Genomic DNA, 56930 nt, shown 5'->3' with positions numbered 1-56930 from the left:
GGCGTGCCCGCCTCGTTCTTCGTCACCGGCCAGTTCGCCACCGCGAACCCCGCCCTGGTGCGCCAGATGGCGGCCGTCGGGCCGGTCGGCAACCACTCCTGGGACCACCCGCACTTCCCGGCCCTGTCCGACAGTGCCGTCCGCAGCGAGCTGTCGCGCACCGAGACGGCCGTGACCACGGTGGCGGGTCGCAGCCCGCGGCCGTTCTTCCGCTTCCCGTTCGGCGACTCGAGCAGCCACAGCCTCGCCCTCGTCCACGCCGCCGGCTACGGCGCGGTCGGCTGGACCACCGACTCGCTCGGGTGGAAGGGCACCAGCGGCGGCCAGTCGGTCGACTCGGTCGTGGCCCGGGTGCTGGCCGGGCGCACCCCGGGTCAGGTCGTGCTCATGCACGTCGGCGCGAACCCGGACGACCACACCACCCTCGACGCCGCCGCGCTGCCGCGGGTCATCGCGGGCCTCCGTGCTGCCGGCTACGGCTTCACCACCCTCGACGCCCTGCGCTGACGCCCTGCGCCGGCCGAAGCCGACGGACGCCGGCACCCGCCGGCACCAGCGGGCACCAGCCGACACAATGGGTGCGTGGAGCTGCGAGAGGTGCTGCGCCGGCGGCGGATGGTGCGCCGGTTCGACCCCGACCGCCCGGTCGGGCGTCCAGCCCTCGACGCCGTCCTGTGTGCCGCACAGCGGGCTCCCAGCGCCGGCTTCAGCCAGGGCTGGGACTTCGTCGTCCTCGCCGGGGACGACGACCGCGACGCGTTCTGGTCGGCAGTGTCCGCCGAGACCGCCGACACCCCCGGCGAGCCGGACGCCTGGCTGCGCGGGGTGTCGGCGGCACCCGTGCTCGTGCTCTGCCTCTCCGACCCCGACGTCTACCTCGACCGGTACGCCGAGCCCGACAAGGGCTGGACCGACCGCGACCCCGCCCGCTGGCCGGTCCCCTACTGGGACGTCGACACGGGCATGGCGGCCATGGCGATGCTGCTCGCGGCGGTCGACGAGGGCCTCGGCGCGCTGTTCTTCGGCGTGCCCGCGGCCGCGCACGACCGCGTGCGCGAGGCGCACGGCATACCGGGCAACCGGCGGCTCGTGGGGGTCGTGGCGCTCGGCCACGAACGCGCCCGCGTCGGCGGCTCCAGCCGCACGCGGCCCCGCCGCCCGGCGGCCGAGGTCGTGCACTGGGGCACGTTCGGCGGAGCCGACCACGGGCTCAGCGGCGTGGCGGGCGAGGGGCCCTCCGGCGGGTAGGACAGGATGGGGTGGTTCCCCACCCGCCCTGTCCCAACCGCCGGGAGACGCCCACCGCATGGCCCGCAAGACCGCTGCCGCACCGCCCCCGCCCGACGACTTCGTGGAGCGGATCGCCGACATCGACGTGTCGGAGGAGATGCAGAACGCCTACATCGAGTACTCCGTCTCCGTCATCAAGGCCCGCGCGCTGCCCGACGCCCGCGACGGCCTCAAGCCGGTGCAGCGCCGGATCCTGTTCTCCATGCAGGAGATGGGCCTGCGCCCGGACCGCGGCCACGTGAAGTCCTCGCGCGTCGTCGGCGACGTCATGGGCAAGTACCACCCGCACGGCGACACCGCGATCTACGACGCGCTGGTCCGGATGGCCCAGCCGTTCACGATGCGGCTGCCCCTGGTCGACGGGCACGGCAACTTCGGCTCGCTCGACGACGGCCCGGCCGCCTCCCGGTACACCGAGGCCCGACCGGCACCCGCGGCGCTGCTCATGACGGGCAGCCTGCACGAGGACACCGTCGACTTCGTCCCCAACTACGACGACCAGCTCATGCAGCCGGACGTCATGCCGGCGGCGTACCCCAACCTGCTCGTCAACGGCGTCAGCGGCATCGCGGTCGGGTTCGCCACGAACATGCCGCCGCACAACCTCGTCGAGGTCATCGGCGCGGCCCGGCACCTGCTGAACCACCCGTCGTGCTCGCTGGACGACCTGATGAAGTTCGTCCCGGGCCCGGACCTGCCCCAGGGCGGGCGCATCGTCGGGCTCGACGGCATCCGCGACGCCTACCTCACCGGCAAGGGCTCGTTCCGCACCCGCGCGACCGCCCGGGTCGAGAAGGTCACCCCCCGCCGCCAGGGCATCGTCGTCACCGAGCTGCCCTACCTCGTCGGACCCGAGAAGGTCATCGAGAAGATCAAGGACAACGTCCAGTCCAAGCGGCTGCAGGGCATCGCCGACGTCAAGGACCTCACCGACCGCAAGCACGGCCTGCGCCTGGTCATCGAGGTCAAGAACGGCTTCAACGCCGACGCAGTCCTCGAGCAGCTCTACAAGCTGACGCCGATGGAGGACTCCTTCCCCATCAACAACGTCGCGCTCGTCGACGGCCAGCCGCGCACGCTGGGCCTGAAGGACCTGCTGCGCGTCTTCGTCGACTTCCGCACCCAGGTCGTCCGCCGCCGCACCGAGTTCCGGCTCGGCAAGAACAAGGACCGCCTGCACCTCGTCGAGGGCCTGCTCGTCGCGATCCTCGACATCGACGAGGTCATCCAGGTCATCCGCTCCTCCGACGACTCCGGCATCGCGCGCACCCGCCTCATCGAGGTCTTCGACCTCACCGAGGTCCAGGCCAACTACATCCTCGACCTGCAGCTGCGCCGCCTGACCAAGTTCTCCCGCATCGAGCTGGAGAACGAGAGGTCCGAGCTCGAGCGGCTCATCGAGGAGCTCGAGGCGATCCTCGGCGACGAGGCCCTGCTCACCAGGCTCGTCTCCACCGAGCTCGCCGACGTGGCCAAGGCCCACGGCACCCCCCGGCGCACCGTGCTGCTGGAGTCGGCCGGCGTCCCGGCGACGGTCACCTCCCCGCTCGAGGTGGCCGACGACCCGTGCTGGGTGCTGCTGTCCTCGACCGGCCTGATGGCCCGCACCACGACCGCGGACCCGATCCCCACCGAGGGCGGGCGCAGCAAGCACGACGTCGTCGTCGGCGCGGTCCGCACGACCGCCCGCGGCGAGGTCGGCCTGGTCACCTCCCGCGGCCGGATGATCCGGCTGTCCGCGCTCGAGCTGCCGACCCTGCCGCCCACCAACGGCTCCCCCAACCTCTCCGGCGGGGCACCGCTGGCGGCGTACGTCGACCTGCCCGCCGGCGAGGAGCCGCTCACCATCGTCTCCCTCGGCACCGACGGCGCGGGCGTGGCCCTCGGCACCGCCCAGGGCGTCGTCAAGCGGGTCACGACCGACTACCCCGGCCGCAACGACTTCGAGCTCGTCTCGCTCAAGGACGGCGACGAGGTCGTCGGTGCCGTCGGCCTCACCTCCGAGGCCGTCGACCTCGTGTTCATCACCAGCGACGCGCAGCTGCTGCGCTTCCCCGCCACGGCCGTGCGCCCCCAAGGCCGCGCCGCGGGCGGCATGGCCGGCATCAAGCTCGCCTCCGGGGCGAGGGTCGCGTTCTTCGGTGCCGTGGCGGCGGGCGCCGACGCCGTCGTCGTCACCTCCTCCGGCTCGTCGGGCGCGCTGCCCGGCACCGAGCCCGGCTCGCTCAAGGTGACGCCGTATGCCGAGTACCCGCCCAAGGGCCGCGCCACCGGCGGCGTCCGGTGCCACCGGTTCCTCAAGGGCGAGGACACCCTCGTCCTCGCCTGGGCGGGCGAGACCCCGGCGCGGGCCGCGGCGGCCAACGGAGTGGCGGTCGAGCTGCCCGAGCCGACCGGCCGCCGTGACGGCTCGGGCACGCCGGCACCCAGCCCCATCGCCCGCATCGCGGCACCACCGCGGTGACCGGGGCCGCCGCGGTGGGCGCCGGGCCCGACGGCCAGCCGGCCCCCGGGCCCGCGTCGGGACACGGCCACTCGGCCCCCGACGCCTGCTCGGTCGGCTTCGACCGGGCGGACGTGAGCGCCTACGGCACCGCGGCCCGGGCGACGTTCTTCCTCGCCCTCGAGCAGCCGGGGCCCTGGGGCCGTGACGCCGCCACCCAGTCGCACCTCCCGGCCGACCTCGGCTCGAGGCTGGCGGCGGCCTGCAGCGACCGCGGTGGCCGGCTGTCCCTGCTGCGCCGGCCGGGACGCCACGCCGACGAGCACCACGACGGCCGGCACACGGCATACCTCGCGTGGTGCGGCGCCGACCCGTGGCTGGTCGCCCCCTGGCTCCTGGAGGTCACTGTCGAGGACCCGGCCGCCCTCCTCGGGGCCGACCTCGACGCGCTCGCCCGCGGGGACCGCGACGCGGTCGCCGCCTCGCTCCCCGGCGCCGTGCCCACCGACCCCGTGCTGCTCGTGTGCACCAACGGCCGCCGTGACGTCTGCTGCGCGGTGCGCGGCCGGCCGGTCGCGGCGGACGCCGCGGCCCTGCGGCCGGGCCGGGTCTGGGAGGCCTCGCACACCGGCGGCCACCGGTTCGCCCCGACCGGGGTGCTGCTGCCCCACGGCGCGACCCTCGCCCGGCTCGACGCCGGGCTCGCTGCCGCCGTCCTCGACGAGGGCGGCACGGGACACCTGCCCGCCGCCGTCCTCGGTCCGTCGCACGACCGCGGCCGCAGCGCGCTCGCGCCGGACGCGCAGGCGGCCGAGTCCCACGTGCGGGCCGAGCACGCGGTCACCGAGCTCGCCGCGCTGGTGACCGAGCCGGTCGACGACGTCGCGGGGCGGTATGCCGTGCGGCACCGTGACGGCCGGGCCTGGGTGGTCCAGGTCGACCAGCACGGCGCCGGAGAGCTCGCGGAGTCGTGCGGGAAGGCGCCCGTCGCGATCGTCCAGCGGGTGGCCCGCACCCTCGCCTGAGGGCACCGGCGCACCGGTCCGGGCCCATGCACCGCTGAGCCTCGCCACGGCCCGCCGACTGCTCGCGACGCCGTCACCGGCAGGTCGCGTCCCAGTTACGCAATCGTTACCCGAAGCAGCACGCCCAACGATTGCGGGTCGGGGGCGTAAACGTTTACATGGGGTCGGTTCACCTCAGCGCTGAGGGGGCGTGTCCGCCTCAGCACGACGCGAGAAATGGAGGCGGGCACATGGCCCTCCGAATGCACACACGGCGCACCCTCACGGTGCTGGCCGGAGCCGCGTCCGTGGCGCTCGTCGCCGCGGCGTGTGGTGGTGGCGGCAGCAGCAGCAACAGCTCCTCGTCCGCAGGCGCGGACAGCCGCGGCCCCATCACCTATGTCCAGGGCAAGGACAACAGCAACCTGCTCGGCCCGATGGCCGAGAAGTGGAACTCCACCCACCCGAACGAGAAGGTGACGGTCAAGGAGCAGTCCGACCAGGCCGACCAGCAGCACGACGACCTCGTGCAGCACTTCCAGGCCAAGGACGCGGGCTACGACGTCGTCTCGGTCGACGTGGTCTGGACCGCGGAGTTCGCCGCCAAGGGCTGGCTGACCCCCCTCAAGGACAAGTTCGCCCTCCCGACCGACGGGTTCCTCGAGCCGACGGTCAAGGCCGCCACGTACAACAACACCCTCTACGCCGCCCCGACCTCCTCGGACGGCGCGATGCTGTACTACCGCAGCGACCTCGTGCCCAACCCGCCGAAGACAATCGACGAGATGTGGTCGATGTGCTCCATCGCCAAGAAGAACGGCATGGACTGCTTCGCCGGCCAGTTCGCCAAGTACGAGGGCCTCACCTGCAACGCCACCGAGTGGATGAACGCCTACGGCGCCAAGGTCGTCGACGCGTCCGGCAAGCCGACGGTCGACTCCCCCGAGGCGGCCAAGGGCCTGCAGGTGCTCGCCGACCACTACAAGAACGGTGACATCCCCAAGCAGGCGATCACCTACCAGGAGGAGCAGAGCCGGCAGGCCTTCGAGGACGGCAAGCTGCTGTTCCTGCGCAACTGGCCGTACGTCTACAACCTGGCCAGCACCGACGCCTCCTCCAAGGTGAAGGGCAAGTTCAAGGTCGCCCCGCTCCCCGGCGTCAGCGGCCCGGGCACCTCGACGCTGGGTGGCCACATGGCCGCGATCAGCGCCTTCTCGGACCACAAGGCCACCGCGCTGGACTTCCTGAAGTTCCTGACCTCGCCGGAGCAGCAGAAGACCAACATGGAGAAGGGCTCGCTCGCCCCGGTCATCGAGTCGATCTACGCCGACCAGGCCTTGGTGTCCAAGTACCCGTACCTGCCGGTCCTCAAGGAGTCCATCTCCAACGCCGTGTCCCGTCCCGTGACGCCGTTCTACCCCGGCGTGACCAAGGCCATCCAGGAGAACAGCTTCGCTGCCATCCAGGGCCAGAAGTCGCCGGAGCAGGCGGTCAAGGACATGCAGGCCGCGATGCAGGCTGCGTCCGGCAGCTGACCTGACGGTCCCAGCATTCCCAGTGGTGTGGGGGTGGCCCCACGGGGGTCACCCCCACACCCGTTTCCGGCGGTTCGCCGCCCACGCAGCACGGGCGGCACCACCGCCCGCGAAGCACCGGCGGCACGACCGCCAGCACCACCTGAACACTCGAGCATGACGTCCACCACCCGCCCTCCCCCGAGGGCGCGGCGCAGCCGGGGCAAGGAGCAGGCATGAGCGCAGTCGCGGAGTCGACCAAGGGTTCGACCCCCACCAGGAACAAGGCGCCCAAGGTGAAGGGGCTCAACGCGGGCCAAGGTCGTCAGGGGCTGCTGCTCGTGGCGCCGACCATCATCTTCCTGGCGGTCATCATCATCTACCCGCTGCTGCGGGCTGTTCAGCTGTCGTTCCAGAAGGACGCCGGCCTCGATCCCGCGACCGGCCTGTTCGTCGAGGGCGGCAGCGCGGGCATCTCCAACTACACCCACTGGCTCCTGCAGCAGTGCGGCAACGTCGACTGCCCGCCGGGCACGCTCGGCGCCCAGTTCTACGATGCCTTCTGGGTGACGATGTTCTTCACCGTCACCAGCGTCGTCATCGAGGTCATCCTCGGCATGTGGTTCGCGATGATCATGAACCGCAACTTCCGCGGCCGTGGCCTCGTGCGGGCCGCGATCCTCGTGCCCTGGGCGATCCCCACGGCGGTCACCGCCAAGCTCTGGTTCTTCATCTTCGCCTACCAGGGGATCGCCAACAAGCTCATCGGCGTCGTCGGGATCTCGCCCCAGCTGTGGACCAGCGACCCGCTCGCCGCCAAGTTCGCGATCGTCATCGCCGACGTCTGGAAGACCACGCCGTTCATGGCGCTGCTCATCCTGGCCGGCCTCCAGCTGATCCCGGGCGACGTCTACGAGGCGGCCCAGATCGACGGCGCCACCAAGTGGCAGACCTTCGTGCGGATCACCCTCCCGCTCGTCAAGACCCCGCTCATGGTGGCGGTGCTCTTCCGCACGCTGGACGTGCTGCGCATCTACGACCTGCCGGCGATCCTCACGCAGGGCGCGGGAGGAACGACGTCCTTGTCGATGCTCGTCATCGCGCAGATCCGGCAGGGCTTCCACAACGCGTCCGCGCTCTCGACGATCGTCTTCCTGCTCATCGCGTTCGTGGCGTTCCTCTTCATCAAGTTCGGTGGCGCCGACGTGATCCAGCGGCCGCCGCAGTCCAAGAAGAAGAAGGACGAACCGACCAAGGAAGAGCCGCAGACCGGCAACCCCGTCGCCGCCAACGCCACCTCCACGGGAGCCTGACATGACCGCCACCACCGCGACCACCGCACCTCCGAACGCGGGCCGCACCGAGGCCCAGGAGATCCACTTCCGCAGCGACCGCAACGCCAAGATCCGCATGTACATCGGTCTGGCGGTCCTGGTCATCTGGGGCCTGGCCCCGTTCTACTGGATGGTCGTCACCGCGTTCCGCGACGTCGGCTACACCTTCGACAGCACGCCGTGGCCGACCCACGTCACGCTGGACAACTTCAAGACCGCCTTCTCCACCGACCGTGGCAACCACTTCGGGGCCGCGCTCGTGCACTCGGTCATCATCGGCATCGTCACCACCGCGGTGGCCATGCTCGTCGGCGTCTTCGCGTCGTACGCCCTCGCCCGGCTCAACTTCCCGGGCAAGTACGTCGTCCTCGGGATCATCCTGGGTTCCTCGATGTTCCCTGGCGTGGCGCTGGTGTCACCGCTGTTCCAGCTGTTCTCCAGCCTCGGCTGGCTGAGCGGCGTGAACTACCAGGCGCTGATCATCCCGAACATCTCCTTCGCGCTACCGCTGACGATCTACACGTTGACGGCGTTCCTGTCCGAGATGCCCTGGGAGCTGGAGGAGTCCGCGCGGATCGACGGGTGCACGCCGGGTCAGGCGTTCCGCAAGATCATGCTGCCGCTCGCGGCGCCGGGCCTGTTCACCACGGCCATCCTGGCGTTCATCGCCAGCTGGAACGAGTACCTCCTGGCGCAGCAGTTCTCGACGCCGGCGACCCAGACCGTCACCGTCGCCATCGCGTCGTTCACCGGCGCCCAGCCGCACCAGGAGCCGTACACCGCGGTCATGGCGGCCGGCACCATCGTCACCGTGCCGCTCATCATCATGGTCCTGGTGTTCCAGCGGGCGATCGTCTCCGGCCTCACGGCGGGAGGTGTGAAGGGCTAGGCGCACGCCTGGCCCTCCGGCTCATGGGACTGTTCAACCCGGGCAGCGGCACCGGCAACGCCCGCGCCAAGGCACAGCGCCTCGACATGCTGCTCGGCATTCTCGGGTTCTTCGCGTTCATGGCGGCGGTGCAGACCGTCGTCCTGGAGGTCCGCGGGGAGGCGGCGGGTGGCTCCGCCGCCCTCCTCGCGGTGCTCCTGCTCGCCTGCTGGGTGGTCTGGCGGGCGCGGCGCAACACGGGAGCCTGAGCACCGCCGGCGGCTGCGCGCGAGGACGACACCGCCCGCGCAGCCGCGGAGCGTGGGACCGAGGGGAGGCATGGATGAGCACCATCGGGGACGTGGCCCGGGCCGCCGGGGTGTCGGTGGCCACGGTCTCGCGAGCCCTGCGGGGCCTGGACCGGGTGAGCCCGGAGACGCGGGACCGCGTCCTGCGGGCCGCTGACGAGCTCAACTACATGGCATCACCGGCCGCGACCAGCCTGGTCTCCGGTCGTACCCGCGGCATCGCCGTGGTCACGCCCTACTTCGACCGCTGGTTCTTCGCCACCGTCGTCAGCGGGATCGAGAAGGAGCTGCGGGACAAGGGCCACCACGTCCTGCTCTGCGACCTCGAGGGCCACACCTTCGACACCCGCCTGCCCATCACCCAGAGCATGTTCTGGAAGCGGGCCGACGGCATCATCCTGCTCAACGTCCCGCCGGACCCCTCCGAGCGGGCGCTGATCGACCGCCTCGGCCTGCCCGTCGTGACCGTGGGCAACCGCCAGCCCGGCTGGCCCTCGGTCCGGATCGACGACCGGGCCGCGATGGCACTGGCGACCCGGCACGTCATCGGGCTGGGTCACCGTGACATCGCGTATGCCGGGACCGTGCCCGCCTCGATCACCCACCTGCAGACGCCGTACGACCGGCGCGAGACGTTCATCGCCGTGCTGCGCGAGCACGGCCTGAGCTGTCCGCCGGCCTGGGTGCTGGAGTGCGACTGGACCGCCTCCGGGGCGATGGCGCACGCCGACCTGTTGTTCGCCGGGGACCACCCCCTGCCGACCGCGGTCGTCGCGGCCTCCGACGAGATCGCCTTCGGGGTGATGGCCTCGGCCCGGCGCCACGGCCTCGACGTGCCGGGCGACGTCTCCGTCATCGGCATCGACGACCACGTCTACTCCGACATCATGGGCCTGACGACGGTCCGCCAGGACGTCCTGGCGCAGGGACGGCGGGCTGGGCGGATCATGCTGGACGCCCTCCACGGGCACGTCGACCCCCAGCTCGACGAGGTGCTGGGCATCAGCCTCGTGGAGCGCGACTCCACCGCGCCGGTCGGGGCGCCGGTCGCGCCGGGGCTCGCCCCGGCCGGCGCGGGGAGCTGAGCCGTCAGTTCACCCCGCCCTCGGAGTCGGCCAGCGCCTCCGGGTCGCGAAGGTAGGTCTTCTTGGCCCGCAGGGACCGGTTCGCCACCCAGGTGAGGAGCCACAGGACGACGCCCAGCGCGAGCAGCCAGCCGGCGATCTCGTACTGGACCGTCTTGCGACCGGTCCACGGGCCCACGAAGAAGGCGCAGCACAGTGCGCCCACGACCGGCAGCGCGGTGGGCGCCACGAAGTGCTTCCGGTCGACGGCGTCCCTGCGCAGGACGAGGACGCAGACGTTGACGAGGGTGAAGACCCCGAGGAGCAGCAGCGCGGTGGTCCCGCCGAGGGCCGCGACCACGTCGCTGTCGGAGCGCGTCGTGACCAGGACGATGAGCCCGAGGGCGATGGCCGTCGTGAAGAGGATCGACAGGTACGGCGTGCGGCGCCCCGAGTGGACCTTGCCCAGGAAGGGTGGCAGCACCTCCTGGCGCGCCATGCCGTAGAGCAGCCGGCTCGCCATGAGCATGTTGATCAGGGCCGAGTTGGCGACGGCGAACATCGAGATGAACGGGAACAGCGTGTCGACCGGCACCGAGGGCGCTGCCGCCCGGACCACGCTGACGAGCGGGGTGTCGCTCCTGCCGAGCTCCTCGACGGGGACGATGGCCACGGCGAACAGGGCGACGAGGACGTAGATGAGCCCGGTGATGCTGATGCCGGAGATCATCATCGTGGGGAAGTTCCTCACGGGGTCGTGAGTCTCCTCGGCCATGTTCACCGAGTCCTCGAAGCCCACCATCGCGAAGAACGCCAGCGACGTCGCCGCGGTCACCGCGAGGAAGGCGCTCTTGTCGCTCGGGCTGTCGAAGACCACCGTCCGGCTGAAGTCGGTCCGCCCGTCGAACAGCGCCCAGAACCCCACCATGATCACGAGCAGCAGCCCGGACAGCTCCACCAGGGTGAGCACGACGTTCGCCCTGACGCTCTCGCCGACGCCGCGGAAGTTGACGACGGCGACCAGCGCCATGAAGCCGAGCGCCACGGCCATGACCAGGCCACCGTTGTCCGGGTCGAGTCCGAACCCCTCGGCGAGGTTCGCGGCGAAGGCCTGCGAGGCGGTGGACGCGCTCGTGATGCCGGAGCACATCACGGTGAAGCAGACGATGAAGGTGAGGAAGTGGATGCCGAACGCCTTGTGGGTGTACAGCGCCGCTCCCGCGGCCCGCGGGTACTTGGTGACGAGCTCGAGGTAGGAGAACGCCGTCACCATCGCGATCGCGAAGGCCACGAGGAACGGCGCCCAGGCGGCTCCTCCCACCTCGGCCGCGACCTGCCCCGTGAGGGCGTACACCCCCGTGCCGAGGATGTCACCGACGATGAAGAGCAGGAGGAGCTTTGGCCCCATCACCCGCGTGAGGTCGGTCTGCTCCTCCCCCGTCGCGCACTCGTGCGTGTCCTGGGCAGTGCTCACGGCACACCCTCCTGGGGTCGCGGCGGTCGCCCTTCACGACCCCTGCTGCCCCTTACCGTGGCGCACCCGGGGCGACACCGCAAAAGGGACGAGCGTGCTGCAGACCCCGGGTCAGGCGTCGATGCGCTCGCGGCCGAGGTCGGCCGCGGACTCGACGATGAAGTCCTTGCGCGGTGCCACGTCGTTGCCCATGAGCAGCTCGAAGACGCGCTCGGCGGCCTCGGCGTCCTGGAGCCGTACCCGGCGCAGGGTGCGGTGCCGCGGGTCCATCGTCGTCTCCGCGAGCTGGTCGGCGTCCATCTCGCCGAGGCCCTTGTAGCGCTGCAGCGGCTGCTTGATCGTCCGGCCGCGCTTGTTCAGCCCGGCGACGGTCCTGCGCATCTCCGCCTCGGAGTAGGTGTAGATCAGCTCGTTCTTCTTCGACCCCGCGTTCACGACCTCGATGCGGTGCAGCGGCGGCACCGCGGCATACACCCGCCCGGCCTCGACGAGCGGGCGCATGTAGCGGAAGAAGAGGGTGAGCAGCAGGGTGCGGATGTGGGCGCCGTCGACGTCGGCGTCGGTCATGATGATGACCTTGCCGTAGCGGGCCGCGTCGAGGTCGAAGCTGCGGCCGGAGCCGGCCCCGATGACCTGGATGATGGCGGCGCACTCGGCGTTCTTGAGCATGTCCGAGACGGACGCCTTCTGGACGTTGAGGATCTTGCCGCGGATCGGCAGCAGCGCCTGGTAGTCGCTGCTGCGCGCGAGCTTGGCCGTGCCGAGGGCGCTGTCACCCTCGACGATGAACAGCTCGGAGCGCTCGACGTCGGTGGAGCGGCAGTCGGCCAGCTTCGCGGGGAGGCTGCTGGTCTCCAGGGCGTTCTTGCGACGCTGGGTCTCCTTGTGCAGCCGCGCGCTGATGCGCGACTTCATCTCCGAGACGACCTTCTCCAGCAGCAGCGCGGCCTGCGACTTGTCGCCGCGCCTGGTCGAGGTCAGCCGCGACGTGAGCTCCTGCTCGACGACCTTGGCGACGATGGCGCGCACGGCGTTGGTGCCGAGCACCTCCTTGGTCTGGCCCTCGAACTGCGGCTCGGCGAGACGCACCGTGACGACCGCCGTGAGCCCGGCCAGGACGTCGTCCTTCTCGGGCTTGTCGCTGCCGACCTTGAGCCGGCGGCTGTTGACCTCGAGCTGCTTGCGGAACACCTTGAGCAGGGCCTGCTCGAACCCGGCCAGGTGGGTGCCGCCCTTGGGCGTGGCGATGATGTTGACGAACGAGGAGACCCTGGAGTCGTACCCGGTGCCCCAGCGGACGGCGATGTCGACGGCGCACTCGCGCTCGACCTCGGTCGGGCTCATGTGTCCCTTGGCGTCGAGGACCGGGACGGTCTCGGTGAAGGTGCCGGTGCCCTGCAGCCGCCACACCTCGGTGACCGCGGCGTCGGGGGCGAGGAACTCGGCGAACTCCGAGATGCCGCCGTCGTGCAGGAACACCTCCTCGTGCGGGCCGCTCTCCCCCGGGGTCCCGGGCAGCCGCCGCTCGTCGCGGATGACGAGGGCCAGGCCGGGCACGAGGAAGGAGGTCTGCCGGGCGCGGGCCACGAGCTGGTCGTAGTCGAACGCGGCGTCCTTGAGGAAGATCTGCCGGTCGGCCCAGTACCGGACCCGCGTGCCGGTGACACCCCGCTTGGCCTTGCCCACCACGGCGAGCTCGGAGGACCGCTCGTAGGGCGTGAACTCGTGGTCGGGGCTCTTGTCGTCGCTCGCGACGTCCGGGAAGTAGCCGGGCTCGCCCCGGCGGAAGCTCATGGCGTAGGTCTTGCCGCCGCGGTCGACCTCGACGTCGAGCCGTGAGGACAGGGCGTTGACGACCGAGGCGCCGACGCCGTGCAGGCCACCGGAGGCGGTGTACGAGCCGCCGCCGAACTTGCCGCCCGCGTGCAGCTTGGTGAAGACGACCTCGACGCCGGTGAGCCCGGTGCGCGGCTCGATGTCGACGGGGATCCCGCGGGCGTTGTCCCGGACCTCGACCGAGCCGTCGCGGTGCAGGATCACGTCGATCCGCTCGCCGTGGCCTGCGAGGGCCTCGTCGACGGCGTTGTCGATGATCTCCCAGAGGCAGTGCATGAGGCCGCGGCCGTCGGTCGAGCCGATGTACATGCCCGGTCGCTTGCGGACCGCCTCCAGGCCTTCGAGGACCTGCAGGTGGTGGGCGCTGTAGTCGCTCGACGACTTCGTCGTCGCGGCCTTCTTGGCGGTGGTCTCGGCGGTGGCGGTGGCCACGATCTGTGCTGCTCCTGTGCTGGGTCGGCCCCGGCTGGCGTGCTCCGCCGGGCAGGGCCCCACGCTATCCCGCCCGGCCCGGCACCCCGCGCAGGCACGCGGCAGGCACACGGCAGGCACGCGGCGGGGGCTCCCGGCATACGGCATCGGGCGTAGCCCCCTCGGGCCCCTCGCGCCCCACCCGGACCAGTTCCTCCCATCCACCGGACACCCGAGCACCGAATCCCCTGATGTGACATGCATGACGTGCATCACCACCCAATGCCGGCCGGGAAGAACGGCGCATGCTTGACTGTTGCTACCGGCGCCGGGATGGGTAGGTCTCCACGGAGGGCGACCACGGACCGGAGTAGGACGTCTCACCGGAGACACGACTTATGGAGGAAGGCTGACGTGACCACTGCACTGGCACCCACCCTGAGCGCGGCGGACCGCTGCGACCGCTGCGGAGCCCAGGCCTACGTGCGCGCTCGCCTTCACGCCGGCGGTGAGCTGCTCTTCTGCGCCCACCACGGACGCGAGCACCTGCCGAAGCTGCGCGAGTACGCCGACATCGTCGACGAGACGGACCGTCTGCACGAGACGCCCACCGTCGCGCCGGACGACGAGCGGTAAGCACCCCTAGGCTTCCGGGATGGAAGCCTCCACCTGGGTCCCCGCCCTCCTGATCCTGATCGGGATGGTGGGGATCGTCATTCCCGTCCTGCCCGGCCTGTTCCTGTGCCTGGCCGCCGTGTTCCTGTGGGCCCTGGACGCGCGGTCCGCGCTCGGGTGGACGGTGTTCGGGGTGTGCGCCGTGCTCTGGGGCGCCGGGGTGGGGTTGCAGTACGCCGTGCCCGGGCGTCGGATGAAGGCGGCCGGGGTGCGCACGTCAACCCTGGTCCTGGCCGTGCTGGTGGCCGTCGTGGGGTTCTTCGTGATCCCCGTCGTGGGCGCGTTCGTGGGGTTCGTGCTCGGGATCTACCTGGTCGAGCTCAGCCACTCGCGGGACCGGCGGGCGGCGTGGAGCTCGACGAGGTCAGCCCTGCGGGCGGTGTTCCTGTCGATGGGCATCGAGCTGCTCGCGGCCGTGGCGATCGCGGTGACGTGGGTCGCGGGGGTGCTGCTGGCTCAGTAGCCGTCGTGCCGACGGTCCCAGCGCTGCTCCATCCGCTCCATGAAGGAGCCGCCGCCGCGGGCGGACTTGGTGCGCGCGGCCGGGCTGGTGCGACGGATGGTGCCGTCGGACTGGACGCTGCCGAGGCGGGCGCGGCGTCGCTGGGGGGTCAGGGCGAAGGTCACCGACGCCACCATGAGGGCGAAGCCGACGGCTCCGAGCACCCACAGCTGCGTCTTGACCCCGACGAGCACGACCGCGAGGCCGACGACGACCCCGACCACGGCGACGATGATCCGCCGGCGCTGGGCGGCCCGGGCCCCCGCGCCCTGCATCTGCGAGGCGAACTTGGGGTCCTCGGCATACAGAGCTTGCTCCATCTGCTCGAGCAGCTGCTGTTCGTGCTCTGACAGCGGCACCGTGACCTCCTACGTCGGCGTTCACCTCGGCCAACGCACAGCCCCGCCGGATCGTTCGCCGAGGGACATCGACGCCGGTCAGGGCCTGTGTGTTGACGTCTTCAGGATAGGTCCCCGCGCGGGGTTGCACTACCCGGTCGGTGACCCTCGTCACGGATGAGGCTGGCGGGACGGACGCTGCCCGCCCCGAACCGTGCGCTGGCGCGGTCGACCGCCCGATCGGCCTCGCGCCAGCCGGCATCCGGCTCGTCCAGCAGGCCCTGGATGGGCGCCCCCTCGGTGTCGACCAGCCCCTCCATCCGCACCCCGACGAGCCGGATCCGAGCGCGCTGGAGGCCCAGGCCGTCGAACAGTGACCGCGCCGTCGCGTAGATGTCGCGGCTGACGTCGGTGGGGTCGCGCAGGGTCCGGCTGCGCGTGATCGTCGTGAAGTCGGCGAACCGCACCTTGATGCTCACGGTGCGCCCCATCATCCCGGCGGACCGGACGCGCGCGGCGGTCCGGTCGCTGAGCTTGAGCAGCTCACGGTGGATGTGGGCCGGGTCGTCGACGTCGTGCTCGAAGGTCTCGTCCGAGCCGATCGACTTCTCCCGCCGGACCGGCTCGACGTGCCGGGGGTCGCGGCCCCAGGACAGGTCGTGCAGGTGCGGTCCGAGGCTGTCCCCGAGGGCCCGGCGCAGGGTGTCGAGCGGCGTGTGGGCGATGTCGGCGACGGTGTGCAGCCCCAGGCGGACCAGCGCCTCCTCCGTCTTGTCGCCCACGCCCCACAGGGCGCCGACGGGCAGCTGCTGGACGAACCCCACGACCTCGTCACGCGGGACGACGACCATGCCGTCCGGCTTGGCCAGCCCCGAGGCGAGCTTGGCGACGAACTTGGTGGGCGCCACCCCCACCGAGCAGGTGATGCCCTGCTCGTCGTGGACGGTGTCGCGCACGAGCTGGCCGATGCGGGCCGGGTTGCCGAGCCGGCGCACCGAGCCCGACACGTCGAGGAACGCCTCGTCGAGCGACAGCGGTTCGACGACCGGGGTGATCGAGTCGAAGGTCGCCATGACCGCCGCGGAGATGCGCGCGTAGAGGGCGTGGTCAGGGGCGATGACGGTGGCCTTCGGGCAGAGCCGTCGCGCCCGGGACATGGGCATGGCGGAGGCCACCCCGAACCGCCGGGCCTCGTAGGTCGCCGAGAGCACGACGCCGCGGTTGCCGCCGCCGATGATGACGGGCGTGCCGACCAGCTCGGGCCGGCTCAGCAGGGACGCCGAGGCGTAGAAGGCGTCCATGTCGACGTGCAGCACGGTGCAGCCGGTGTCGTCGGGGGGCCCGTCGGACCCGCGCTGCGGGAGGGCGTACTGGCGGCGGCTCACCGCGCGCTCCGGGGGGCGCTCACGACGCGCTCCGTGGGGAGCACCGGGAGGTGTCGCGGGGATCCGGCGGGCGCGCCGGAGGGTGCGCTGGCACGGCGCCTACCGCGGGCGGTGGGCGAGGACGTGCACGGCGGTCCCGAGCTGGCCGAGGAACGCGAACTGCGGGGAGTCGGCGACCGCCTGCTCGAGGTGCAGCAGCGCCACGCGGTCGGCGTCGGACTCGACGAGCCCGGACGGCACGAGGTCACTGAACGTGCGCACCCCGTGCACGGCGTCGACGACGAGTCCGGTCTGCTCCACCATCGCCCGCAGGGTGCCGGCGTCGAAGCGGCGCGGCAGTGGGTCCTGGCTGCCCCAGCGGCCGTCGGCACTGGTGAGTGCCTGCTCCGCCTGGGCGAACTGCCCGGCGAGGGCCCGGGCCAGGACCACGGCGAGCCGCTGGGCCGTGACGAGGCTGAGGTGACCGCCCGGGGCGAGGGCGGCGGCCAGGGCCGACAGGGTGACCTGCGGGTCGTCGACGACCTCGAGGGTGCCGTGGCAGCAGACGAGGTCGACCGGTCGCTCCCCCACGACGGCGAGCAGGGAGTCGGCATCGCCCTGGACGGCGTGCACGCGTCCTTCCACCCCGCGCTCGCCGCTGCGACGCGACAGGGACGCGAGGGCGTCGGGACTGGGGTCGACGACGGTGACGTCGTGGCCGAGCTCGGCGATGGGGACGGCGAGCCCGCCGGTGCCCCCACCGACGTCGAGGACCCGCAGCGGACGGTCGAGCTCTGCGCTCCGGCGCCCGACGAGGTCGTGGACCGCAGCCCAGACCGCGGACGTGCGCAGCGAGGTCTCGACGCCGCCACGACGGGTGCGCCACTGCTCGTCGGCCACGCGGTCCTCCTCCACAGACATCAGGAACGAGCAGGGAGGACGTGGACGCCCCCGTGACCTGCTCCGACGCCCCAGCGTAGTCGTCAGGGGTGACGACCCCGGGCCGTGTCCCACGGCGGACGGCCCGCGCCGGCGCACCCCACCGGCGGCCACCGCATCGTCCGTCCGGTCCGTTTCGTCCGGGACCGGCCGCCACGGCCCCGGGGCGCGGCTAGCGTGCGAACCTCCCCCGCCTGCCCGACCTCGAGGACCTCCGACCGTGTCGTCTGCCCTTCCCCCGCTCCCGCCCCCTGCCCCCGGGGCGCCGCGCGCCTCCACCGGGGCCCGCAGGATCGGGGTGGCGGCCGCCCTCGGGTGGGTCGGCCTGGCCGTCGTCGCCCGGCTGGGGTTCGCCTCGGGTGGCCCGAGTGGTGCCCTGGTGCTGACGGGCGCGTATGTCCTCGTCGTCGCGGTGGTGGCGCTGCTGCGCGGTCGGGTGGGCTGGGCGCGGTTGCGGAGCCGTCCCGCGGGGGGCGTCGCCCTCGCGGCGGCCCTGGCGCTGCTCGTCGCGGGCGGCGCGACCGCGCCCACGTCGTCGGTCCCGACCGCCGCACACCCCACCGGCAGCCCGACGACCTCGACGAGCCCCGGTCCGTCACCCACGGTCGCGCCCGCGGCCGCCCCCGCCGTCCCCTCGAGCACCCCTGTCCCGGCGCGGACCGCCATGACGGCCACCTCCCCTGCGTCCACCTCCCCGCCAGCGCGTCCCGGCACGGCGCTGGCCCTGCTCGGCACCCTGACGGTGAAGGGCCGGGGGCCCATGACGGGGTACGCCCGCGACCAGTTCGGTGCCGCCTGGACCGACACCGACCGCAACGGGTGCGACCAGCGCAACGACGTCCTGCGCCGCGACCTGCGCCAGGTGCGGCTCAACGCCGGCACGCACGGCTGCGTGGTCCTGACCGGGTCGCTGCTCGACCCGTACACCGGCCGCACCATCGCCTTCACCCGCGGCTCGGCGACGTCGTCCGCCGTCCAGATCGACCACGTCGTGGCCCTCGCCGACGCCTGGGTCAAGGGCGCCGCGCGCTGGGACGCCGCCACCCGCACCGCCTTCGCGAACGACCCGCTCAACCTCCTCGCCGTCGGCGGCTCGGTGAACGCGGCGAAGGGCGCCGGCGACGCGGCGACCTGGCTGCCGCCCGCGAAGGGGTACCGGTGCGCGTATGCCGCGCGGCAGGTGGGCGTCAAGGCCCGGTATGCCGTCGCGGTCACGTCGGCGGAGCGCGCGGCGCTGGCGCGCGTCCTCGGGGCCTGCCCGACGATGGCAGTGCCCGCTGCCGGGCCGGTCGCCCTCGGCGGCTGGCCGGTCGCGACGAGCTCGTCGGCGCCGCGACCGACCTCCTCGACGGCCGGCGGCACGGCCTCGCCGAAGCCGTCGGCCTCGAGCACGTCTCCCTCGTCCCTCGTGCAGGGCGTCCACCCGGGCGCCTTCTGCTCCCCGGAGGGAGCCCTCGGCCGCACCAGCAAGGGCACGCTGATGCGGTGCCGGACCACGTCGACGGACCCCCGCGCCCGGTGGCGCTCGGCCTGACGCGAGGGGACGCCGGGGGTACCTCCCGCGGCACTGGCCCTGGCACCTGGCACCGCCACCGGCACCGGCACCGGCACGGCACTGGCACCTGGCACCGGCACGGGCGCTGACGCCGGCACCGGCGCCACGGCGGCCGCAGCGCCGCCGTCCGGTCCTCGGCGTCATCGTCGTGACGGGCACCCTCCCTCCGTCAGTGGCCGGAGCTGCCGGGGCTGGAGTGCCACAGCTTGCGCGGTGGGTCGAGCCGGTCCGCGCCCGGTCCGCCGGGCACGACGGTGCCCTGGCCGAGCCGGTGCGAGCCCCGCACGTCCTCACCCGGCGGCTTGGTGTCGGCGTACGGGGACTGCCGGAACCCGGAGGCGTGCACGAGCACCCGGCGCCCGCCCCGCAGGGCCTGCTGGTGCGCCGCCTCCTCGGCCTGCGCCTGCTCGGCAGCCGCCCGCTCGGACTCCTCCATCGCGGCCCACACGGCCTCCACCCCGCCGCGCTGCCACGCCTCCCACAACGGGGCGAGCTCCCACGCGCCCGTCGCCCGCAGCGAGATGCCCCTCGGGCCGGTGCGTCGCACCACGCCCCGCACGAGCAGCATCCACGAGTGGAAAACCGTGGCGGCGTAAGGACCTTGGACGTCCTCGAAGAACGTCGCGTCGACCGGCCCGGTCGAGTCGTCGAGGGTGAGGAACACGACCCGGCGGCCCGAGCGGATCGGCGGGGTCTGGGTGGCGACCTTGACCCCGCAGGCCCAGACGGTCGACCGGCTGCGGGCCGACAGCAGGTCGCGGCTGCGGGTGACCCCGAGGGCGTCGAGCATCGGCGCGTAGAACTCGACGACGTGGGCGCTGGCGTCGAGCCCGAGGATGTCGAGCTCGGCCCGGACCCGCTCGGGGCCGCTCAGCTCGGGCAGCCCGGTGCCGGTGGTCAGCTCGGGCCGGTCACCGAGGTCGAGGGCGAGCTGCGTGGGCTGGAGGCCGGCCGCGGCCACCGGGGCGGCCGCCTGCGACTGGGCCGCCGCGCGGGCGCGCACCTGGTCCCCCGCGAGCACGTCGGGCGGCGCCGACGCCTCACCCCGGGACCGGCCGCGCGGTGCCACCCGGCGGCTGGAGCGGCCGACGGCCCGGGTCCAGCGGTCGAGCTCGGCGAGGTGGAGCAGCAGGTCGCGCCGGGTGGTGCGGCCGCGCCGCCCCAGGCCTGCGGTCGTCGGCCCGGACGTCAGCCCCGGCACCCCGCCGGAGACCGCACCGATGCCGTAGAGCCGGTCGAACGCCCCGGCGAGGACGAGCCGTTCGGCGACCGGCCGCGACACCCGCGCCCGGTGCCAGAAGTCGGACAGCCCGGCATACGGCTGGCCGGCGACGACCTGCGCCACCTCGGCCTCGCTGATCCCGCGGACGTCGGCGAGCGAGAGCCGGATGCCGTAGTCGCTGGCGTCGGGCAGGTCCCCGGTGCGCACGTCGGCCGCGGTCCGGTCGCCGGGCGCTCCGGGGAACAGCGTGCGCTGCTCGAGGGGGTCGAGCTGCTCGAGCCGCTCGACGCGGTAGGTGCCGGTCGAGGCGTTGACGTCCAGGCCCAGCACGGTGATGCCGAGCGAGCGGGCGTCGTCGAGGATGAGCCGCTTGGGGTACATGCCCGGGTCGTGGGTGAGCACCCCGGCGAGGAAGGCCGCGGGGTGGTGGGTCTTGAGCCAGGCCGAGTGGTAGGTCGGCAGCGCGAACGCGGCGGCGTGGGCCTTGCAGAAGCCGAAGGACGCGAACGCCTTGAGCACCTCCCAGATGCGGTCGGTGTCCTCGCGGGTGTAGCCGCGGGCCAGCGCCGCGGGTCGCCACCACGCCTCGATCTCGACCTGGCCGCCGGGGGTGCCGAGCGCCCGGCGCACCTCGTCGGCCTGGGCCAGCGAGACGCCGGTCGTCTCGGCGACGATCATGAGCACCTGCTCGTGGAACACCACGACGCCCTCGGTCTCCTGCAGCGCGGCGATGAGGGTGGGGTGCAGGTAGGAGGCGGCCTTCCAGCCGTGCCGGGCCTCGAGGAACGGCGTGATCATGTCGGACTTCACCGGCCCGGGGCGGAACAGCGAGATGTCGATGACGAGGTCCTCGAACCGCTGCGGCCCGAACTTGCCGATGAGCTCGCGCTGCCCGGGGCTCTCGATCTGGAAGCAGCCGAGGGTGTGGCTGGTGCGGATCAGCCGGAAGGTCGCCTCGTCGTCGAGCGGGACCTGCGCCTGGTCGTCGAGGTCGACCTCCTGCCCGTCGACCCGCGCGACCTCGGCCACGGCGTGCGCCATCGCCGACTGCATCCGGATGCCGAGCACGTCGAGCTTGAGCAGCCCCATCGTCTCGACGTCGTCCTTGTCGTACTGGCTCATCGGGAACCCCAGCCAGCTCGCCTCGACCGGTGTGCGGTCGAGCAGGCTGCCGTCGGAGAGCACGACCCCGCACGGGTGCAGCGCGATGTGCCGGGGCAGGCCGTCGAGCCGCTCGACGAGGTCGAACAGCGCGCGCAGCCGGGGGCTGTCGAGCCCGCGGGAGCGCAGCTCGGGCAGCTCGGCGATGGCGCTGCGGGCGTCGCGGGCGCGGATGTGCGGGAACGCCTTGGCGATCTCGTCGACCTCCACCGGGGCCATGCCGAGCGCGGCGCCGACGTCGCGGATCGCGTGCCGGACCTTGTAGGTGTCCATCATCGACACGCAGGTCACCCGGTCGCCCCCGAACCGCTCGAGCACGCGCTCGTAGACCTCGGTGCGCCGGGCCGACTCGACGTCGATGTCGATGTCGGGCAGCTCGGCCCGCAGCGGGCTGCAGAACCGCTCCATGATCAGGCCGTAGCGGATCGGGTCGACCCCGCTGATCCCGAGCAGGTAGTTGACCAGCGACCCGGCGCCCGACCCGCGCGCGGCGACCCGGACCCCCATCTCCCGGATGAGGTCGACGACCTCGGCGACGGTGAGGAAGTACGAGGCGTACCCGAGCTCGGCGATGACCTTGAGCTCGTCGACGAGCCGGCGCTCGACCGCGGACAGCTCGCGCTCCCCCAGCCCCGGGTAGCGCCAGGCGAGCTTGTCGCGGCAGCGCTGCTCGAGCCGGACCTGCGGGCTCTCCCCCGCCTCGATGCCCAGCACCTCCGGCTCGGGCAGGTGGACCGAGCCGATGCCCAGGTCGTGCCGGGCGCTCTGGGCGCAGGCGAGCCCGAGGGCCAGGGTGCGCTCGAGCAGGGCGTCGGCCCGGGTCCGGTCGCCACCGGTCACCGCGAGCGCCACCTCGCGCATGGTGTCGGTGCCCGCGAGGTGGGCCGCGTCGGTGACCCGGTCGAGGTGCCGGGTGTCGAGGGCGACGAGCCGGCGGGCGGCGTCGAGGACGTCGACGACCGCGGACTCGGCCGGGTCGACGTGGCGCACCGCCGCGGTGAGCACCGCCGGCAGCCCGGCGTCGTCGGCCAGCCCGAGCATCCGCGCGGCGTGGACGCGGGAGGCCGGGGTGCCGGACGGGCCGCCGTGGCAGACCACCTCGACCACGAGCGCGCCGGGCGGCAGCCGGTGCTGCCACCGGGCGAGCAGCGCCCTGGCCCGGTCCGGCCGCCCGGCCAGGACCGCCCGGCCCACGTCGGAGTCGGGGCCGAACAGGACGACGAGCGGGCTGGGGTGTCCGTCGGGGGCCGCGCAGCGCGCGGCGACGGTGTCGAGCGAGGTCACCGGCGTCCCCCGCTCCCCGCGCAGGTGGGTGTCGGTGACGAGCCGGCACAGCGCGGCATACCCGACACCCCCGGGCAGCCCACTCGCCCGGCCGCGGGCGAGCACGGTGACCCGCGGGTGGCGCGGGTCGACCACGGCACCGCCGCGCACCGGGGTGCGGGGCCGGGCCGCCGGGGGCAGGTATGCCGCGTGGCCGCCACCGCGGGCGGCACCGGCGAGCGCCCGGTCGGCGAGCGTCCGGTCGGCGAGCATCCGGTCGGCGAGCATCCGGTCCGTGAGCTTCTGGTCGAAGGGTCGGCGTCCACCGCGGGCGGGGTCGTCGGGACCACCGCCGGACGCGCCGGAGCGGTCCCGGTCGGGCCCGACCGCGAGGTCGACCCCGAGGACCGGGGAGATGCCGGCGGCGGTCGCAGCCCGGACGAACCGGACCGCGCCGTAGAGCCCGTCGCGGTCGGTGAGGGCGAGCACCGGCTGGCGGTGCTGGGCGGCGCGCTCGACGATCGCCTCGGGCGTGGCGGTGCCGTAGCGCATCGAGAACCCCGAGGCGACGTGGAGGTGGACGAAGTCGGTCACGGCGACCCCCCGGCGCGGGCCGGGGCCCCGGAGGCCGCCACGGTGGGCACGAGCACGTCGCGGGCGACACCGGCGGCCGGCAGGCCGAGGGCGCGGCAGACCAGCTCGAGGAAGGTCTCGGACTGGCGCAGCAGGTCGTCGGCCTCGCGGGCGGTGTGCGGGCCGGGCCGGGCGGCGACCAGCTCGAAGAAGCCGGCCCACTCGGCGAGCTCCGGCGCGACCGACGGCACCAGCTCCCAGAGGCTGCGCGGGCCGGCCGGGCCCCCGGGGCTGGTGCGGGCGGCGACCACGGCGGCGGCGGCGCGCAGGGCCGCGAGCTGGGCCTGCCGGTGGCGCTGGGCGATGTCGCGGCTGTGGCACGCCTCGAGCAGGGAGTGCCGGGACCGGTCGAGCAGGTCCAGGGCGCTCGCCACGGCGTGGGGAACGGGGGTGGTGGTGGGAGTCATGGGTCGGCGCCTTCAGTCCGCGACCCGCAGCAGCCGCCAGCCCGCGCCGGCTGGACCGGCCGGGTCGGAGCCGAGGTCGTAGACACCCGACCCGGCGGAGCGACCGGCGCTCGCCTCGACCCGCCACACCCGGCGCTCCCGGGCGTCGGTGAGCACGTCGGCGCCCTCGCGGGCGTCGCGCCACCACGCCCGGCGCTCCTGCCAGGAGTCCAGGACGGCCCGCACGACGTAGAGCCGGCCACGCCAGACGAACGCGTCCGGGTGCGTGGCCACGGTGGTGCCACCCCCCTCGGTGCTCTCGCGGACCTCGATCGGCTCTTCGTACCGGCGCACCACGGCATGGCTCCTTCGTCAGGGCAGGATGGGATGAGGTGGGGCCCTGGCCCGGACCGGCGGGGTCGAGGCGCCGGCCGCGGGGCCAGGGCCGGCCGTGGTCCGGTGGCGACGGACGGCTCGGCCCAGGGCCGGAACCGCTCGGTCGCCGGTCGTCCGGACCCCGGCATTCGAACATTTGTTCGATATCCGGAACGGTACACCCGGCCTCGGACACGGCGTCAAGAGGAGCCGCGACGCCGGTGCGCGCCCACCCGTGAGACGACCTCCCCGAACTCTGGTGGGCTCCCCCCGCCGGCCCTAGTCTGCGAGCATGCCGCCCGACGCGTCCTCGCCGCAGGCGCTCACCCCGACGACGACCCGCCCCACCGGCGCGGTCCCGGACCTTCGTGGGCACCCGGGCGTCCAGCGCGTGCTCGCAGCCCTCGCGGTCCACCACGTCACGCCCGAGGTCGTCACGCTGCCGGACGCGGTCCGCACCGCGGCAGCCGCGGCAGCGGCACTCGGGATCACCCCGGCGGAGATCGCGAACTCGCTGGTGTTCCGGGCGACCTGCGCCGCGGGCGGGAGCTCCCCCGTCCTCGTCCTGACGTCGGGGGCGCACCGGGTCGACCTGGTGAAGGTCGCCGACCTCGTCGACGACGTCGCGCACCTCGAGCGCGCAGACGCCGACTTCGTCCGGGAGACCACCGGCTTCGCGATCGGCGGGGTCGCGCCCGTCGGCCACACCCAGGCGGTGCCGACGTACGTCGACGTGTCGCTGAGCCGCTACCGGCACGTGTGGGCGGCAGCGGGCCACAGCCACACCGTCTTCCGCACCACCTACGAGGAGCTGCTGCGGGTCACCGCCGGCCGTGCCATCGAGGTCGCCTGACCCTGCCCACCCGGAGCCGGCTCACCCACCTCCCTCGGGTCACCGGCACCCGTGCCCGTCAGGCCGGCGGCGGACCCTCGTGCACGCAGAGCACGTTCCCGTCGGGGTCGCGGAACCACGCGGCCCGGTCCGTACCCGTCGTCGCGATGTGGCCCACCGTCGTGAGGCCGGGCAGGTCGTAGTCGTCGAACACGACCCCGCGGCCCTCGAGGTCGCGCACCTCCGCGGCGACGTCGGGCACCTCCCAGCTCAGTGCCGTGCTCGGGTTCTGCGTCCCCGCGTCACGCGGGAGCAGCATGAGCACCACGCCGCCCGCGAGCCCGTAGAGCAGGCTGCCCTCGTCGTTCGTCCCCTGGAACGGCAGACCGAGACGGTCGTAGAACGCCCGTGCGCGACCGGTGTCCGTGACGGGCAACATCGTCGCGATCGAGCTCGTGGCCAAGGACATGACGAGACCTCCTCGCTGCGCTGCGGCCCCGGCGGTCGCAGGCCACCTTCGAGCATGCGCCCCGCCCGATCCGTGGCGCTCCCCCACAAGGGTGAGACCGGCTGGGCAGAATGTGCCCCATGACCTCACCCCGGCCGGTCGAGTGCTGGCTCACGGACATGGACGGCGTCCTCGTGCACGAGGAGACCGCGATCCCGGGGGCGGCCGAGTTCCTGCGCGCCCTGGTCGAGCACGGTCGACGGTTCCTGGTCCTGACGAACAACTCGATCTACACCCCGCGCGACCTGCGGGCCCGGTTGCGGGCCAGCGGCATCGACGTGCCCGAGGCCGCGATCTGGACCTCCGCGCTCGCCACGGCCCAGTTCCTCGACGACCAGCGACCACACGGGAGCGCGTTCGTCGTCGGCGAGGCCGGGCTGACGACCGCGCTGTACGAGGTCGGCTACACGATGACGGAGCGGGACCCGGACTACGTCGTGCTCGGCGAGACGCGCACCTACTCCTTCGAGGCCATCACCAAGGCGATCCGGCTCGTCGAGGCCGGTGCCCGGTTCATCGCGACCAACCCGGACGTGAGCGGGCCGAGCCAGCAGGGCACGATGCCCGCGACCGGCTCGGTCGCCGCGCTCATCAGTGCCGCGACCGGACGCCAGCCCTACTACATCGGCAAGCCCAACCCCCTCATGATGCGCAGCGCCCTCAACCGGCTCGACGCCCACAGCGAGTCGACCGTCATGATCGGCGACCGCATGGACACCGACGTCATCAGCGGCCTCGAGGCGGGACTTCGGACCGTGCTGGTGCTCACCGGATCGACCTCGCGCGGGCAGGTCGACACCTTCCCCTACCAGCCGACCCGGGTGGTCGACTCGATCGCCGACGTCGTGCCGCTCGTGGGCGAGCTGCGCCCGCTGGCCGGCCCGGGCCGACCATCTGAGTAGTCGCACGGATGCGGGGCGGTCACGACCGGCGGCAGGCTCGGCGCGCCGCAGTCGGGGGACTGTGGCGGCGCGGGGCGTAGGTGCCCGGGGCGGCCGGGGGGACGGTCGAGCCGGGGCCCGCGCCCCGCGCGACGACGTGAGCGGACCGGAGGCTGGGCCATGGGCCTGCGGAAGCTCGGCCGAGGGGCGCCGGAAGCCCGGAAACGCCGGAAACGCCGGAAGCCCGGACGCCGGAGGCCGGACGCCGGAGGCTCGGCACAGGAGCCGCCGGCCTCAGAGACCGAGGTTGCGGTGCACCTCGAGCGTCGCGGTCGAGCGGTTCATGGTGATGAAGTGCAGGCCCGGCGCCCCCTCGGCGAGCATCCGCTGGGCGAGCTCGGTGGCGATCTGCACCCCGACCTCCCGGGTGGCGGCGGGGTCGTCCGCCACGCGCTCGAGCCGCGCGACCACCGGGGCCGGCAGCGGCGTGCCCATGAGCTGGGACATGCGCGCCACCTGCTTGAAGTTCGTCACCGGCATCAGCCCGGGCGTGATGGGCAGCGGTCGGCGCTCCGCGACCCGGTCGCGCAGGCGCAGGTAGGTGTCGGCGTCGAAGACCATCTGGGTGATCGCGAACGACGCCCCCGCGTCGGCCTTGCGCACCAGCACCTCGACGTCGTGGTCGAGGTCGGGCGAGCTGGGGTGCACGTCGGGGAACGCGGCCACCCCGATCGTGAACTCGCCCAGCGAGCGCACCAGCCGGACGAGGTCCGTGGCGTGGTCGAGGCCCTCGGGGTGCGGGATCCACTCCCCGCCCGGGTTGCCCGGGGGGTCGCCGCGCAGGGCGAGGATGTTGCGGACGCCGCTCGCGGCATACATCCCGATCACCTGGCGCAGCGCGGCGACGGACGCGCCCACGCAGGTGAGGTGGGCCAGGGGGGTGAGCGTGGTCTCCAGGGCGATGCGCCCGGTCACCCGCACCGTGCGGTCCTGGCTCGTGCCACCCGCGCCGTAGGTGACGGACACGAAGTCCGGGCGCACCGACTCCAGCCGGCGGATGGCGTCCCAGAGGGTCTCCTCGCCGGTGTCGTCCTTGGGCGGGAAGAACTCGAAGCTGATCGAGGGCGCGGTGCGCGCGAGCATGCCGGGGATCGACCGGGTCTGCGACTCCGGCCGGGCCAGCCGCGACGGTCGACCGAGTGCCATGGCGGTGAGACTAGTCGAGCGCCCACACCGTAGGCTCAGGAGCAGCACCGGGTGAGACGCCCTGTGCCGCCGACGATCTGGAGGAGCACCGTGGTCGCCAGCCCGCTCGATGCCGCCGCACTGCGCGAGCGCGTGCAGCGCTGCGTCGACGCCGTGCTCGCCCGCCAGGACGGCGTCCTGGCCGAGGTCGGGCCCGACGCGCACGAGCTGCTCGAGGCCGTGGCCCGGCTGCTCACCGGCGGCAAGCGGCTGCGGGCTGCCTTCCTCTACTGGGGCTACCGCGGGACGGGGCAGCCCGACTCCGACGCGATCGTCCAGGTGGCCACGGCGATGGAGTTCTTCCAGGCGGCCGCCCTGATCCACGACGACGTCATGGACGACAGCGACACCCGCCGCGGTATGCCGGCGGCGCACCGCTCGCTCGCCGCCCGCCACGAGCGCGAGGAGTGGGCCGGCGACGCCGGCCGGTTCGGCGTCGCCGGGGCCATCCTGGCCGGGAACCTGTGCCTCAACTGGACCGAGGAGCTGTACGCCACGTCCGGGCTCGCGCCCGAACACCTGGCCCGGGGCCGCGAGGTCTTCGACCGGATGCGGACCCAGCTCATGGGAGGGCAGTTCCTCGACGTCGTCGAGTCGGCCCGCTCCTGGGACGGCGTCGCCACTCCCGAGCGGATCGAGCGCGCCGAGCGCGTGATCCGCTACAAGTCCGCCAAGTACACGGTCGAGCACCCGCTGCTCATCGGCGCGACGGCCGGTGGGGCGGACGCCGACGACCTGGCCACGCTGTCGCGCTACGGGCTCGACCTCGGCCACGCGTTCCAGCTGCGCGACGACCTGCTCGGGGTCTACGGCAACCCCGCCACCACGGGCAAGCCTGCCGGGGACGACCTGCGCGAGGGCAAGCGCACCGTCCTGGTCGCGCATGCCCTGGCGGGCGCGGACGCGGACGGCCGGGCCCTCATCGGCCGGTACCTCGGCGACCCGACCCTGGGCGACGAGGAGGTCGAGGCGGTGCGCCGGGTCATCACCGACAGCGGGGCCGTCGACGCCGTGGAGGCGGACATCACCCGCCTGGTCGGCTCGGCCCGCGCCGCCCTGAAGTCGACGACCGGGCTCACCGACGAGGCGGTCGACGTGCTCGACGGCCTCATCGACAGCGCCACGAGCCGCCAGTACTAGGAGACCTAGAAGGCCGTCTCCATCGCCCGGCGACGCACCTCGGTCTTGAAGCCGTCACGCAGGGCGTCGACCGGCGTCCCCCCGCGACCCAGCGTGTCGTCGGCGGTGAACAGCCAGCGCACGACCTCCTCGTCGGTCATGCCGCCGTCGGCCAGCACCGTGAAGGTGCCGCGCAGGTGGTGCAGCACGGTCTCGTCGAGGAACTGCTCGGGGACCTTGAGGATCCGCCGCTCCCCCACGCGCAGGCCGAGCAGCTCGCGGTCCTCGAGCATCCGGCGCACCTGCGAGAGCGGCACGCCGAGCCGCTCGGCGACGTCGGGCACGGGCAGCCACGAGCCCACGAGGGCCTCGAGCGATGGCTCGTCCGGGGAGAGGGGATCGGGGTTCTGCTCGGTCACGGGGTCCAGCCTGCCAGCCGTGGCTGCCATTGCAAATTACATCGATGTAAGTCGATATGAGCACGCCACCGTGGTGTACTGTCACACCCGTCACAGCCGCAACATCGACATCATCCGCACCCATTGCACCTCCCGCCCCGGTGGGACCCGCCCGAAAGGCACGTTCCCTGATGCCACCTGTGATCGCCCCGGCCGCCGTTCCCCCGTCCCTGGCCCAGGCCCCGCTGGCCGTCGTCCAGCGGGTCGCGGCCGCACCGCACGGCTGGACGGCCTACACGGTGCGCTCCGGCGACAACCTGTCGGCGATCGCGGACCGCACCGGGACGACCGTGGGCGCGCTGGTGGCGCGCAACCACCTGCGCGACGGTGGGTCCCGCCTGTCCGTGGGACAGCGCCTGTCCGTCCCGAAGACCGCGGCCCAGGCGCGCGCCGAGGCAGCCCGGGCCAAGGCCGCCGCCGCGGCGCGTGCTGCGGCGATCCGGCGCGCCACCTACGTCGTGCGCCCGGGTGACACCCTGTCGGCCATCGCCGCCCGCAAGGGCGTCTCGCTGGCCGCCCTGCTGAAGGCAAACCACCTCTCGACACGCTCGGTGATCCAGGTCGGCCAGAAGGTCCGCATCCCCGGGGCCGGTGCCGCGAGCGCCGCCCGCCCGGCCGCCTCCGCCTCCGCCTCCGTCGCGACCTCGACCTACACGGTCCGCTCCGGCGACACCCTCAGCGCCATCGCCGCCCGGACCAAGACGCCACTCGGCACGCTCTACAAGCTCAACCGGCTCTCGGCCCGCACCGTGATCCACCCCGGGCAGCGCCTGCGGGTGCGGGGCACGACCCCCAGCGCCGCGCGCCCGGCGGCCACCACGGCATACACCGTCGTGTCGGGTGACACGCTCTCGGGGATCGCCGCGCGCAAGGGCGTCTCGCTCGCCTCGCTGCTCAAGGCCAACCACCTCTCCGCCCGCTCGATGATCCAGGTCGGGCAGAAGGTCCGGGTGCCCTCGAGCGCCAAGCCGGTGAGCCCGAGCACCAACAGCTTCGCCGGCCGGACCTACCCCCAGGCGACGGTCAGCGCCGCCAACCGCAACCGTGCCGCCCTCGCCACCCGCTCGGTCCCGAGCCGCACGCAGACCCGGGCGATGATCATCGCGACGGCCCGGCGCCAGGGCGTGGACCCGAAGCTGGCGCTGGCCGTGGCGTGGCAGGAGTCCGGCTGGAACCAGCGCCAGGTCTCGGTGGCGAACGCGATCGGCGTCATGCAGGTGATCCCCTCCTCCGGCGAGTGGGCCTCGCAGATGGTCGGGCGCCGGCTCAACCTGCTCGACACCCAGGACAACATCACCGCCGGCGTGGCCATCCTGCGCTCGCTGACCCGCTCGGCCGCGAACACCGACCAGGCGGTCGCGGGGTACTACCAGGGCCTGGCCTCGGTCCGCGGCAACGGGATGTACGCGGACACCAAGTCCTACGTCACGGCCGTCAAGGCGCACCGCGGCCGGGTGTGACCCGCCGCCCTGCGGCCTGCAGGGCGCCCCGTGGAGCGGTGTCCGCGCCCCCGGGTCCGTCCACGCCTCGGACCGGCCACGGACCTGCCTGCACGAGATGACCAGTCCGGTCTCCTACACTTTGCGGGTGTCTTCCGGTGTGACCGAGTCCCTCCTCGGCCGTGTGCTCGACGGGCGCTACCGCGTCCAGTCGCACATCGCCGACGGCGGGATGGCGTCGGTCTACCTGGCGCTCGACACCCGCCTGGACCGCGACGTGGCGCTCAAGGTCCTGCGCGCCGACCTGGCCCAGGACGACGCGTTCGTGACGCGGTTCCGGCGGGAGGCCCGGTCCGCGGCCCGCCTGTCGCACCCCAACGTCGTCGCCGTCTTCGACCAGGGCGAGGACGACGGCCTGATGTTCCTCGCGATGGAGTACGTGCCGGGCCAGACCCTGCGCGAGGTGATGCGGGCCGAGGGTCCGCTGACCCCGCGAGCCGCCCTCGACATCATGGCTCCGGTCCTGCAGGCCCTCGGCGCCGCGCACCGGGCCGGCATCATCCACCGCGACGTCAAGCCCGAGAACGTCATCCTGCGCGAGGACGACGGCACCGTGAAGGTCGCCGACTTCGGGCTGGCGCGGGCGGTCTCGTCGCACACCGTCACCTCGCAGACGGGCGTGCTGCTCGGCACGGTCGCCTACCTGTCCCCAGAGCAGGTCGAGCGCGGCATCGCCGACGCCCGCAGCGACGTCTACGCCGCGGGGCTGATCCTGTTCGAGATGCTCACCGGCACCAAGGCGTTCACCGGCGACACCCCGATCCACATCGCCTACCAGCACGTCCACGGCTCGATCCCGGCGCCGTCGTCACGGGTGCCGTCGGTGCCGCAGGAGCTCGACGCGCTGGTGGCCCTCGCGACGGCCCGCGACCCGGACCAGCGCCCCACCGACGCCGCGGACTTCCTGACCCAGGTCCGGGCGTCCCGCGCGATGCTCACCCCCGCCGAGCTCGACCGACGGCCAGAGGGGCCGACGGGCCCGGCCGGTGGCGCGCGCACGGTCGCCGTGGAGCGCACGAGCGCCCTGCCCGTAGGCTCCGGCACGGAGGACGACGCCGACGGTGCCGCAGACGGGACCGCAGGCCGTGCCGGCGACCTCGCAGCGGCGGCCCGCCGCCGGGTCCCACCGGTGGCGCTGCCCATCGACCACACCCCCACCGCCCCGCCGGGCTCCGGGCTGGCCGCCGGTCACGGCGCGGCGATCGAGGGCCGCGTCGTCAGCGCCGACGCGGGCCCGCGTCGGTCCCTTCCCTGGCGCTGGATCGGCCTCGCGCTGGCTGCGCTGGTGCTCGCCGGCGTCTCGGTCTGGTGGTTCCTGGCCGGTCCGGGCTCTCCCACGGTCGTCCCCCGCACGACCGGTCTCGCGTACGCCAAGGCGGCCACCGCCCTCGAGCGAGCCCACCTCACGCCCCAGCGCCAGGACCAGTTCGACGAGACCGTCCCCAAGGGCGTCGTCATGTCGACCGACCCCGGCGCGGGCACCGAGGCACCGCGCGGCAAGGACGTCAGGGTCACCGTGTCGCGAGGACCCGAGCGGTATGCCGTGCCGAACGTCGCCGGGAAGTCCAAGGCCGAGGCGAGCGACCAGATCGCCGCGGCCAAGCTCGCCGTAGGAAACGTCACGGAGGCGTACAACGAGACGGTGGCTGCCGGCCTGGTCGTCAGCGTCGACCCCAAGGTCGGCACGGAGCTCAAGCGGGGCGCCGACGTCAACCTCGTCGTGAGCAAGGGCCGCCAGCCCATCGCGGTCACGGACTGGACCGGCAAGCCCGCCGACCAGGCCGTCAACGACCTCACCGGCAAGGGCCTGCAGGTCGACGCCACCGAGCAGCAGTTCAGCACCACGGTCGCCAAGGGCAGCGTCATCACGCAGAGCCCGGCAGGGGGCACGCTGTTCCGCGGTCAGCAGGTCACGCTCGTCGTCTCCAAGGGCCCCGAGATGGTCGCGGTGCCCGACGTCCAGGGCAAGCAGGAGGCGGAGGCCGAGAAGATCCTCACCGACGCCGGGTTCACGGTGACGAAGGAACGGTTCATGGGCGGCGTCTTCGGCACCGTCCGCAGCCAGAGCCCCGCCGGGGGCGCCAAGGCCCCCAAGGGCAGCGCCATCACCCTCGTCATCGTCTGACCGGTCTGCCCGCCCGACGTCCTCCACCCGAAGGCCCTGCCCTGTCCGCCAGCACGCACTCCCCCGGTCCGCCGTCCAGCGCGTCGCGCAGCCCGCTCCCCGCCGCGCGGCTGGCCACCCTGCTCCTGGTGTCGGTCACCGCGGTCTGGGGGTCGACCTTCTTCCTCATCCGCGACCTCGTGGCGCACGTGCCGTCCGCCGACTTCCTGGCAGTGCGGTTCGCGATCGCGGCGGTCGTGATGGCCGTGGTGTTCCGGCGCCAGGTGCTCGCCCTCGGGCGCCGCGAGCTGCTCGTCGGGCTTGGCCTCGGCGTGCTCTACGGCCTGGCCCAGCTGCTGCAGACCGTGGGGCTGGAGCACACCGACGCCTCGGTGTCCGGGTTCGTCACCGGCACGTACGTCGTGCTCACCCCCGTGCTCGGTGCCGTGCTGCTGCGCGACCGGCTCCCGGGCACGACGTGGCTGGCCGTGCTGCTGGCCACGGCCGGGCTGGCGGTGCTGTCGCTGCGTGGACTGTCGGTCGGCTACGGCGAGGCGCTGACCCTGGCCTCGGCCGCCCTCTACGCACTGCACATCCTGGGGCTGGGGAGGTACTCCACGACCGCGTCGGCGACCGGCCTGGCCACCGTGCAGGCGTTCGTCATCACGGTCGTGGCCTTCATCGCCGCCGTCCCGGACGGCATCACCCTGCCGTCGACCGGCGGCCAGTGGACCTCGTTGGTCTACATGGCGCTGGTCGCCGGTGCGGGGGCGCTGTGGGCGCAGACCTGGGCCCAGTCGCACCTGCCCGCGACCCGGGCGGCGATCGTCATGACGATGGAGCCGGTGTTCGCGGCGTTCTTCGCCGTGCTGTTCGGCGGGGAGTCCCTGACCGCGAGGATGCTGCTGGGTGGCGGACTGGTGCTGACGGCCATGTACGTCGTCGAGCTGCTGGGCCGGCGCTCCCCCGGCGCCACCGCCGAGCAGGACCCGCCGGCCGAGCTGCTCCACCACGAGGTCTGAGCGCCCAGGGTCCTGCCACCGGCCGGGCACCCCGGCAAAGCCCCTGACCGGGGTGCGAGTCCGGGTGCGGCTCCGGCTCCGGGTCGGGTCCACTTCTCCAAGGACTGTGCGTTGCCCCGGTATCCGGGGCAACGCACAGTCCGCGCGACGCGCGTCCTCCTGCCCGCGGCGGCACCCTCAGGCGGCCGGTGCTCCCTGCTCGAGCAGCGGCGCGAGGGCGTCGACGGCCAGCGCGGTCCCCGCGTCGTCGACGTCGAGGTGCCACACCAGGCGCACGGCCGTCGGGCTCACCGGGTAGAGGCGTACGCCGAGGGCCGCTGCCGCCTCGACGAAGGCGGCCGCCGTCCACCCGGCGCTCGCGACGTCGAGCACGACGATGTTGGTCTGCACGCGGGCGGGGTCCACCGATCCCGGACGTGCCTGCGCCGCCGCCTCGGCGAAGCGCCGGGCCCGGCGATGGTCGTCGGCCAGGCGCTCCACGTGGTGGTCGAGCGCGTGCAGGCCGGCGGCCGCGAGGATACCGACCTGCCGCATGCCGCCGCCGAACCGCTTGCGCCAGATCCTGGCCTCCTGCATGTGCGCCGCCGACCCGACGAGCACCGACCCGACCGGCGCGCCGAGCCCCTTGGACAGGCACACGCTCACCGTGTCGAACAGCCCACCCCAGGTGTCGAGCGGGGTCCCCGTGGCGACGTGGGCGTTCCAGAGCCGGGCCCCGTCGAGGTGCATCGCGACCCCACGCTGCTGCGTGCCCTCGCGCAGGGCCTGGACCTGGTCCAGCGGCTGCACCGTGCCGCCGCCGAAGTTGTGCGTGTTCTCCACGACGACCAGCCGCGTGTTGACCTGGTACGCCCCGCCGTCGGGGATCATCAGCGCCAGCGGCTGGGACGCGTCGAGCTCCCCGTGCTGCGCCACCCACGACCGCGACGAGATGCCGGAGAGCACTGCGGCAGCCCCCATCTCGGCGCGCAGCACGTGGGCGAGCGAGTCGGCGACGAGCTCCTGCCCGGGCCCGACGTGCAGCCGGATGCCGAGCTGGTTGGCCATCGAGCCCGACGGGGTGAACAGGCCGTCCTCGTGGCCCAGCATCCCCGCGACCCGCTGCTCGAGCTCGCGGACTGTCGGGTCCTCACCGAAGACGTCGTCGCCGACGGCGGCGGAGGCCATCGCCGCGCGCATGGCGTCGGTGGGCCTGGTGAGGGTGTCGGAGAGCAGGTCGACCTGGGGCGCAGCGGGCATGCCCGCAGCCTAGGAGGTGTCGGCCGTGCCCCGGTGACCGGTCACACCGCGCGCTCGGGCGCCGACGACCGGTCACGCCCGCACGAGGGACGACACGGCATACGCCGTCTCAGCTCTTGGAGAGCATCTCCGCGACGAGGAACGCCAGCTCGAGGCTCTGCTGGTGGTTCAGCCGGGGGTCGCAGACCGTCTCGTAGCGCTGGGACAGGTCGGCGTCGAGGATCTTCTCGGCGCCGCCGATGCACTCGGTGACGTCGTTGCCGGTGAGCTCGACGTGGATGCCGCCGGGCACCGTGCCCAGTCCCTGGTGCACCTCGAAGAAGCCGCGCACCTCCTCGACGACGTCCTCGAAGTCGCGCGTCTTGTAGCCGCTGGAGGACTCGAAGGTGTTGCCGTGCATGGGGTCGCAGATCCAGGTGACCTGGGCGCCGCTCGCGGTGATCTTCTCGACCAGCGTCGGCAGCGCCTCGCGGACGGTGCGCGCCCCCATCCGCGTGATGAAGGTCAGCCGGCCGGGCTCGCGGTCGGGGTCGACCTTGTCGATGAGCCGCAGCACCTCGTCGACCTCGGCCTTGGCCGACAGCTTCACCCCGATGGGGTTGAGCACCTTGGAGACGAAGTCCACGTGGGCGCCGTCGAGGTCGCGGGTCCGCTCGCCCACCCAGATGAAGTGGCCGCTGGTGTCGTAGAGCTCGCCGGTGCGGCTGTCGACGCGGGTCAGCGGGCGCTCGTAGTCGAGCAGGAGCGCCTCGTGGGCGGAGAAGAACTCGGTCGTGCGCATCGCGTCGAAGTCCGCGCCACAGGCCGACATGAACTTCATCGCCTTGTCGATGTCCTTGGCCAGGCGCTCGTAGCGGCTGTTGGCCGAGTTGGAGACGAAGCCCTTGTTCCAGTCGTGCACGTGCCGCAGGTCGGCGAAGCCGCCCTGGGTGAAGGCGCGGACGAGGTTCAGCGTGGCCGAGCTCGCGTGGTAGGCGCGGACGAGCCGCTGCGGGTCCGGCACGCGGGAGGTCTCGGTGAACTCGAAGTCGTTGACCATGTCTCCGCGGTAGGCCGGGAGGGTGACGCCGTCGCGCGTCTCGCTGCCGCTGCTGCGGGGCTTGGCGTACTGGCCGGCCATCCGGCCGATCTTGACGACCGGGACGCTCGCGCCGTAGGTGAGGACGGCCGCCATCTGCAGGATCGTCTTGACCCGGTCACGGATGTTGTCTGCGGTCGCGGCCGCGAACGTCTCGGCGCAGTCCCCACCCTGGAGGACGAACGCCTCGCCGCGCGCTGCCGCCGCCATCCGGTTCTTGAGCACGTCGCACTCCCCCGCGAAGACCAGGGGCGGGTACGACGCCAGGGTCGCGACCGCGTCGGCGAGGGCCAGCGGGTCGGGCCACTCGGGCTGCTGCGCCGCCTGGAGGGCGGTGCCGGCCGCGAGGCTGGCGAGGGCGTCGTGCTGGGCAGTGCTCACGCGACAAGGATAGGTGCGCCCGGGAACGGCTCGTCCCGCAGCCCGCATCGCGGTCACCCAGGGCCGCGCGCTCAGGCCTCGGGGGTGTCCAGGCCCTTGGCGATCGCGAACCGCGCCAGCTCGATCCGGTTGTGCAGCTGCAGCTTGCCGAGGGTGTTCTGCACGTGGTTCTGCACCGTGCGGTGGCTGATGAACAGCTCGGCCGCGATCTCCTTGGACGACATGCCGGTCGCGACGAGGCGCAGCACCTCCGTCTCGCGCTCGGTGAGCTCCGGGATCGGCCGGGAGGGGTCGACCGCCGGCTGCGTCGACATCTTGCGGAACTCCCCCAGCACCAGGCCGGCGAGGCCGGGGGTGAAGACCGCCTCCCCGCGCGCCGTCGCACCGACGGCGGCGACGATCTCCTCCCGGGTGGCCGACTTCACGAGGTAGCCGGTCGCCCCCGCCTTGACGGCCTCGAGCACGTCCTGCTGCTCGCCGCTCGCGGACAGCACCAGCACCCGGGTCTCGAGCGCGCCGAGCGCCGCACAGACCTCGTGCCCCCGCAGCCCCGGGAGGTTGAGGTCCAGGACGAGCACCCGCGGTCGCGTGGCCTTCGTGCGGTTGACCGCCGACGGCCCGTCGTCCGCGGTGGCCACGACCGCGAAGCCCGCGTCGGCGAGGTCGGCCGCCACGGCGTCGCGCCACAAGGGGTGGTCGTCCGCGACGACCACCGTCACCGGTGCCGCCGCGGTGTCCTGCTCGCTCATCGATCTCCCTCCGGCGCGCCGCTCTTGGGCGCGCGCATCTCGACCGTCACCCCGGACCCCTCACGGCCGGTGTACCTCGCTTCTCCCCCGAGGTCGCTCAACCGGCCCCGGATGCTCGACGACGCCCCCAGGCGCCCCGCCGCCGCGGCCTGCGCGAGCCGGCCCTGCGGCATACCGACGCCGTTGTCCCGCACGGTGATGACCACGTCCTCGCCGGCGTCCTCGAGCAGCACCCAGGCCTGGGCGTCCTCGCCGGCGTGCCGGCGCACGTTGTCGAGGGCGGCGCCCACGGCGGCGGCGAGCTCGCCCGCGACGCGCGGCGGCACGAGGACGGGGTCGGCGGGGGCGACGAGCTGCACCCGGCCACCGGCGTACCTCGCGAGCGACTGGCGCAGGTCGGTGTCGCCGCTGACCGCTGCCTCGGCGTCCTCGGGGCTGGTGCCGCTGACGAGGGCCCGCAAGATCCGCTCCTGCTCGGCGGCCATCGCGCCCAGTACGGCGGACTGCTCGCCGAGCTCGCCGCCGCGCCGGTTGATGAAGGCCAGGGTCTGCAGCACGCCGTCGTGGACGGTTCGGGCCAGCCGCTCGCGCTCGCGGACCCGTGCCTCGAGGACGAGCGCCTCGCGCAGCTTGGCGTGGCCCTCGCGGGCCAGGTCGCAGGCGTACCCGATGAGGGCCCCGATGAGCAGGAGCAGGACGATGTTGTTGATCGTGTTGGGCGTCGCCTGCCGCACCTCGACGAGGTCGACGACCCCGATGAACACGGCCGCGGGGATGCCGCCGCGGCGCCCGAGCAGGACGGCGGCCGACACGACCCCCGCCGCCGGCCAGAACGTCGGCAGGGTGCGAGCCCCGGCGGCGATGGCGGCGTCGGTGTCGACGAGGCGGGTGGCCAGGATCGCGCCAGCCCCGAGCGCGAGCTCGACGAGCACCAGCCACAGCCGGCGCCGCCGGTAGAACACGAGGAACAGCGTCCACGCGCCGAGCACCGCGAGGACCGACCAGGCGAGGGCGGGGCGGGTCAGGTCGGTGGGCCGGTCCCACAGCGAGTACGCCGCGTAGAGCAGCGCGATCGGCCGGAAGACGTCGATGCCCTTCCAGAACGCCGACACCACCTCAGGCTGGGAGGACGGGTCCAGGACGGACCGGCGCGGCACCGGCACGGGAACGAACCGGTCAGGAGGCGGCGCGGTCGACGGAACCGCCGTCGGCCTCGCCACCGGGGCGGTCGTCGCCCGCCTCGGGGCCGTCCTGGCCGTCGCGGCCGGTGCGCTCGTCGATGTCCGCGGCCGCGTCGTCCACGGCGCGCGAGCCCGAGCGCTGCGCGGGCTCCTCGCCCGCGGCGAGCGCCTCCTCGAGCTCTTTCGCGGCAGCTCCGGGCAGGGCCGCCTCCTGGATCTCGCGGGCCTTGGTCCTCGCGGCCGCGAGGATCCGGTCCTTCATCGAGGTGGCGTACATGTCGACGTACTCCTGCCCCGACAGCAGCATGAGCTCGTACATGATCTCGTCGGTGATCGAGCGCAGGACGAACCGGTCGTCCTCCATGCCCTCGTAGCGCGAGAAGTCGAGCGGCTTGCCGATCTTGATGCCGATCCGCATCAGCTTGGGCACCTTCTTGCCCGTCGGCTGGGCCTTGTCGGTCCCGATCATGGCGACCGGCAGGACCGGGACGCCGGCCTCGAGCGCCATGCGCGCCACCCCGGTGCGGCCCCGGTAGAGCCGTCCGTCGGGGCTGCGGGTGCCCTCGGGGTAGATGCCGAGCAGCTCTCCACGGCGCAGCACCTTCAGGCCCTGGCGCAGCGCAGCCTCACCGGCACGCCCGCCGGAGCGGTCGATCGGCAGCTGGCCGACGCCCTTGAAGAACGCGGCGGTGAGCCGTCCCTTGATGCCGCGCCCGGTGAAGTAGTCCGACTTGGCGAGGAACGTCATCCTCCGGGGGACCATCAGCGGCAGGAAGATCGAGTCCGAGAAGGACAGGTGGTTGCTCGCGAAGATGGCGGCGCCGTCGTCGGGGATGTTCTCCTCGCCCTCGACCCACGGCCGGAACAGCAGCTTGAGCAGCGGCCCAAGCACGACCGTCTTGAGAACCCAGTAGAACACCCCGCACCTCCTGTGACGCGAGGAACTCTACGACACGGCGGGTGCACACCGCTGCCCGTCGGGATTCGCGGGACGGACCTCGCCTCCCGGTCCGGCGCCACGTATCGTGGAGCCGTCGGTGGGAGTCGTCGCACGGCAGACGGTCCCTGGTCGGAAGCAGAGGGGCCCATGGGCGACAAGGACGTGGACGCGCAGTTCGCGGACATCATCGCGCACTGGGACGACATCGCCGTGGTGCCCGAGCGCCCGGCACCGGACCGCCCCGTGGCCGGGCCCGCGACCGACGCACCCGCGACGGACCGCTCCACCGACGACCGGTCCGGGACCGAGCGTCCGTCCGCAGACCGGCCGGGGGTCAACCCGCCCCTGCACCCCGAGGGCAACCCGACCAACCCGCCTCCGATCCGGCCCTTCGTGGTCTGGCGCGGCGTCGAGCCCTCCGAGGCCGACGACCCCGCTCCCGACCCCGACGAGCTGAGCGCCCTCGACGAGGACGAGCACTTCGAGCCCGGCCCGGTGGCGCCCCTGCCCCCGCAGGAGGACCTGCAGTTCTGGGGCATCATCGTCGGCCTGGTCGCCGGGCCGCTGCTGCTGCTGTGGCTCGTGCTCTTCCGTCCCGACGTCAGTGGCTGGTGGACCCTGGGGGCACTGGGGCTGACCGTCGGCGGCTTCGTCCTGCTCGTGCTCCGGCAGCCCCACTCGCGGGACGAGGACGACCCCGACAACGGCGCCCGCGTCTGACCCGGCGTCGCCGCGCCGCGGTGGCCTCACCCGTCCGTACCGACCTGCCCCGTTCGTCCCCCGGGGGGCCGGCCCGGTCGCTAGGTTGCCGCCGACCGACGACACCTGGGCAGGGAGGAGGTATGCCGCGGATCCGCGTGGGCAGGGACCGGACCGGGGTGGGCGCGACGCCCGAGGAGGCCGTCGCCGGGGATCCCTCGGCCTTCGTCCTCCCCATGCCGCGGGTGACCGTCGTCGTGCCCGCCGTCATGGCGGCGCTGATGCTCGCCTTCTCCGCGTACGGGGCGGTGCTCGCACTGCGCGCCGCGTCCCTGTTCGGCCTCGCCATCATCGTCGTGCTCGGCGCCGGCGCGCTCCTCGCCCTGCGCCAGGTCCTGCGCGCGTCGCGAGTGCCGCAGCTGGCCGTGGGGCCGAAGGGCGTCTACTTCAGCGGCCTGGGCATTGACGCCGAGCGCCGGGCGTGCGTCGTCCCCTGGCAGCGCGTGGCACGCCTCGTCGCCTGCCAGGTGATCGAGCGCGACTCGACTCGAACGGCGGGCCGGGCGCGGCGCGAGGCGCTCGCGCTGGTCGTGCAGGGCACGGGGCCGGACGCCGACCCGCTCGTGGCACCACCCCTGTCCCACGGACCCGGGCTCCAGCTCCTCATGCCGGGGTCGGTCGACCTGTCCGCGCTCGACCCCGGCGCCCCGGCCGAGCTGCGTCGCACCCGCCCCGACGTCCTGGCGATGCTGGAGGCCGCCGGTGCGGGTGGGGCGGGGGCCACGGGGAACGGCCCGCGCCTGCCGTACCAGCGGCTCGCCCGCCAGCTCCGAACAGAGGAGCGAGCCGCCCTGACGGCGGCCGTGCGGCGCTACGCCCCCCGCGTCGAGGTGGTGGACGGCCCGGACATCGACACGAGGGGTCCCAGCGTCTGGGTCGGACCCCCCACCGGCTGACGGGCGCCGTGTCAGGTGCGCGCGGCGGCCACAGGGTCGAGGTCGAGGTCGACCCAGACCGGGCGGTGGTCGCTCGCGGCCAGCAGGTCCGGCTCGGGCAACGGCACGTCACGGTGGGGCAGCACCGTCAGCTCCGGTGAGGCGAACACGACGTCGAGCAGCCGCCGGGGAGCGGTCGCCGGGAAGGTCGGCGTCGTCGGTGACACCAGCCGCAGCCCCGAGGCGAAGGACTGCCAGGCCCGGCCGGACTCACCCTCGTTGAGGTCGCCCGCGAGCAGCACCGGACCGCCGCCCGCCACCGTCTGCAGGATCTGCCCCGCGTGCCGCTCGCGCTCGGCGGCGTCGAGCGACAGGTGCACCGAGGCCACCACGAGCGGCTCGGACCCCGCCGGCCCGACCCGGGCCACGGCATACCCGCGGGTGCGCTGGAGCGCCGCCACACGCAACCGGTGGTGCCGCGTCTCGGCCACCTGCACGCGCAGGGAGGTCAGGATCGTCGTGCCCCCGCTGCCCCGGTGCCGGCCGGACCAGTACAGCCCGCACTCGGCCGCGAACGCCGACACCCGCCAGGACCCGAACAGGCGACGAGGCACCTCCTGCAGGCAGAGCACGTCCGGGTCGAGCGCCCGCACGACCCGGGCCGCCGCGTGCCGGTCGAGCGTGAAGTCCTTGAGGTTGTACGACGCCACCCGCACGGTGCTCACGTGGCGGCGCCCGCGCCGTCCCTCGCCAGGTCGGCCGCGCCGATGAGGCCGGCCTCGTTGCCGAGCTCGGCCAGCACGATCGTCGCCAGCGGGCGGTAGCCGCGACCGGTGAGGCTGCGCCGGAACATCGTGGTCGCCGGCTCGAGCAGCAGGTCGCCCGCCGCGCTGACACCGCCACCGATGACGAACAGGCCCGGGTCGAAGGCGGCCGCCAGGTTGGCGATGCCGACGCCGAGCCAGTGGCCGATCTCGGTCAGGAGCTCGGTCGCCGTCGGGTCGCCCTCGCGAGCGGCCTCGGTGATCATCGGGCCGGTCAGCGCCATGGGGTCACCGCCCGCCCGGGCCAGCAGGTCGCTGGCCAGGGGGCTGTTGGCGGTCACCAACGAGCGGGCCTCCCGGACGAGGGCGTTGCCCGAGGCGTACTGCTCCCAGCAGCCCTTGTTGCCGCACTCGCACCGCTGGCCGCCGGGGACCACCTGCATGTGGCCGAACTCCCCGGCGATCCCGAACCTGCCCCGCAGCACGTGCCCGTCGAGCAGCAGCGCGCCGCCGATGCCCGTGCCGAGGTTGACCATGACCACGTGCGTCTCGCCGCGGGCGGCACCGAACCGCCACTCGGCCCAGACGGCCGCGTTGGCGTCGTTGTCGACGCTGATCGGCACCGGCACGCGGCGCTGGAGGTTGGCGCGCAGCGGCTCGTCGCGCCAGGACAGGTGGGGCGCGAAGACGACGGTCGCCCGGTCCGCGGCGACGAACCCGGCCGCCCCGATGCCGACGCCCACGACCTCCTCGGTGGCCGTGCCGAGCAGCTCGTCGACGACCTCGACGATGGTGTCCTCGACGACACCCGGGCTCTTCGAGCGGTGCGGGGTGTCGCGCCGCGCGCGCCCGACCACGGCCCCCTCCGGGGTGACGAGGCCGCCGGCGACCTTGGTGCCGCCGATGTCGATGCCGATCGCGAGGCTCACGAGGTCGCCGTCGTCTCGTCGTCGACGACGATGTCCTGCACCCGCGAGCCGGTGTGCCGGGTGCCCGCCTCGGGGCCGCCGGGGTGCGCGCCGGCGCTGGGCGGCTCGGTCGTCCCGGCCGCCGCCCGTCGGTGGTCGGCGAGGTCGCGCAGGGTCCCCGCGATCGCGCCCGCGAGGTCTGCCAGCCGGTCGACCGTCTCGGGGCGCACGGACCGGAGCAGGTTGATGCCCTGGCACACCGGGCACAGCCCGCAGACGACCGCCCGTCCCGCCCCCGTCTGGGCGCCGCAGTGCTGGCAGTGGTCCCCCGAGGGTGCTGCGCCGCCTGCGTCCGCCCCGTCCTCCGGGTCCGCCGCACCGGCTCGGCGCGCCGCGCCCGCTGGGTCCGCCGCGTCTCCTGGGTCCGCCGCGCCGGCTGGGTACGCCGCGTCTTCCGGGTCCGCCGCACCGGCCGCACCTGCCGGGTGCGCCCGGTCGGCATACCCGTTGCTCGCGGCCCAGCCACCCAGCGCGTCGAGCAGGCGCGCGGCCTCCTGCGCCACCGAGCCCACCGGGGCTCGTTCCTGGTCAACCACGGGGCCACACCTCCTCGTCGGGGACGAACCGCACCGCCAGCCTGCCGTCGCGGACCGCGGCGCGCTCGACCAGGCATCGTTGCAGAGCCGACGGCAGGGTGAGCACGCGGCGGTGCTCCCCCAGCGTCACGAGGAGCTCGTCGTGGCGGCGCTGGAGCACCAGATCGGCTGGCTGGGCACCCGGCAGGGGCAGGGTCAGGACGAACCCGTCGCCGTCCCGGTCGACGGTCATCCCCCGGTGCGCCACCGGGGCGAGCAGGTCCGCGACGGCGTCGGCGTGGTCGGGTGCTCCGTCCTCGCCCACGACGACGCCCTGGGCCAGCGCGAGCGACGCCAGGGGGTCGGGCCCGATGGGCTCGGCCGACAGGTACGGCGTGAGGTGCAGCGGCAGACCGGCGAAGGACTCCCGAACCTCCGCCAGGCCCTGCTGCTGAGCGGTGTTCCACGCCGAGCGCCACGGATCGGGCGTGCGCCGCCCGGCGTCGGAGGCCGCATCGGGGAAGACCCGGTTGACGACGACCGCGTCGACGACGAACCCGTAGAGCGACAGCGACGTCCAGGTCCGCCGGGACTCGGCGATGACCACCCGCTCCGGCGTCAGCACGAGCCGGACGGAGGTCTGGTCACCGGTGAGCAGCCGCTGCACCTGCCGCATCTGCCGGTGCCACCCCGACACGGCGTCGACGACGGCGGGGTCGGGCAGGGGCATGCCGGCGGCAGCCGCGGCTGCCGGGCGCAGCGAGCGGATCAGGCCTCGCTGGGCCGGTAGCAGCCGTTCGAGGTGCCAGGCCAGTGCCTCGGGCAGCGCGAGCAGCCGCAGGGTCTCCGCGGTCGGGGCGCAGTCCACGACGACGAGGTCCCACGGCCCCGACTCGACCTGCGTGCGCAGCTCGAGCAGGGCCGCCACCTCCTCGGCCCCGGGCAGCCGGGTGAGCTCCTCGGCGACGACGGGGTCGACACCCACGGTCCGCAGCACGCTGAGCAGGTAGTCCTGGACGACGCGCCACGACTCGCCCAGCAGGTGCGGCGGGCTGACCTGCAGGCCCCAGAGCCCGGGCTCGACCTCGACGGGGGTGCCGGCGGGCCGCCCCGGGCGAGCCCCCAGGTCGACCGCGAGCGCGTCCCCCAGCGAGTGCGCCGCGTCGGTGGACATGACCAGCGTCTTGACGCCCGAGCGGGCGGCGCGGACGGCGGTGGCAGCGGCGGTCGTGGTCTTGCCGACACCACCCTTGCCGGTGAAGAGGATGACCCGCATCGTCTGGGGAACCGTGGGGGACCGGTCGCGACCGGCCTCAGCCCTCGACGCGCTTCTTGAGCTCCTTGAGCGCGGTGTCGATGATGACCTTCTCCGCCTTGCGCTTGAGCATGCCGAGCATGGGGATCTTGACGTCGACGGCGAGGCGGTAGGTGACGGTCGTGCCGTCCGAGCCCCTGGCCGCCAGGGTGTACGAGCCGTTCATGGCCTTGAGGACGGACGCCTCGACCAGGCCCCAGGACACGACGCCCGTGCCGTTCTTCTTCACGTCCCACTCGTAGTCCAGGACGTAGGTGTCCTTGATGGCGCCGGCGTCGAGGGTGAACCGGACCTGGTCGGCCCAGCCGTCCCCCTCCTCCGTCAGGACCTGCACCTTCTTGACCTCGGTGGCCCACTGCGGGTAGCTCTCGAAGTCCGCGATGACGTCGAGGACCTCGCCGGGCTTGGCGGCGATGTCGATGCTGGACTCCGTGCGGTCGGCCATGCGCCGAAGGCTACAGCCAGTTGCCCTCCAGCGAGTCCTTGAGCCGGTGCACCGCCCGCTTCCACCGGCGGGTGTGCCGGGTGGCCACGTCGCGCGGCGCGCGGGGTCCGCGAGTGCCCCTCAGGTAGTGGTGCACGACCACGCCGTCCCACCACGGCTCGAGCCACACCTCCATCTCCCCGACGACCTGGCCCGTGACGGTCCAGCGGATCCCCTTGGCGCCGCGGTCGCGCTGCACCGTGCGCACCAGGTGCGGCCAGACCCGGTCGCACCAGGCGTCGTCCGCGAGCCACCCGCGCACCGCCTCCGGGCCGGCCCGGACGTACGTGTCGTCGACGACGTCGACGCGGCGCTCACGCATGCGACCAGTGTTCCGCACGTCACTCCGGTGGTCGGGACGCACCTCCCCGCTGACCGCTACCCGTGGGTAGTCTGAGCCGCACGAGCCACGTGCCGCGCCGTCACCACCCGGGTGCCGGGCCGGCACCGGGCCAGCCGTCGAAGGAGACTCCGTGCAGGAACACGTCGCACCCCCGCTCGTCCCGCCGACGACCGAGGGCAGCCTGGCCGACCTCCCGGCGCGGAACGCCGCGACCAACCCCACGTCCGTCGCCTTCGTGCGCAAGGAGGGCGCCCGCTGGGTCGACGTGACGGCACAGGAGTTCAACGAGGACGTCCGCGCCATGGCGAAGGGACTGGTCGCGTCGGGGATCCGTCCCGGCGACCGCGTCGCCATCATGAGCAAGACGCGGTACGAGTGGACCCTCACCGACTTCGCCATCTGGACCGCCGGGGCGGTCACGGTGCCGATCTACGAGACCTCCTCCGCCGAGCAGGTCGCCTGGATCCTGTCCGACTCGGGCGCGCGGGCGATCGTGCTCGAGACGCCGGCCCACGAGGCCGCCCTCGCCGAGGTCCGCGACCAGCTCGGCGGCGTGGAACACGTGTGGCAGCTCGACGCCGGGGCCATCGACGACCTCAAGGCCGCGGGCGCGTCCGTGAGCGACGACGACCTGGCCGCTGCCACCGCGGGCATCGACCGCAGCAGCACCGCGACGATCATCTACACCTCCGGGACGACCGGCCGCCCCAAGGGCGTCCAGCTGACCCACGACAACTTCCTGGCGCTGGCCGACAACGCCATCACCAAGCTCAAGGCGGTCGTGCAGGCCGACGGCGCCTCCACCCTCCTCTTCCTGCCGCTGGCCCACGTGTTCGCCCGCTTCATCCAGGTCCTGTGCGTCGCCGGCGAGGCGAAGATGGGCCACAGCGCGGACATCAAGAACCTGCTCGACGACTTCGCCGCGTTCAAGCCGACGTTCATCCTCTCCGTGCCGCGCGTCTTCGAGAAGATCTACAACTCGGCCGAGGCCAAGGCGACCTCCGAGGGCAAGGGCAAGATCTTCGGCACCGCCGCCGACACCGCGATCGCGTGGTCCACCGCCCAGGACGCCGGCGGCGCCGGACTCGGGCTGCGCGTGCGCCACGCCCTGTTCGACCGGCTCGTCTACGCCAAGCTGCGCGCGGCCATGGGCGGCGAGGTCATGTATGCCGTGTCCGGCGGCGCGCCGCTCGGCACCCGGCTCGGGCACTTCTTCCGCGGCATCGGCGTCACCGTGCTCGAGGGCTACGGCCTCACCGAGACGACCGCGCCGGCCACCGTGAACGTCCCGGACCGGGTCAAGATCGGCACCGTCGGCGCGCCGCTGCCGGGCGTCGGCATCCGGATCGCCGACGACGGCGAGATCCTCATCCGGGGCAACAACGTCTTCGCCGGCTACCACAACAACGACGACGCGACCTCGGACGCCGTGCGCGACGGCTGGTTCCACACCGGTGACATCGGCGAGCTCGACGAGGACGGGTACCTCAAGATCACGGGCCGCAAGAAGGAGCTGCTGGTCACCGCCGGCGGCAAGAACGTCGCGCCCGCCGCCCTGGAGGACCGCCTGCGCGCCCACCCGCTGGTCTCGCAGTGCATCGTCGTCGGCGACCAGAAGCCGTTCATCGCCGCCCTCATCACCCTGGACGAGGAGATGTACCCGAGCTGGGCGAAGAACAACGGTATCGACGACGTCCCGTTCGAGCAGGCCGGCACCAACGAGGTCGTCCTCGCCGAGCTGCAGAAGGCCGTCGACGACGCCAACAGGTCGGTGTCCAAGGCCGAGTCGATCCGCAAGTTCGCGGTCCTCGAGGGCGACTTCACCGAGGAGAACGGCTACCTCACCCCGAGCCTGAAGCTCAAGCGCAACATCGTGATGCGCGACTTCCAGGACCGGGTCGAGGAGCTGTACGCAGGGGCCCCGAAGCGGTGACCGGCTGACCCCGTAGGGTCGGCCCATGCCCGAGGACCACCGGCCCGCCGGCCCTGCCCGGTGGCGCTCGCGCCTGCCGCGGTCGGGCGGGACGGTGTTCGCCCTCGCCTGGGTGGCCTACTTCACGATGCTGCAGTGGAGCGTCGTCCGTTTCCGCATCCCGATCGTCCTCACCCTGACCCTGGCCGCGGTGGGGCTGGCCCTGTGGCAGTGGCGTGGCTGGCGGGTCGTGCTCCGCCGGGGCGACGTGGTCCTCATGCTGGCCGGCTCCGCGCTGGCCACCGCGGCCGTCCCGCTGTTCAGCTACCTGGCGCCGACCGGCCTCGCGGTCGCGACGACCGTGCTCGTGGCGACGCCGCTGCTGTGCGCCGTCGCGCTGTGGGCCGGTCCCGGTCGCGGCTCGAGGGTCGCCCTGGCCACCGCGGTCGTGGGGTATGCCGTCGCGGCCGCGACCGCCGTCGTGTCCTCGCCCCGACCGCGCATCGACGTGTGGGTCACCCTGCAGCAGGCCTCCGACGCCCTGGCCCGGCTGGAGAACTTCTACGCCATGACGTGGACGGGTTCGCCCGGCATCCAGGACGCCTTCACGTACCTGCCGTGGAGCGTGGTGCTCCTCGCGCCGGGACGGTGGCTGGCGGGAGACGTCCGCTGGGCGCTGGCGGTCTGGACCCTCGTCGCGGCCGTCGGCACGGTCCTCCTGGCGCGGGGAGCGCGGGAAGACCGGGGAGACCGCCCGCGCGCCTGCTGGACCGCTGCCGTCGCGGTCTGCCTCGTGCTGCTCGCACCCGGCACGCTGACCCAGCTCGACCAGGCCTGGACCGAGCCGCTCCTGTTCGCCGGCGTCGTCGGGTGGGCCGTCCTGGTCCGTCGGGGCCACGCCTGGTGGGCCGTCGTGCCACTGGCACTGGTCTGCGCGAGCAAGCAGCACCTCGCCCTGCTGCTGCCGGTCCTGCTCCTGTGGCGTCCGTTCGGCTGGCGCCGGACGGTGACCACCGGTGCACTGACCGGCGTGCTCATCGCGCCGTGGTTCCTCGCGAGCCCGGGGCACTTCGTGCACGACACGGTGGGCCTGCTCGTGACGTTCCACCCCATCAAGTTCGCCAACACGCTGTACCTGTTGGCGCTCAACACCTTCGACGTCACCCTGCCGTTCGCGGTGACCGGGCTGGTGGTCCTCGGCACGCTGGCCGCCGTCTGCCTCACGGTGTGGCGACGACAGCCCGACCTCGCGTCGCTGCTGCGCTGGCTCGCCCTCGTCCTGCTCGTGGCCAACCTGGTCAACAAGCAGGCGTTCTACAACCAGTTCTGGTTCGTGGCCGCCCTCGTGGTGTTGTCCCTCGCCGTGCCCGACGGATCTCCCGACGCTCCGCGGGCCGCCCCGCGAGGTGCCGACCGGCCCCGGTCAGCGAGCCTCGCGGCGGGCGACGAGCCCGCCGAGCAGGTCCCCCAGACCTGACGGGTAGACCGTCTCACCACGGTCCTCGCGCTCGGACGGGTCCACCCAGGCGACCTCCAGGGTGGACCGCAGCTCGGTCTCCTCGAAGGCGGCCGGCCGCGCCTCGAACCTCTCCGTCTGCAGCAGGTAGAAGACCTGCTGCTGGACGACGGTCCTGCCCTCGAAGGGGAACACCACGTCGTCCTCGTGCACCGGGCCGAGCAGCCGGGACGGGTCGACGCGCAGGCCGGTCTCCTCCCAGACCTCGCGCACGGCGGCGTCGAGGTCGGACTCCCCCGCGTCGACTCCCCCTCCGACCGTGTACCAGTACGTCGTGCGCGGGGCGTGCGGGTCGAAGCCGTGGATCATCAGCACCCAGCCACCGGGGTCGACGACGAGCACGCGGACTGCCCGGCGACGCAGCGCCTCCGTCACCCGCGCGCCCCTGCCCGCACCGCCGCGAGCCACTGCTCGGTGAAGGCGGCCACGGTGGTGTGCAGGACCTCCCGGAAGGCCTGCGCGGCCGCGGCGTCGACCTGGGCGGTCCCGGCATCGGCCGAGGGTGCCGTCGCGGCAGCCCGGTAGAACCGGACCAGGGTCGCGGTGCCGTACCGCTGGGCGATCTGGCGCACGGCCAGCCAGGCCGCGTTGTAGGTCGGCCCGATGGTCGTGTGCGCCGGGTCGAACTCCTGCGGTCCCGGGAGGGCCGTGGGACCCCGCCCCGCCCGCACCTGGGCGAACAGGGCCGCCGCGACCTGCTGCTCGGTCGCGTCCACGTCTCGGTACCCGACGTAGTCCGCCATCCCCTCGGACAGCCAGAGCGGCACCGGTCGGGTGGTGGTCGCGCGGATGGCGACGTGGGTCGCCTCGTGGGTGACGACCACCTGCTGCCCGCGGCGCTGGAGGCCGGCGAAGGCGGTGGGGTTGACGACCACGCGGTCCGCCCCGGCCCTGCCTGCGGTGTCGAACGGCCCGTCGGTGACGGCCGCGACCTGCGTGACGGACGCCGCCGGCTGGCCCACGAGCTCGGCCGTCTGCGCCGCCGTCCCGGGGACGACGAGGACGAGCCGGCCGTTCCAGGTCGTGCCCCGCCACACCTCCCGGACCTGCGCGACCGCCTGCTCGGCGAGGGCGAGGTACGGCCGCAGCCTGCTCTCCGGGCCCGTCCCGAGCACCAGGGTGGCGTCGCCCTCGACGGCGGTGAAGCCGGGCAGGTCCCAGGCCTGGGTCTGCGTGCCGCCGTCGGTGTCGTCGGCGAGCAGCCAGTGGCCCTCCCGGCGCACCACGGTGAAGTAGGACTCGAAGCCCCGCGTGGCGGTGTCGTAGCCCCGCAGGCTGTACCGGCCCTCGACCCGGGCGACCCAGGCGTCCGGGCCCAGCTGGGCCAGCCGGTCCGCCCCCAGGGGAGGCGCGGCCTGCGGGGTGCCGTAGGAGAACTGGCCCACGGGAAGCTTCGCCAGGGCGTCGAACTGCGCGAGCTGGCGCAGGCCGAAGCCGGACGAGCTGCTCACCAGCGTGGCGGCGAAGGCGGCCCGGTCGTGGCTGCGGACGGCGGCGGCGCGGCGCTCGAGGAGGGCACTGAGGGCTTCCTCACGGGCCACGGAGGGCTGCGCAGAGTCCTGCTGGGTGGTGGAGGACGACCGGGACGTCGTGGATCTCGAGGAGCCGTCCGTCCCGGCCACGGTGCCGGAGCAGCCGGCCAGGAGCCCGAGGCCCAGCGTCACGAGGAGGGCGACCGCCCGCCGGGTGGCCGGCCCCCTTCCCCGCTCTCCTCGCATGCGGTCATGGTAGGTCGGGCGGTGGCAGTCGTCGCAGGTCAGCCGACCGCACGGGCGTGGGCACCCCACGGCTCGCGGCGCGCCTGGACGGACGACGCCTCGGGGACCGACACCAGCCCGGCCTCCACGAACCGCGTCACGGCGGCCCGCTCCGCCGCGTCGAGCGGGAGTCGGGCGTCCTGGGGTGCCAGCAGGGCGGGCACCATGCAGTCCGCGCAGTGCAGGTCCCGCACCGGGCAGGTCTGGCAGTCGATGATCACGGCGATCACCTCTCTCGTCGTCGGGTCCTGTCGTGGGGTCCTGGCGTGGCCGGTCCGCCGGGGCGGCCGCCCGGTGGCGGTCGTCCACCTGTCCACGACGCTAGGTGGGACCACCGACAACGGCCGGACCCGGCATACCCCGGGCTCCGGCGCGTGCGCCCGGCGGGCGGTGCGGCCGATGGTCCGCACCGGCCGCGGCGCCACGCCACGACGGAGGCGCCGTGGTGGCGCGCCTGCGACGGGCTGTCACCCCGCCGTCCTACCGTCAGGTCCATGCAGATGGTCCAGGGCACGTTCGACGACTTGGGCACGGCTCTGGCCGATGTCACGTTCGTCGTCGTCGACCTCGAGACCACCGGCGGCAACCCGAACGACAGCGCCATCACCGAGATCGGGGCGGTCAGGGTCCGGGGCGGGCAGGTGCTCGGCGAGTTCCAGACCCTGGTCAACCCGCACCTGCCGATCCCGCCGTTCATCCAGGCGCTCACGGGCATCACGACCGCGATGGTCGCGGACGCCCCCCGCATCGAGGCGGCGCTGCCGGCGTTCCTCGAGTTCGCGCGCGGGTCGGTCCTCGTCGCGCACAACGCCGGGTTCGACGTCGGCTTCCTCAAGGCGGCCGCGCGCCAGCAGGGCATCGAGTGGCCCCGCCACGCGGTCGTCGACACCGTGCACCTCGCCCGCCAGCTCGTGGGCCGTGACGAGGCCCGCAACCACAAGCTCTCGTCCCTCGCGGAGCTGTTCGGGGCGTCCACCGTCCCCGACCACCGCGCGCTGCACGACGCCAGGGCAACCGTCGACGTCCTGCACGGCCTCATCGAGCGGGTCGGCAACCTCGGCGTGCGCACCCTCGAGGAGCTGTCCTCCTACACCTCGCGGGTGAGCCCCGCGCAGCGGCGCAAGCGCTGGCTCGCCGACGGCCTCCCGGACGCCCCCGGGGTCTACCAGTTCAAGGACGGCCAGGGCCGCGTCCTCTACGTCGGCACGTCGGTCAACATCCGCACCCGCGTCCGCAGCTACTTCACCGGCTCCGAGCAGCGCACCCGCATGTCCGAGATGGTGCGCATCGCCGAGAGCGTCACCCCCATCGTGTGCGCCACCACCCTCGAGGCCGAGGTGCGCGAGCTGCGGCTCATCGCCGAGCACAAGCCCCGCTACAACCGCCGGTCGAAGTCGCCCGAGCGCGCGACCTGGGTCAAGCTCACCGTCGAGGCGTTCCCGCGGCTCTCGATCGTGCGCGAGGTGCGCGGCGACGGCGCCAAGTACATCGGCCCGTTCGGCAGCCGTGCCTCCGCCGAGGCCGCGGTCGCCGCGGTGCACGAGGTCATCCCCCTGCGCCAGTGCGTCCAGCGGCTCTCCCCCACCCGCCGGGTCGGCTCGTGCGCGCTGGCCGACATGGGGCGCTGCGGCGCCCCCTGCACCGGGGCCCAGAGCGTCGAGGAGTATGCCGTCGTCGTCCGGGACGCCGTCCACGCCCTGGTCGGCGACTCCCGCCGGGTGGTCACCGCCTTGCGCACGCGCATGGGCAGCCTCGCCGAGCAGGAGCGCTACGAGGACGCCGGTGAGGTGCGCGACCGCCTGCTCGCGCTCGTCCGGGGCATCGCCCGGGCGCAGCGGATCGCGCCGCTGGCCGCGAGCCCCGAGATCGTCGCCGCCCGACCGGCCCCGGCCGGCGGCTGGGAGGTGGTCGTGGTCCGGCACGGCCGGCTCGCGGCCACGACGGTCGCGCCGCGGGGCGCCGACCCGATGCCGTACGTCGAGGCAGCCCGTGCCAGCGCGGAGATGGTGCTCCCGGCGCCGTGGCCCGCCCCTGCGGCCCTGCCGGAGGAGACCGAGAAGATCCTGCGCTGGCTCGAGGCACCCGGCGTCCGGCTCGTGGACCTCGACGGCGAGTGGACCTGCCCCGTCGGTGGGGCGGGCGGTGCCCGGGCCAGCCTCGAGCCGGACGTCGTCGCCCGCCGGGCCGTCCCCGGCTTCGTCGCCGCGTCCTAGTCGCTCGGCGCGGTCCGCCCGCGGGCGCGCCGATACAGTGGGCGCGTGATCACCGCCATTGTCCTTGTCAACGCCGAGGTCGACCGCATCCCCGAGGTGGCGCAGGCCATCGCCGAGCTGGACGGGGTCTCGGAGGTGTACTCCGTGGCGGGCGACGCCGACCTCATCGCGATGGTCCGCGTGCACGAGCACGAGCAGCTCCACGACGTGATCGCCGGACGGCTCAACAAGGTGCAGGGCGTCACCGGCACGAACACCCACATCGCCTTCCGCACGTACTCCCGGCACGACCTGGAGGCGGCCTTCAGCCTCGGCCTCGACGGGGACTAGTTGTCCCCCGAACGGCTCGAATGAGTAGCAGCCCCCATCCCGAGGGGCCGCGGCATCAGCACACTCGGTCCTGACCGCGCCGACCGGCGCACCCTTCGCCGAGGAGGACCGATGCCCTCGATCCCCTGCCCGTCCTGCGGTGCCGACCTGCCACCACGACCCCAGCGCTGCCCGCGCTGCGGCGTGCGGCTCACGGGCCCCGACGCCGTCCGGCTGTGGGAGGTCGACCAGGCGATCGCGGGCCTGTCCGCCGAGCGCTCGGCCCTCCTCGCCGCCCTCCGTGCACCCGAGCCGGCCACCGCCACGGCGTCCCCTGCAGCACCCCCGTCCGCCGCGCCCCCATCCGCCGCGTCCCCACTCGTCGCGCCCCCACTCGTCGCGCCCCCACTCGTCGCGGGGCACCCCGGCGGGTCGGGGCACGCCGCACCGCGCCGCTCCTGGACCACCCAGCAGACGCTCCTGGCCGTCGGCGCCCTGCTCGTCCTGGTCGCCGTCTCGATCGCACTGGCGGTCGCCTGGTTCGTCATCGGGCGGTGGGGGCAGGTCGTCGTGATGGCCGGCCTGACGACGCTGGCGGCCTGGGCCGCGACGGTCGCGTCGAGGCGTCGGCTGCCGAGCACCGCCGAGGCGGTCGCGGTCGTGGCGGGCGGCCTCATGCTGCTGGACGCCGCGGCTGCCCGGCGGTTCGGGCTCGCCGGGCTGGACGGTGTCGACCTGCACGCCTACACCGCCGTGTCCGCCCTGATCGTGGCCGTCCTGCTGGCCGTCCTGCACCAGCGCGACCAGCGCATCGCGGCCTTCGGAGTGCTCTCCCTGACCGCTGCGTCGGTGTCCTGGGGCGCCGTGGCGTCCGCGCCGGAGCGTCCGCTGCCGGCCGCCGCCCTCGCCCTGCTCGGTGGCCCGGTGTTCGGCGCGCTCCACGCGGCCCTTCCCCCGTCGTGGGGGGTCGTGCGCCGTGCCGCGACCGGACCCGCTGCCGCCTGGGTGCTCGTGGGGTCCCTGGGCGCAGCCGTCGTGGCGTCCCGGGTGCAGCCCGCGGAGCGCCGGTCCACCGCCCTCCTGGCCGACCTGCTCCTGCTCCTCGTCACCGTCCTGGGCGCTGCCGTCGTCGCCCGGGTCGTGCGGCACCGGTCCGCGCGGCTCGGCTCCCGTGCCGCAGTCCGCGCGGACTGGGCGGCGCGCTGGTTCACCGGCGACTGGCGGGCGGTCGGTGTGCTCGCAGCGGTCGCGAGCGTGACCGCCCCCGTCGCCGTCCTCGGCCTCGCCGTGCAGCTGTCCCCGGTCGCCGCTGCGGCGCTGGGCGTCCTGCTCGCAGCGGGTGTCGTGGGCGTCGTCGCGATGCGGCCCCTGGGCCCCTCGGTCGGGCAGCGCTGGCTCGAGGCACAGTCGGCGGCGGCCGTCGCCGCCGTCCTCCTGGCGACGCTGGCCCACGACTCCCAGCCCGCGCTGGCGTTCGTCCTCGCGGGCGTGGCGGTGGCCTCGGCCGCCGTCGCGGTGCTCCGACCGGCGTGGCGGGCACCGGCGAGCGGGGTCGCTGCCGCCAGCGCGGTCGCCGCCCTGTGGCTCACCGCCGACCTGGTCGGCCCGAGCGCGGTGGCGCTCACCGCCGCTGTGGCCGGTCTCGTGCTCGTCGGCTCGGCGCTCGCCCGGCCGGAACGCGCCGAGGAGCTGCCCCTGGGAGCCGTCGGCGCCCTGGCGCTGGCTGCCGCCCTCGCGCAGACCGTCGGCCAAGGCCTCGACTCCCGCGTCCTCGTCACCGTCCTCGCGTGCAGCACGGTGGCGGGCGCGGCAACGGCGGTGCTGCGCCCACGGCTGCGGCCCGCCGCGACCGCCGTCTCGGCGCTGCTGGGGACCGCCCTGGCGCGCGAGGGCGGGCTGCTGGTCTCGGCCTACGCCGAGTGGGTGGCCGTGATGGTGGCGGCCCTCGTGCTGGTGGGGCTCGCCGCCTGGCGTCGTGCTCGCCCCGAGGAGGGAGTGCTGGGCGGCTTCGCACTGGTCGTGGGCGCGGCCGCCCTCGCGCTCGGGCTCGACCGGGACCTGACCCACTCGACCACGGTCGCAGCGCTCCTCTACGCCGCGGCGACCCTCGCGTACGCGACGTCGCCGGGCCGCCGGGCCGTGGTGCTCGTGTCGGTGGCGGCCGCGACCACCGCGGTGTGGGTGGAGCTGTGGCACGCCGACGTGACCACGCTGGAGGCGTACACCCTGCCGCCGGCCGTCCTGCTGCTGTCCGCGGGGCTGTGGTCGGCAGACCTGCTGCGGCGCAGGTCCTGGCTCGTCGCGGGGCCGGCCCTGCTCCTCGGCCTCGTCCCGTCAGCCCTGCACACGGCCGTCGACGACAGTGTCGTACGCCCCCTGCTCACCGTCACCGTGGCCGCGGCGGTCCTCGTCGCGGGGGCCTCGCGGCGGTGGCAGGCGCTGGTCGTGGTCGGAGCCATCGCGGCGGTCGTCGTGGCGGTGACCCAGCTCGGTCCGTATGCCGTGCACCTGCCTCGCTTCCTCACCCTCGGCACGCTCGGAGTGGCCCTCCTCGCGGTCGGGGCGCGGTACGAGCAGCGGCGCGCCGACGCCCGCCGGGCGACGAGCTGGTTGGCCTCGATGAGCTGACGCCGGCTGCTGGACACGCCGGCTTGCCGTGCGTCAGCGGCGTGTCGCGCTGGCCCAGGCGTCGAGCCGCTGCAGCGCCGCCCCCGAGTCCAGGGCGTGCTCGGCGCGGTCCATGCCGGCGCGGACCTGCGCCACGAAGTCGGCGTCCGCCGGTCCCCGGTCCGGTTCGGTGAGGGCCAGCGCCAGCCCGGCGTTGAGCACCACGGCGTCCCGCGGGGCGCCCCGGCTGCCGGCGAGGACGTCGCGCGCCACCTGGGCGTTGTGGGCCGCGTCGGCGCCCCGCAGCGCCGAGACGGGCTGCAGCGCCAGCCCGAGCTGCTCGGGGTCGAGGGTGCGCTCGACGACCCGGCCGCCGCGCACCCACCACACGTGCGACGTGGTCGCCAACGTGAGCTCGTCGAGCCCGTCGTCACCACGGAACACGGCGGCGTCGGTACCCCGGCCGGCGAACACCCCGGCCATGAGCGGCGCCTGGCCGGCATTGGCGACCCCCACCGCGGCATACGTCGGGCGGGCGGGGTTGGTCAGCGGGCCGAGGGCGTTGAAGGCCGTGGCCACGCCCAGCCCGCTGCGCGCCGCGGCCGCGTGCCGCATCGCGGGGTGGAACGTCTGCGCGAAGCAGAAGGTGATCCCGGCCTCCAGCGCGACCTCGGCCACCCGCTGCGGGGGCAGCGTCAGGTCCACCCCGAGGGCCTCGAGCACGTCGGCGGAACCGGAGGACGACGAGGCCGCACGGTTGCCGTGCTTGACCACCCGGACGCCGCTCGCGGCGATGACGATGGAGGACATCGTCGAGATGTTGACCGTGTGCGAGCGGTCGCCGCCCGTGCCGACGATGTCCAGGCTGGGGCCCGGGACCTCGATCGGGTTGGCGTGGGCAAGCATCATGTCGGCCAGGCCGCGCAGCTCGTCGACGGTCTCCCCCTTGGCCCGCAGCGCCACGAGGAACCCGGCGAGCTGCACCGGGGACGCCTCGCCACGCATCACCTCGCCCATCGCCCAGGCAGCCTGGTCGGTGGTGAGGTCGCGACCCGCGATCAGCTCGGTGAGCAGGTCCGGCCACGTCGGGGAAGCCGGAACCGGGGCCTCCACGGGTCAGGCTGCGGTCGGGCGGCCGCCGCGACCCAGCTGCGCGACGGCGTCCGCCAGCGCGACCGGGTCGAGCGGGTGCGGCACGGCCAGGTCGGCGAGCGACCAGGTGGCGAGCCAGCCGTCCTGCGGCCGTCCGGTGAGGACGAGGACGGGCGGGCAGTTGAAGATCTCGTTCTTGAGCTGGCGGCACAGCCCCAGGCCACCGGTGGGGGCGGCCTCGCCGTCGAGGATCAGCACGTCGAACCGGGTGCTGTCGACCGCCTCGAGCACCGCGGCAGCCGTGGC

General features: G+C 73.8%; 52 protein-coding genes (2 of these 52 only partly in view). 25 read left to right on the top strand and 27 right to left on the bottom strand.

Annotated elements, in window-relative coordinates; genetic code table 11:
- From ACYVDO_RS03415 to ACYVDO_RS03375, 9 genes are all read left to right on the top strand, one after another.
- Nucleotides 1-507, top strand: partial view of a polysaccharide deacetylase family protein gene (locus ACYVDO_RS03415; protein ID WP_460932824.1) — the 3' portion only. The gene continues 102 nt to the left of window position 1, outside the view; the window shows 507 of its 609 coding nt (coding positions 103-609); the start codon falls outside the window, past its left edge; the stop codon is at nt 505-507.
- 75 nt (nt 508-582) lie between these two features.
- Nucleotides 583-1248 (top strand): nitroreductase family protein, encoded by a 666-nt coding sequence (locus tag ACYVDO_RS03410; protein WP_460932823.1) that lies wholly within the window; start codon nt 583-585, stop codon nt 1246-1248.
- Nucleotides 1249-1306: 58 nt separating this feature from the next.
- Complete coding sequence (locus ACYVDO_RS03405) at nt 1307-3754, top strand: DNA gyrase/topoisomerase IV subunit A (protein ID WP_460932822.1); 2448 nt, start codon at nt 1307-1309, stop codon at nt 3752-3754.
- Entirely contained in the window at nt 3751-4758 is a 1008-nt protein-coding gene (locus tag ACYVDO_RS03400) for a sucrase ferredoxin (protein ID WP_460932821.1), read from the top strand. Before ACYVDO_RS03405 ends, ACYVDO_RS03400 begins: the two co-directional genes overlap by 4 nt.
- A 242-nt stretch (nt 4759-5000) precedes the next feature.
- Complete coding sequence (locus tag ACYVDO_RS03395) at nt 5001-6272, top strand: ABC transporter substrate-binding protein (RefSeq protein ID WP_460933406.1); 1272 nt, start codon at nt 5001-5003, stop codon at nt 6270-6272.
- Nucleotides 6273-6487: 215 nt separating this feature from the next.
- Nucleotides 6488-7564 (top strand): carbohydrate ABC transporter permease, encoded by a 1077-nt coding sequence (locus ACYVDO_RS03390; protein WP_460932820.1) that lies wholly within the window; start codon nt 6488-6490, stop codon nt 7562-7564.
- Nucleotide 7565: 1 nt separating this feature from the next.
- Nucleotides 7566-8474 (top strand): carbohydrate ABC transporter permease, encoded by a 909-nt coding sequence (locus ACYVDO_RS03385; RefSeq protein ID WP_460932819.1) that lies wholly within the window; start codon nt 7566-7568, stop codon nt 8472-8474.
- Between the two features lie 23 nt (nt 8475-8497).
- A complete protein-coding gene (locus tag ACYVDO_RS03380; protein ID WP_460932818.1) occupies nt 8498-8722 on the top strand; it encodes a hypothetical protein in 225 nt (74 codons plus the stop codon).
- A gap of 74 nt (nt 8723-8796) precedes the next feature.
- Nucleotides 8797-9846 carry a LacI family DNA-binding transcriptional regulator gene (locus tag ACYVDO_RS03375; RefSeq protein ID WP_460932817.1) on the top strand — a complete coding sequence of 350 codons (1050 nt, stop codon included), beginning with the start codon at nt 8797-8799 and terminating at the stop codon, nt 9844-9846.
- 4 nt (nt 9847-9850) lie between these two features.
- On the opposite strand, the gene ACYVDO_RS03370 is transcribed toward ACYVDO_RS03375, so the two are convergent.
- Nucleotides 9851-11233, bottom strand: coding sequence for an APC family permease (locus tag ACYVDO_RS03370; RefSeq protein WP_460933404.1), 1383 nt, complete (start codon nt 11231-11233; stop codon nt 9851-9853).
- A 177-nt stretch (nt 11234-11410) separates the two neighbouring features.
- The gene (locus ACYVDO_RS03365) at nt 11411-13567 is read right to left on the bottom strand and encodes a DNA gyrase/topoisomerase IV subunit B (protein WP_460932816.1); all 2157 of its coding nucleotides are present in this window, start codon (nt 13565-13567) and stop codon (nt 11411-11413) included.
- Nucleotides 13568-13960: 393 nt separating this feature from the next.
- Between ACYVDO_RS03365 and ACYVDO_RS03360 the strand changes: the two genes are divergently transcribed.
- On the top strand, nt 13961-14182 hold the full coding sequence (locus tag ACYVDO_RS03360; protein ID WP_460932815.1) for a DUF7455 domain-containing protein: 222 nt from the start codon (nt 13961-13963) through the stop codon (nt 14180-14182).
- Nucleotides 14183-14201: 19 nt separating this feature from the next.
- Nucleotides 14202-14684, top strand: coding sequence for a DUF456 domain-containing protein (locus ACYVDO_RS03355; RefSeq protein WP_460932814.1), 483 nt, complete (start codon nt 14202-14204; stop codon nt 14682-14684).
- Here the strand turns inward: ACYVDO_RS03355 and ACYVDO_RS03350 are convergent.
- The 3 genes from ACYVDO_RS03350 to ACYVDO_RS03340 all read right to left on the bottom strand — a co-directional run bounded on the left by ACYVDO_RS03350 (nt 14678) and on the right by ACYVDO_RS03340 (nt 17325).
- Nucleotides 14678-15082, bottom strand: coding sequence for a DUF3040 domain-containing protein (locus ACYVDO_RS03350; protein ID WP_460932813.1), 405 nt, complete (start codon nt 15080-15082; stop codon nt 14678-14680). The two genes, ACYVDO_RS03355 and ACYVDO_RS03350, sit on opposite strands and share 7 nt — an antisense overlap.
- Nucleotides 15083-15183: 101 nt before the next feature.
- Nucleotides 15184-16446, bottom strand: coding sequence for a DNA polymerase IV (gene dinB / locus ACYVDO_RS03345; protein ID WP_460932812.1), 1263 nt, complete (start codon nt 16444-16446; stop codon nt 15184-15186).
- Between the two features lie 99 nt (nt 16447-16545).
- Entirely contained in the window at nt 16546-17325 is a 780-nt protein-coding gene (locus tag ACYVDO_RS03340; RefSeq protein ID WP_460932811.1) for a methyltransferase domain-containing protein, read from the bottom strand.
- A 337-nt stretch (nt 17326-17662) separates the two neighbouring features.
- On the opposite strand from ACYVDO_RS03340, the gene ACYVDO_RS03335 reads away from it, so the two are divergent.
- Complete coding sequence (locus ACYVDO_RS03335) at nt 17663-18898, top strand: HNH endonuclease family protein (RefSeq protein WP_460932810.1); 1236 nt, start codon at nt 17663-17665, stop codon at nt 18896-18898.
- 190 nt (nt 18899-19088) lie between these two features.
- Here ACYVDO_RS03335 and ACYVDO_RS03330 read toward each other — a convergent pair whose 3' ends face one another.
- Genes ACYVDO_RS03330 through ACYVDO_RS03320 form a run of 3 tightly spaced genes read right to left on the bottom strand, consistent with a single transcriptional unit; the run spans nt 19089 to nt 23941 of the window.
- Nucleotides 19089-23159, bottom strand: a complete 4071-nt coding sequence (locus ACYVDO_RS03330) for a DNA polymerase III subunit alpha (RefSeq protein WP_460932809.1) — start codon at nt 23157-23159, stop codon at nt 19089-19091.
- Complete coding sequence (locus ACYVDO_RS03325) at nt 23156-23605, bottom strand: SAV_6107 family HEPN domain-containing protein (protein WP_460932808.1); 450 nt, start codon at nt 23603-23605, stop codon at nt 23156-23158. Before ACYVDO_RS03325 ends, ACYVDO_RS03330 begins: the two co-directional genes overlap by 4 nt.
- Before the next feature lie 12 nt (nt 23606-23617).
- Complete coding sequence (locus ACYVDO_RS03320; protein WP_460932807.1) at nt 23618-23941, bottom strand: DUF6504 family protein; 324 nt, start codon at nt 23939-23941, stop codon at nt 23618-23620.
- A 310-nt stretch (nt 23942-24251) separates the two neighbouring features.
- Here ACYVDO_RS03320 and ACYVDO_RS03315 point away from each other — a divergent pair, with 310 nt between their 5' ends.
- Nucleotides 24252-24812, top strand: coding sequence for a YbaK/EbsC family protein (locus ACYVDO_RS03315; protein ID WP_460932806.1), 561 nt, complete (start codon nt 24252-24254; stop codon nt 24810-24812).
- A 58-nt stretch (nt 24813-24870) separates the two neighbouring features.
- On the opposite strand, the gene ACYVDO_RS03310 is transcribed toward ACYVDO_RS03315, so the two are convergent.
- Nucleotides 24871-25260 (bottom strand): VOC family protein, encoded by a 390-nt coding sequence (locus ACYVDO_RS03310; RefSeq protein ID WP_460932805.1) that lies wholly within the window; start codon nt 25258-25260, stop codon nt 24871-24873.
- 119 nt (nt 25261-25379) lie between these two features.
- On the opposite strand from ACYVDO_RS03310, the gene ACYVDO_RS03305 reads away from it, so the two are divergent.
- Nucleotides 25380-26201: an HAD-IIA family hydrolase gene (locus ACYVDO_RS03305; RefSeq protein ID WP_460932804.1), complete on the top strand. Its 822-nt coding sequence runs from the start codon at nt 25380-25382 to the stop codon at nt 26199-26201.
- Between the two features lie 273 nt (nt 26202-26474).
- On the opposite strand, the gene metF is transcribed toward ACYVDO_RS03305, so the two are convergent.
- Complete coding sequence (gene metF / locus ACYVDO_RS03300; RefSeq protein WP_460932803.1) at nt 26475-27386, bottom strand: methylenetetrahydrofolate reductase [NAD(P)H]; 912 nt, start codon at nt 27384-27386, stop codon at nt 26475-26477.
- Nucleotides 27387-27476: 90 nt separating this feature from the next.
- Here metF and ACYVDO_RS03295 point away from each other — a divergent pair, with 90 nt between their 5' ends.
- Nucleotides 27477-28565 carry a polyprenyl synthetase family protein gene (locus ACYVDO_RS03295; protein WP_460932802.1) on the top strand — a complete coding sequence of 363 codons (1089 nt, stop codon included), beginning with the start codon at nt 27477-27479 and terminating at the stop codon, nt 28563-28565.
- A gap of 5 nt (nt 28566-28570) precedes the next feature.
- Here ACYVDO_RS03295 and ACYVDO_RS03290 read toward each other — a convergent pair whose 3' ends face one another.
- Nucleotides 28571-28963, bottom strand: a complete 393-nt coding sequence (locus ACYVDO_RS03290) for an Rv2175c family DNA-binding protein (RefSeq protein WP_460932801.1) — start codon at nt 28961-28963, stop codon at nt 28571-28573.
- A 170-nt stretch (nt 28964-29133) separates the two neighbouring features.
- On the opposite strand from ACYVDO_RS03290, the gene ACYVDO_RS03285 reads away from it, so the two are divergent.
- The 3 genes from ACYVDO_RS03285 (at nt 29134) to ACYVDO_RS03275 (ending at nt 33627) form a co-directional block, all read left to right on the top strand.
- Entirely contained in the window at nt 29134-30462 is a 1329-nt protein-coding gene (locus ACYVDO_RS03285) for a LysM peptidoglycan-binding domain-containing protein (protein WP_460932800.1), read from the top strand.
- 127 nt (nt 30463-30589) lie between these two features.
- On the top strand, nt 30590-32626 hold the full coding sequence (gene pknB, locus ACYVDO_RS03280) for a Stk1 family PASTA domain-containing Ser/Thr kinase (RefSeq protein WP_460932799.1): 2037 nt from the start codon (nt 30590-30592) through the stop codon (nt 32624-32626).
- 128 nt (nt 32627-32754) lie between these two features.
- Nucleotides 32755-33627, top strand: coding sequence for a DMT family transporter (locus tag ACYVDO_RS03275; protein WP_460932798.1), 873 nt, complete (start codon nt 32755-32757; stop codon nt 33625-33627).
- A gap of 177 nt (nt 33628-33804) precedes the next feature.
- Here the strand turns inward: ACYVDO_RS03275 and ACYVDO_RS03270 are convergent, their stop codons facing one another.
- The 5 genes from ACYVDO_RS03270 to ACYVDO_RS03250 form a co-directional block, all read right to left on the bottom strand.
- Nucleotides 33805-34866, bottom strand: coding sequence for a threonine aldolase family protein (locus tag ACYVDO_RS03270; RefSeq protein WP_460932797.1), 1062 nt, complete (start codon nt 34864-34866; stop codon nt 33805-33807).
- Between the two features lie 109 nt (nt 34867-34975).
- Complete coding sequence (locus tag ACYVDO_RS03265) at nt 34976-36325, bottom strand: class II 3-deoxy-7-phosphoheptulonate synthase (RefSeq protein WP_460932796.1); 1350 nt, start codon at nt 36323-36325, stop codon at nt 34976-34978.
- 71 nt (nt 36326-36396) lie between these two features.
- Nucleotides 36397-37074: a response regulator gene (locus ACYVDO_RS03260; RefSeq protein ID WP_460932795.1), complete on the bottom strand. Its 678-nt coding sequence runs from the start codon at nt 37072-37074 to the stop codon at nt 36397-36399.
- Entirely contained in the window at nt 37071-38186 is a 1116-nt protein-coding gene (gene macS / locus ACYVDO_RS03255) for a MacS family sensor histidine kinase (RefSeq protein ID WP_460932794.1), read from the bottom strand. Before macS ends, ACYVDO_RS03260 begins: the two co-directional genes overlap by 4 nt.
- 64 nt (nt 38187-38250) lie before the next feature.
- Complete coding sequence (locus tag ACYVDO_RS03250; protein WP_460932793.1) at nt 38251-39174, bottom strand: lysophospholipid acyltransferase family protein; 924 nt, start codon at nt 39172-39174, stop codon at nt 38251-38253.
- Between the two features lie 168 nt (nt 39175-39342).
- On the opposite strand from ACYVDO_RS03250, the gene ACYVDO_RS03245 reads away from it, so the two are divergent.
- Both ACYVDO_RS03245 and ACYVDO_RS03240 read left to right on the top strand, forming a co-directional pair.
- Nucleotides 39343-39915, top strand: a complete 573-nt coding sequence (locus tag ACYVDO_RS03245; protein WP_460932792.1) for a hypothetical protein — start codon at nt 39343-39345, stop codon at nt 39913-39915.
- 122 nt (nt 39916-40037) lie between these two features.
- Nucleotides 40038-40850, top strand: coding sequence for a hypothetical protein (locus tag ACYVDO_RS03240; RefSeq protein ID WP_460932791.1), 813 nt, complete (start codon nt 40038-40040; stop codon nt 40848-40850).
- Nucleotides 40851-40861: 11 nt separating this feature from the next.
- Here the strand turns inward: ACYVDO_RS03240 and ACYVDO_RS03235 are convergent, their stop codons facing one another.
- The 6 genes from ACYVDO_RS03235 to ACYVDO_RS03210 are packed head-to-tail and all read right to left on the bottom strand — an operon-like array spanning nt 40862 to nt 45197.
- A complete protein-coding gene (locus ACYVDO_RS03235) occupies nt 40862-41554 on the bottom strand; it encodes an endonuclease/exonuclease/phosphatase family protein (RefSeq protein WP_460932790.1) in 693 nt (230 codons plus the stop codon).
- A complete protein-coding gene (locus ACYVDO_RS03230) occupies nt 41551-42522 on the bottom strand; it encodes an ROK family glucokinase (RefSeq protein WP_460932789.1) in 972 nt (323 codons plus the stop codon). Before ACYVDO_RS03230 ends, ACYVDO_RS03235 begins: the two co-directional genes overlap by 4 nt.
- Nucleotides 42519-43097, bottom strand: coding sequence for a hypothetical protein (locus ACYVDO_RS03225; RefSeq protein WP_460932788.1), 579 nt, complete (start codon nt 43095-43097; stop codon nt 42519-42521). The genes ACYVDO_RS03230 and ACYVDO_RS03225 overlap by 4 nt, the downstream gene beginning before the upstream one ends.
- A complete protein-coding gene (locus ACYVDO_RS03220) occupies nt 43090-44352 on the bottom strand; it encodes an ArsA family ATPase (protein ID WP_460932787.1) in 1263 nt (420 codons plus the stop codon). Before ACYVDO_RS03220 ends, ACYVDO_RS03225 begins: the two co-directional genes overlap by 8 nt.
- Nucleotides 44353-44389: 37 nt before the next feature.
- A complete protein-coding gene (locus ACYVDO_RS03215) occupies nt 44390-44836 on the bottom strand; it encodes an SRPBCC family protein (protein ID WP_460932786.1) in 447 nt (148 codons plus the stop codon).
- A gap of 10 nt (nt 44837-44846) precedes the next feature.
- Nucleotides 44847-45197, bottom strand: coding sequence for a hypothetical protein (locus ACYVDO_RS03210; RefSeq protein WP_460932785.1), 351 nt, complete (start codon nt 45195-45197; stop codon nt 44847-44849).
- A gap of 151 nt (nt 45198-45348) precedes the next feature.
- Here ACYVDO_RS03210 and ACYVDO_RS03205 point away from each other — a divergent pair, with 151 nt between their 5' ends.
- Nucleotides 45349-47151 carry an AMP-dependent synthetase/ligase gene (locus ACYVDO_RS03205; protein ID WP_460932784.1) on the top strand — a complete coding sequence of 601 codons (1803 nt, stop codon included), beginning with the start codon at nt 45349-45351 and terminating at the stop codon, nt 47149-47151.
- A 25-nt stretch (nt 47152-47176) separates the two neighbouring features.
- Nucleotides 47177-48607 carry a hypothetical protein gene (locus ACYVDO_RS03200; RefSeq protein WP_460932783.1) on the top strand — a complete coding sequence of 477 codons (1431 nt, stop codon included), beginning with the start codon at nt 47177-47179 and terminating at the stop codon, nt 48605-48607.
- Here the strand turns inward: ACYVDO_RS03200 and ACYVDO_RS03195 are convergent.
- From ACYVDO_RS03195 to ACYVDO_RS03185, 3 genes are read right to left on the bottom strand one after another with little or no spacing between them, the layout of a single operon-like run.
- Nucleotides 48554-49021: an NUDIX hydrolase gene (locus ACYVDO_RS03195; protein WP_460932782.1), complete on the bottom strand. Its 468-nt coding sequence runs from the start codon at nt 49019-49021 to the stop codon at nt 48554-48556. The genes ACYVDO_RS03200 and ACYVDO_RS03195 overlap by 54 nt on opposite strands.
- Nucleotides 49018-50364 (bottom strand): hypothetical protein, encoded by a 1347-nt coding sequence (locus ACYVDO_RS03190; protein ID WP_460932781.1) that lies wholly within the window; start codon nt 50362-50364, stop codon nt 49018-49020. Before ACYVDO_RS03190 ends, ACYVDO_RS03195 begins: the two co-directional genes overlap by 4 nt.
- A gap of 38 nt (nt 50365-50402) precedes the next feature.
- A complete protein-coding gene (locus tag ACYVDO_RS03185) occupies nt 50403-50633 on the bottom strand; it encodes a hypothetical protein (RefSeq protein ID WP_460932780.1) in 231 nt (76 codons plus the stop codon).
- A gap of 264 nt (nt 50634-50897) precedes the next feature.
- Between ACYVDO_RS03185 and ACYVDO_RS03180 the strand changes: the two genes are divergently transcribed.
- The 3 genes from ACYVDO_RS03180 (at nt 50898) to ACYVDO_RS03170 (ending at nt 55553) form a co-directional block, all read left to right on the top strand.
- Nucleotides 50898-52616 (top strand): DEDD exonuclease domain-containing protein, encoded by a 1719-nt coding sequence (locus tag ACYVDO_RS03180; protein WP_460932779.1) that lies wholly within the window; start codon nt 50898-50900, stop codon nt 52614-52616.
- A 45-nt stretch (nt 52617-52661) separates the two neighbouring features.
- The gene (locus tag ACYVDO_RS03175; RefSeq protein WP_460932778.1) at nt 52662-52946 is read left to right on the top strand and encodes an Lrp/AsnC family transcriptional regulator; all 285 of its coding nucleotides are present in this window, start codon (nt 52662-52664) and stop codon (nt 52944-52946) included.
- 111 nt (nt 52947-53057) lie between these two features.
- A complete protein-coding gene (locus ACYVDO_RS03170) occupies nt 53058-55553 on the top strand; it encodes an SCO7613 C-terminal domain-containing membrane protein (RefSeq protein ID WP_460932777.1) in 2496 nt (831 codons plus the stop codon).
- A gap of 33 nt (nt 55554-55586) precedes the next feature.
- Here ACYVDO_RS03170 and trpD read toward each other — a convergent pair whose 3' ends face one another.
- On the bottom strand, nt 55587-56645 hold the full coding sequence (trpD, locus tag ACYVDO_RS03165; protein ID WP_460932776.1) for an anthranilate phosphoribosyltransferase: 1059 nt from the start codon (nt 56643-56645) through the stop codon (nt 55587-55589).
- A 3-nt stretch (nt 56646-56648) separates the two neighbouring features.
- A protein-coding gene (locus ACYVDO_RS03160) for a response regulator (protein ID WP_460932775.1) crosses the window boundary here: on the bottom strand, nt 56649-56930 show its 3' portion. The gene runs 171 nt beyond the window's last position; the window shows 282 of its 453 coding nt (coding positions 172-453); the start codon falls outside the window, past its right edge — the gene reads right to left on this strand; it ends in the stop codon at nt 56649-56651.

This window comes from Phycicoccus ginsengisoli (assembly GCF_054779295.1).
Note: the sequence above shows the minus strand (reverse complement) of the source record. Positions and strands in the feature narration are given on the sequence as shown.

Bases quoted from the DNA above. Each gene is read 5' to 3' on its own strand.
- ACYVDO_RS03260 (WP_460932795.1), bottom strand. From the start codon at position 37,074: ATGAGCGAGCAGGACACCGCGGCGGCACCGGTGACGGTGGTCGTCGCG.
- ACYVDO_RS03200 (WP_460932783.1), top strand. From the start codon at position 47,177: ATGCCCGAGGACCACCGGCCCGCCGGCCCTGCCCGGTGGCGCTCGCGC.
- ACYVDO_RS03240 (WP_460932791.1), top strand. From the start codon at position 40,038: ATGCCGCGGATCCGCGTGGGCAGGGACCGGACCGGGGTGGGCGCGACG.
- ACYVDO_RS03310 (WP_460932805.1), bottom strand. From the start codon at position 25,260: ATGTCCTTGGCCACGAGCTCGATCGCGACGATGTTGCCCGTCACGGAC.
- ACYVDO_RS03370 (WP_460933404.1), bottom strand. From the start codon at position 11,233: ATGGGGCCAAAGCTCCTCCTGCTCTTCATCGTCGGTGACATCCTCGGC.
- ACYVDO_RS03210 (WP_460932785.1), bottom strand. From the start codon at position 45,197: ATGCGTGAGCGCCGCGTCGACGTCGTCGACGACACGTACGTCCGGGCC.
- ACYVDO_RS03245 (WP_460932792.1), top strand. From the start codon at position 39,343: ATGGGCGACAAGGACGTGGACGCGCAGTTCGCGGACATCATCGCGCAC.
- ACYVDO_RS03325 (WP_460932808.1), bottom strand. From the start codon at position 23,605: ATGACTCCCACCACCACCCCCGTTCCCCACGCCGTGGCGAGCGCCCTG.
- ACYVDO_RS03375 (WP_460932817.1), top strand. From the start codon at position 8,797: ATGAGCACCATCGGGGACGTGGCCCGGGCCGCCGGGGTGTCGGTGGCC.
- ACYVDO_RS03170 (WP_460932777.1), top strand. From the start codon at position 53,058: ATGCCCTCGATCCCCTGCCCGTCCTGCGGTGCCGACCTGCCACCACGA.
- metF (WP_460932803.1), bottom strand. From the start codon at position 27,386: ATGGCACTCGGTCGACCGTCGCGGCTGGCCCGGCCGGAGTCGCAGACC.
- ACYVDO_RS03180 (WP_460932779.1), top strand. From the start codon at position 50,898: ATGCAGATGGTCCAGGGCACGTTCGACGACTTGGGCACGGCTCTGGCC.
- ACYVDO_RS03270 (WP_460932797.1), bottom strand. From the start codon at position 34,866: ATGCCCGCTGCGCCCCAGGTCGACCTGCTCTCCGACACCCTCACCAGG.
- ACYVDO_RS03305 (WP_460932804.1), top strand. From the start codon at position 25,380: ATGACCTCACCCCGGCCGGTCGAGTGCTGGCTCACGGACATGGACGGC.
- ACYVDO_RS03215 (WP_460932786.1), bottom strand. From the start codon at position 44,836: ATGGCCGACCGCACGGAGTCCAGCATCGACATCGCCGCCAAGCCCGGC.
- ACYVDO_RS03390 (WP_460932820.1), top strand. From the start codon at position 6,488: ATGAGCGCAGTCGCGGAGTCGACCAAGGGTTCGACCCCCACCAGGAAC.
- ACYVDO_RS03385 (WP_460932819.1), top strand. From the start codon at position 7,566: ATGACCGCCACCACCGCGACCACCGCACCTCCGAACGCGGGCCGCACC.
- ACYVDO_RS03220 (WP_460932787.1), bottom strand. From the start codon at position 44,352: ATGCGGGTCATCCTCTTCACCGGCAAGGGTGGTGTCGGCAAGACCACG.
- ACYVDO_RS03190 (WP_460932781.1), bottom strand. From the start codon at position 50,364: ATGCGAGGAGAGCGGGGAAGGGGGCCGGCCACCCGGCGGGCGGTCGCC.
- ACYVDO_RS03405 (WP_460932822.1), top strand. From the start codon at position 1,307: ATGGCCCGCAAGACCGCTGCCGCACCGCCCCCGCCCGACGACTTCGTG.
- ACYVDO_RS03355 (WP_460932814.1), top strand. From the start codon at position 14,202: ATGGAAGCCTCCACCTGGGTCCCCGCCCTCCTGATCCTGATCGGGATG.
- ACYVDO_RS03285 (WP_460932800.1), top strand. From the start codon at position 29,134: ATGCCACCTGTGATCGCCCCGGCCGCCGTTCCCCCGTCCCTGGCCCAG.
- ACYVDO_RS03395 (WP_460933406.1), top strand. From the start codon at position 5,001: ATGCACACACGGCGCACCCTCACGGTGCTGGCCGGAGCCGCGTCCGTG.
- ACYVDO_RS03315 (WP_460932806.1), top strand. From the start codon at position 24,252: ATGCCGCCCGACGCGTCCTCGCCGCAGGCGCTCACCCCGACGACGACC.
- ACYVDO_RS03380 (WP_460932818.1), top strand. From the start codon at position 8,498: ATGGGACTGTTCAACCCGGGCAGCGGCACCGGCAACGCCCGCGCCAAG.